The sequence below is a fragment of the Photobacterium sanguinicancri genome, from assembly GCF_002265265.1.
GTDB classification, from domain to species: domain Bacteria; phylum Pseudomonadota; class Gammaproteobacteria; order Enterobacterales; family Vibrionaceae; genus Photobacterium; species Photobacterium sanguinicancri.
Genome location: NZ_NOIF01000022.1, coordinates 1 through 41,331, shown reverse-complemented (window position 1 = coordinate 41,331; position 41,331 = coordinate 1). Strand labels below are relative to the sequence as shown.

Sequence of the window (41,331 nt, the reverse complement as noted above, 5' to 3'; positions counted from 1 at the left end):
GAATATAAATTTCATATTTCTGAATCGTATCCCTTTATTCTTCAAAGATTATTAATCAACACGCTAACCACCATTAATAAGAAGAGACTCCCGTTCTACTTTTTTTAGTTTAGCGACAACAAGTTGATAAGAATCATGAGCAAGTTCCGTTAATATAGTTGAATCAACTTCTCCGCAAAGTTTAATCGTTATCCAATGCCTTTTATTCATATAATACCCCGGAGAAATAGATTCAAATTGAGATATTAATACCTCACCATCTTCCGGCTTACACTTCAAAGTAACGCGTGCTATCTCTTCATTTTGTGATATTAATGCATACATTTTGCCTTTCACTTTATAAACTAAAGCATCTGGCCCAAAGGGAGACGATACATCCGAACCAGTAAACGAAGATAATAATGTTTCTATTTGACGCTTATTCATGGCCTACTCCGTGTATATCCAATAAGCATGCATAGCTAAGACTAACTCAGCTGGTGAACTTTCTTAAATTTACGTATCTTTGTCCTTACATTTTTCATCGGTGATGATGTATTAAATTGAATCATCCTCCCCAATGTCCATTTTTCATACCATGGCTGTTCATACAAGCAGCTATTATCTAAACTATCAATTAAGGTAACAATCGACGCTGTCGTTACTTGTAGCTCTTGCTGAAGCGCAAGAAAAGACCAATCACGATATTCATGCTGAAAGTGCTGGGCTAACAGCCCTAGCTGATTCCACTTATAACCATCAGCTGGAAATTCAACATCTCGCCCAGCTGCTTTTTCTTCATACCAAAACATCACAAGTCTCCCCCAGCCAAGCAAATAAGCTAAGGTATCGCAGACACTGATCCTTGTTCCTTTCACATTGCCTTCAATTTCACAAAGGCGAGTCAACTCGGCTGGAATAGTGACAACGTCACAGTGAAGTTTTCTAAACGCCTCATTGATTGCGCTAAGTAACTCTACTTTATTTTGCGGAACAGAAGACACGACAAGCTCCTTTTTATTTGCGAATCATTATCAATACCTTGATTTACTAAATTAACTATCTAACATACCTCCATTATCTGACGTCGTTAATGTATGCCACCAGCGGCTAAATCAACACATGTAAACACGAAGGCCATGAAATGAATCAAAATATACAGACAGCTTATCAAGGCGAGCTATACGGCATTGCTTTTTTTGAGTACTTTGCAAAGCACTACACAGAACAAAATAAACAGACGCTTTGGGATACATTGATTGCTGTCGAAGTCCGTACAGCTAAACTAATCGAAGCTTATTTTGATAGCGTTCAACAACCTTACAATAACCATGACCTAAAAATGATTAGTAAAGGTGAAGCAGACGCACAAAAGTGGATATCACTACCTTGGGGGCAATTAATCACTACGCTTGAAGCTTGGGTTGAGCCTTATGAACGTCAATACCGGGATTGGTATAGCCAAACGGAAAAACACCCCGATTTAGAGCAATCTGTCTTCGAACTTATTGCTGCGCATGAAACGGCTATTTACACCTGTTGGCAAGAAGAATGTCAGCAAAAATCAGGTATTGAGCCACTTCAATCCTTTTTAACCCAATACACCATTCAAGAGTCCCTTCTACAATAAGGTGTTATCTTTAGCGTATGTATACTCTGTGATTAAGCTAAGGTAGAGAGCCGATGAGTGATATAAATTACCCTATTCTGTATTCCTTACAACGTTGCCCGTACGCAATACGGGCAAGACTTAGCTTACTGTTAGCAGACCAAACCGTATTATTACGTAATGTTAAGCTGCAAAATAAACCCGCCGAAATGCTCGCTGTATCACCCAAAGGGACAGTCCCCGTACTTTACTTCCTGCAAGAAGATAGAGTCATCGACCAGAGCTTAGCCATTATGTATTGGGCGTTAACAACCAATGACCCTAATAATTTATTGAGGACAGGTGAACCTGAAACATCTAATGAAATGAGCCAGCTAATCGAACAGCATGATAATGTCTTTATTCCTCAGTTAGAGCAATACAGGGCAACTGCACGTTATCATGACAAGAAAGAGGCTGATGCAAGGCAAATCTGTGAGGGCTTTGTTGCAGCACTGGAGGGTAAATTAACTCATTCTGCTTTTTTAATGGGTAATGCACCATCGCTTGCAGACTATGCACTGCTCCCTTTTATGCGCCAGTTTTCTAAAGTAGATCGAAAGTGGTTTCTACAAGCGCCTTATCCCAAATTTCAGCAGTGGCTTGTGACTCATTATAATAACCCTTTATATGCAAAAGTGATGAGACCGTATCCAGAATGGCTTGTTGAACGCGAGAATGTTATTTTTAACAGCGAAAGTTAATCAGCCCTAAGCAAAGGTCATTTTTGCTTAACGCACAATAAGAAAAGACACCAAATGAAAAAGATCACCCTGTATGTGAAAGACAACTGTCCACACTGTAAAGACGCGCAACGTTACCTTGATGCAAAAAAAATCCCATATCGATTAACGAACGCAGCAACGCCTCGCGCTCAGAAAGAACTAAGTGCAATGAGAGCTCGATCGATTCCAGTATTAAAAGTCGGTGATCAAGTGGTTATCGGTTGGAACCAAAAGAATTTTGAAAAGGCGTTTAACGCTTAGTACTCCACAACTACTTATCGTAGAAGTGATACATTATCCCAAGCTTTGGTTTGATCAAAAAAGTTTGGGATAAATCATCAGAGCAGTCTCAATGCGTTCAGATTACATATTCGCAATACGTTCATCTACGCATTCATAAGAGCCCATTTCAAACTCACGGCAAATCCAAGGGCGATTTTCATAAATCGTACACATCAAGGTGTCACGATCCAGTGCAGAGCACCAACCATCATCTAAACGAGCCATTACCTCACCGCCCCAATCATCTGTTGCAATATGTTCTTCTGGTACACCAGTATCCGTCAAGATCATCACTTCCAAACGACAGCAACATGCCTGACAGTTTGCACACGTCACTTCTGAAGTCGGCACATTTTTGACTTCTATATTCATAAACAACTTCAAATTACATATTTGCCTGCATCATAGCTCATTATTTAGCAACGCAATAGTAATGTAATGCCCCGCTCCCTCTAACGGCTTTAAGTGTTGCTGTAATGAGCATTTCACAAATAGATACTTGACCTCATTACTCAAGAATAATAACATGCAATTAAAATACACCTTTAATCCAAGGGTACTCAGGAGAATCAACATGGCACTATCTTTCAAAAAACTATTTAAAAAAGACGATTCCAAAGCAAATGCTGTTTTGACGCAACAAGCGAAAACTGAGGATACACAAACGACAATTGAAGAGGCTGAAAATAATACAGCTGAGAAGAAAAAAGGAAAACACGGTGAACCAGGTTTTTGTTGTGGTTCATGCTCTTAAGATTAATTTAAGAGAGCCAAACGAACTCCTTCCATAAACTGGAGGGAGTAACTTCAAGCACCTTACCCTTTTCGTTTTTCTTTTTTTTCTTGATATGAAATCCATTTAGCAATCATTTTGATCAAATCTGCCTTATTAACTGGCTTTGTTAAGTAATCATCCATCCCTAAAGCAAGACTCTTTTTCTTCTCCTCAGCCATAGCATGCGCAGACAAGGCAATAACGGGGCACCAAGGATAGTATATTTCTTGCAACGCACGAATATCCGCCGTCGCTTCATAACCATCTTTGTTGGGCATCGAAATATCAGTGATAACGAGATCTGGAAGGTTTTCCCGATACAGCGCAACAGCTTGCTCTCCATCTTCGGCAAAGAGGAGTTCAACGGCTGTATCCGCCAACATTTTTTCTATCAGTAAGCGATTTACATAGCTATCTTCTGCTACAAGTATTTTTTTATGCTCAATTACATCGTTCACTCGGTGATCATCGGCTATGTAATGATCTTGGTTAACCGCTGTCGGAGACTTGGCTGGCTGATTAAGTAACGTTATGGTAAAGGAAAAACAAGAACCTTTTCCTGCTTCGGAACATACAGTGAGCTCTCCACCAAAGAGTTGGATTAAGCGTTTACAAATGGCTAAACCTAAGCCAGTCCCCTCATATTGTCGGGTTGCCGAATTATCCACCTGTTCAAATTTTTCCATAATAAACGGGAGTCTTTCTGCTGGTATTCCTATCCCTGTATCTTGTACACAAATATGGAAACGCGTTTTTCCAACAAGTGCTTCAGCATCAATGTTCACCGAGACTGAGCCTGAATCCGTAAATTTAACCGCATTTCCAATTAAATTTAAAAGAATTTGGTTAAGGCGGCCTTTATCTCCAACTACTGCTGTATTTATCTTTGAAGATATATTCAGGACTAATGGTAAATTTTTCTCTTTCGCCTGATAAGTACACAGATCTATCGTAGACTCAACCACCTCTTTTAAATTAAAACATTCATTTGTTAATGATAATTTACCTGCCTCAATTTTACTGTAATCTAGAATGTCGTTAATAATAGTGACTAAATTTGCAGCCGACTTATGCACTAATTCCAACTGCTCTCGTTGTTCTGAATGCATAGACTTTTCAAGAAGTAACTCACTAAAGCCCATAATCGCATTCATTGGTGTTCGAATTTCATGGCTCATGTTAGCCAGAAACTCAGATTTGGCTTTAGTTGCTCTCGTCGCCTCTTCAAGGGCTGCCTCTAATTGTTCCTCAACCTGTCGGCGCTTAGTTATATCGCGTTCAACAGCAATAAACCGCACTATTTCACCGTCGCTATCTGTTACAGGGGAAATATCTAGCTCAACCCAATACGACTCACCACCTTTAGCATAATTAAGGATCTCAACACGTACAGCTTCCTTCTGAGCTATCTTCCGTGACATTTCATGAACTGTTTCAAGATCAGAACAATCACCTTGTAGTAAACAACCAGGAGACTGACCAACAACTTCAGACAAGGTATAACCAGTAAGATTTTCAAAAGCTGGATTTACCCAGGTTATTTTACCGTCCGTATCTGTGATTATGATGACATCCCTAGCATGCTCGGCAACCTGAGCAAGTTCAGTGACTTTTTCCGTTAGTGCAATTTGCTGTTGGTGTTTTTCTGCAAGCGTTTCTTGTGCTTTAGCTAAAGAATGAGACATTTCATTAAAGGCGGTACTAACACGCGTTACCTCATCGTTGCCCGTTACCATAATTTGCGCACCGGGTCCCATTCTTGCCACCTTATCCGCCCCCTTTCTTAACACATCAAGCCGACGCATCAAGTATGTTCCTAGCGCTAAAGAGAACAAAGCCACCAGCGACATTTCAGCAATGGCAATTAACAAGCTTGAGCGTGTGGCTTGGCTAAGCATGACATGAAGGTCCTTAACTGTTACCCCCATCTCAACATTGCCATAAAGCTGGCCATCTACTTGAATTGGGCTTATCACATCATAGACACCATCTGTTACATCAGCAGGAGAAACGTTTGTATTAATACCGGTATAATCACCATGCTTGGCTAACTCAACACCATTACTATCGGTAATTCGGATATAGGCTAGGTTTTGCTCACTGACGAGTGATTCTGCGAAGCTATCTAGATAAGCTAAATCCGTCGCTAACACTGCATCCCTTGTTGCTTTTGCAAAGACGCTTGCGAGTTGGTTTGTCCCAACTCTTAAACGATTTTCATTTGATGATTGTAACCATTGCAAACCTGTAACAATAAGCAATGCAAGAGCAAGAGCCTCGATCAGAGCGATACCAATTATTGTCTTCGTTCTTAACGTCATAACCAGCCCCTCCCTTGCTATTACTAAAGTTTGATACCTAACCCAACAATGTCATCCCAATCACTGTCTTTAGCTGTCTCAAAACCTTTAATACTCAGCATATCAAACATGGCTTTTGCTTTAGGGTGCTGGTTCAACGTCTCTACACTGTTACGTAATTGCTTCACGGTTTCTGCGTCTAACGAACTCAAATACGCAATGGCATGGGGGGTATAACTTTTGGTTTTATAAATAACCTTAAGTTGCTCTCTTAAAGAATCAGGAATGCTGTTAAATGTTCGCATAACACCACCACCAGCAGGATAAAGTCCTTTAGCAACGGCCATGTATACGGAGTCATGTGACCCAACATATTTCGGTGTTATCACCAATCCTTTTTGGTGCAGTTCTGACTGTGTGAGAATGGATGCAGCAAAAGCTCTAGGGGCAGGAAAAGCAAGTAGCTGATCACTTAAATAATCAATAGAGCCACTCCAATTTTTTTGAGCAACGATTATGCCTGTAATTCGTTTATCTTTAGCATGGGCCAGCGCGGTATACCCAGGAACATGATTAACAACAGTAAAATGATAGGGATTCATGTAAGCCATATCGTATTCACCAGCAGCTAAGCGCTCTTCAAATGTAGGAATATCACGGGCTGTTGCAAATCGAAATTTTATCCCCGTTACCTCACTCCATGCATCGAGCAAAGGCCCCCACTGCTTTGCTAATTTAGAGGCGGATTGCTGTGGAACCACACCGAAAACGATCTCTTTCTGTCCAGCAAAAGAGTGGAAAGACATAAAGACCAACAAGGCAATAAATAGCGGCTTTACGATTACGCATTTCATTTTGGTTCGCATTTTGACACTCCATAGGCCTGCTTTATGCAAATACCTCAGATGCAAACCTCTCAGTCGAGGTATCTGCTACTCTTTATTCATTGCAAACTGCATCACCTAGGCGAAATAGCAACTAATTGCATAGCTTTATCTAATAACTTGCAAATATAGCGCCAGATTACTCACTTTTCTTTTCGGCAAAAAAAATCCCACTCAAATAAGTGGGATTCCGACCGCCTTCATCCAACGCGGTATGGTCAGCTGACTTTCTCTATATGCCAAGTTCCGTGACATAAAGCGTTAGTTACTTTCCACTCACCATCCATTTTATTATTAATTGCAGCCCCACTAAAACGATACCCCCACCTATGGCTATCCGAGTACAGCTCTAACACGCCTTGTTCTGATATCCACCCTTTCAAAAGTGTGTTGTTATACACCAGTGTTAAGGAGACCTGTCCATTATCAACGGTGCCAGTAATTCGTGTTTCTAAACAAATTTTGTCACCACTAACGTCAACTCGTTTACCCTCCCATTGCCCATCGAAAGCATCGGTAACAGTAAATGACGGGCTATCGGGTAATGCCACCACGATGGGTACTCGCTCGGTATTCGCAAACTGTCTAACTATGAGTAATATAGCCGCTACAATAGCCAAAATTACAAATGGTTTTTTCATACCTAACTTCCCTATCTTTTGGTTATCCCTATTTAATCGTATCGCAAGTAACGAAGCAGCTTAGCCCCTTTATTTTGGAAGTTAGCTCAAAGTTTCAAATAGTGATTTTTAATAGGTTTTTGACACGCTATAGTGGCTGCGTAATCTAACTAGGCATAATCAAGCGGGGATAAAGAAAGCAATGGAATTGTCACAATTTTTAGCACAACTAAGACACGATCCTAGCCATATCGAATTTGATCAAACAATGGCTATCATCAGCCAGTATTACAACTTCACTCCAGCTGCATTCACTAATGGTGATGTAAGTAATCTAGTAGGTGAAAATAATGGTTCGTGTAAGATTTTGTCTTTTGCGAAGATCCACAAGCTATCAGAAGAACAGACTTTAGCCTGTTTTGGTCGTTTTTATCGCGATGATGTGTTGAAACACCCTCATAATACAGACCACTTGAATATTAGAAACTTCATCCAATATGGTTGGTACGGCGTAACATTTGATTCAAAAGCTCTCGAAAGTAAATAACTTAAACAACTCACCGCATCATTATAACTCGGGATGCCCTTCCCGAGTAAAACCTAGAACTGGATGATAAGCCTAATCGCTAACGAAAAAGCAATATACCTATCTACAAACCAAATGATTCTCTACAAACAGCATGATTACAGGCGTTGCCATCGAAGCATCGACCGCACTTCCCATTATTTATAGATAACCACCTTTCTTTAATAACAATAAGATACAGGTATAAATTTAACTTCCTCTGTATCTAACTACTTATTTTTCCGTACTAAAAAACATCGAGTTGCTTCCAAATAACTCATATTGTTACTTTGCATTTTAACAAGCTTGTGAATGCCATATAAATTATTGAATCTAATTTAAAAAACACCTCTTCTTTTGGCCTAAATAAGCTAATGATTGAGCTTGTAAGAGTTTTAATTTACGTCTTCGTTGTGACCTCTTTTTTAGCAGAAAAAAACAACAATCTTCATCAGTAATTACATTCACTATTCGATAGGGATATTATGATGCAAAAATCGTTAATCGCTTGCGCCATCATTGGTAGTTTAAGCGCTATTGGGCAAGCTAATGCCATGGACTGCTCCCAGATTGAGATCTGGGATAGTAGCACCGCCTACAGCACGAATGATCAAGTACAAAGCAGTAGTATTGTGTACAAAGCCAACTGGTGGACGAAAGGAAATGAACCTTCAGCACACTCAGGGCAATGGCAAGAGTGGTCAGCATTGGGCCAGTGTAACGGCACCCCCAATAATCAACCGCCAAGCATTACTGTTACTTCGCCACTAAGCAATGCGCACTTCACTACGGGTGACAAAGTTGTGCTCAGTGCTTCTGCAAGTGATCCTGACGGAACTGTCGAGAGCGTTGAATTCCTATTAAATGGCACATCTTTAGCACTAATTACAACTGCACCCTATACACTTGATTGGCTCGCACAAACAGGCAACCATGCCATTGAAGCAAAAGTGACTGACAACCAAGGCGCGACCAGTAGCAAAGCCGTCAATGTTTCCGTCACCAATGCAACCAACAACTTACCGCCAGAAATTAGCCTGACGAACCCAACCAGCACATCTCAAATCCGATCGAATGACAACCTAACACTTGCAGCTTCTGCCACGGACAAAGATGGCACGATTTCACAAGTCGATTTCTATATCGATGACAATTTGGTCGGCAGTGATACCGCAGCGCCTTACGAACACACTTGGGTTGCCCAGCAAGGTACACATAGTTTTAAATCAAAAGCGATCGATAACGAAAATGCAGCAACATTTAGCGAAACAATCACAGTGGCTGTATCTGGTGGTTCAGAGAGTGGTGGATGCCAAGGCATTCCAACCTACACTGCAGGACACAGCTACCAAGTTGGTGACACTGTACAAAACCTAAATCATAAGTATCGCTGTGATGTGGCTGGCTGGTGTTCATCCAACGCAGCGTGGGCTTATGAACCCGGTAATGGCCAACATTGGACAGATGCTTGGAGTGATTTAGGTATTTGCGCCATAGTGCCTGAAGTTGCGATTACCTCCCCTACAAATAACAGCATTATCCTTGCAGGCAGTAGTGTCAAAGTAGCCGCTTCTGCATCCGATGCTGACGGCAGTGTCACCCAAGTTCAGTTCTTTGCTGGCAATGACAATCTAGGTACAGACACAACTGCGCCGTATACGGCAGATTGGCTTGCAACAGGGTTAGGTGATGTCAGCTTGAAGGCTATCGCAACGGATAACGAAGGCAATAATGCAGAATCATCGGTGCTAGTCAGTGTAAGCGATCAAGCTCTGGTCACAAGCCTAACGTCACCGGTTAGCGGCTCAACCGTTACCTTAGGAAAAGCCTTTAATCTTTCAGCAACGGCTTCTGCCATTAATGGCGCAATCCAAAAAGTGGACTTCTTAGTTAACGGTAGCATTGTTGCATCTGACACCACTGCACCTTACCAAGCCAATTGGACAGCAGGCTCCGCAGGTAGTTACACCGTCACAGCTATAGCAACAGATACACTCGGCGCCACGGCCATATCCCCAGCTGCTTCTGTGAAAGTTGTCGAGCAATCAGCAGTAAAACATAACCTCATCGGTTACTGGCACAACTTTGTAAACGGTGCTGGCTGCCCTATTCGCTTACGTGAAATTTCACCTGCTTGGGATATTATTGATATTGCCTTTGCAGACAACGATCGTAATAGCGATGGTACAGTGCACTTCAACTTATACGCTGGCGACATGCACAGCAGCTGCCCTGCATTAAGCCCTGAACTCTTTAAGCAAGACGTTCGCGAGCTACAAGCGCAAGGTAAAGTGATAGTACTGTCTTTAGGCGGCGCGGAAGGTACCATCACCTTAAATACTGATACCGATGAAGCTAATTTTGTAAGTAGCTTAACCAGCATTATTCAAGAATGGGGATTTGATGGGTTAGATGTTGACCTAGAAAGTGGTTCTAACTTACTTCATGGCACGCAAATCCAAGCACGTTTACCGCGAGCACTTAAACAAATCGAAACCAACATGGGCAGTGACATGTACTTAACCATGGCACCAGAACACCCATACGTTCAAGGTGGCATGATAGCTTACAGCGGTATTTGGGGTGCTTACATTCCATTAATTAATGAGCTTCGCGATACCCTCGATCTACTCCATGTTCAGCTATACAACAATGGTGGTTTACCGAATCCATACATGAACGGGGCTTCTGCACCAGAAGGCTCAGTGGATATGATGGTTGCATCAGCACGTATGCTGGTTGAAGGCTTTAAACTCGCGGATGGGACGCAATTCGCGCCACTGCGTGATGATCAAGTTGCTTACGGTTTACCATCAGGCCCTAGCTCTGCGAACTCAGGCCAAGCACCAACACAAAACATCTTGGATGCACTTGATTGTGCGACCAAAGGTACCAAGTGTGGCACGGTTGTCCCGACTAAGCTTTACCCTCACTTTGGCGGTGTCATGACATGGTCTATCAACTGGGATGAGCACGACGGCTACAACTTCTCTGGCCCTGTCGGTGATAAGTTGAAAGCGATGAATGCACAGTAATATTCACCAAGCTTACAGTCACAGGCTTTAGGCTTTAGGCTTTAGGCTTTAGGCTTTAGGCTTTAGGCTTTAGGCTTTAAAAACTCAATAAACGCTCAGTCTTTACTGAGCGTTTTCTTTTATAACTTTACGCTTAACAAGGTAATTCCGTATACTGCGCCGCTAAATACCTATCAACACGGTTAAACCAAATGATTATTTTAAGTACCAACATGGGCGACATCGAGATTGAGTTAAACATGGAGCGTGCGCCCGTTACCTCTAAGAACTTCTTGAAGTACTGCCAAGATGGTTTTTACGAAGGCACGATTTTTCACCGTGTGATTAAAGGTTTTATGGTCCAAGGTGGTGGTCACACTGCGGATATGGATGAAAAACCAACACGAGATCCTATTGCTAACGAAGCAAATCGCGGTCTGAAGAACGTAATTGGTTCAATCGCAATGGCACGTACTGATGCCCCACACTCAGCAACCGCACAGTTTTTCATCAACCTAGATGATAACGATTTCTTGGATCACACTGCAACAACCAATATGGGCTGGGGTTACTGTGTGTTTGGTAAAGTAACGGCGGGTATGGATGTCGTGAAGAAAATGGCGGTTGTGCGCACAACCTGTAAGCGCGGCCACGATGATGTACCAAGCGAGCCAATTGTTATTGAGAAAGTAACAATCAAAGAGTAATACCTCTCTGAATAAGTAAAAGAGTGCCTAGCAACCAAGGCTATATGGCACTCTTTATCACTTAACGTCAATATTAAGCATTCACTACAAAATCAAAACTGGCCTCCGAGTGTTCACCGTTTTGAACAATATCGATTTGTAGTTGCTCTCGTTCTTCTCCGCCCCACCATTCATTGCCTGTCTGCCCTTTCAGATACAGCTGAGTTGTTAATAGCTCACGATCTTTTTGCCATAGCTTAACGTGAATATGTGGTGGTCGATTGTTGTAAGGCACTGGTACCAAGGTTTGAAAGGCATATTGCCCTTTACTATCGGTTTCAACACCACCAAAGCCGGCAAAATGAGAGTCAAATGCCGTGTGGTTAGCCTGCTGAGGATGATCGTAAATACCTGCGCCATCGCATTGCCAAATTTCAACTTGAATACCGAGTAACGGCTTTCCTTGGCGGTTGCGAACTTGCCCTTGCAAAGTCAAAGGCTTACCTATCAGCCCTTGCACATTAGCGATTAAATTTGAACGGCTCGGTATAGGTATTACGGGATAGAATGGCCCTTCCGCTTGAGGGGGCGTTAACAAGCTAGCGGTGGATGGTTTTGCTTTCGCACGCCACGCGAACAACAGTGACCACAATGCAAGGAAGTGACGCCTGCGCATAATACCTCTCCCGATAGTAAATAGCCTTCGACATTACTTACATTGTGGCAGTGCTTATTCAAATAGACTAATTCGCTACACTGTTGAGACAAAGCTACTCAACGCTACTCAAAAATAGGCGCATCAAAATCATGCCCTTCATCGGTGTAAGCCGTCACAATTGCATCAGCGACTAGACCAGTTTCTGCTTTAACTTGGGTTTCAAAAAAGTGCTGAATTTGTTTACGTCGACCATGTGCAGACCAACAATCCGCATCTTCCCAAATTTCATTAAACACGATTGGGTAATCATTTCGGATCGCACTTGGATGATCGATTTGGCGCGTCAGCATATATTGGATACAGCCTTCTTCGCGGTACGCGTCTGGCTCTAATGCTTTTAACACCTCAAACAACTCGGCTTCTTTCCCGTCTTTTGGCTTAAACTGCGCGAGTACATAAACACGACTAGTCATAGTGAATTCCTTTTTAATTAGATATGTAGGTTACTTTTAAGTTAACTGTTTTTCCCTGTTGCTTGTTCAAACACCTGCTGGCCAGTTAGCTTTTTTGTTTCGTTACTAAACGCGTAGTAATCAGGCTTTTCATCAATGAATATTTCACTTTCTAGGTCAAAATCTTGATCTTGGAATAAGCCAGCTGAGAGAATATATTCATTCTTCGGTAATAAGTGGTAGAACAAATGCGTACCACATTTACCGCAAAATCCTCGCTCTGCCCACTCAGAAGATTGATAGATTAATGGGGTATCACCAAGAAAGGTAACGTTCGGTCCACAATGAACAGCAAAGAATGGACCTCCGGTCCATCTCCGACACATATCGCAATGACATAAGCCGACCTCATGTTGATCGTCAGCAACGGCTTCTATAGCTCCACAAAGGCATTTCCCTTTCATCATCCATTCCTTTCATTAATCTTGTTCTACACAGCGTAGACCAAATTTATACGATTCTTGGTGATAACTAATGTGCCAACTGTTGCTCTCGCTGAATCTTCACCCAGAAGGCTTCTTGGCACTTATTATTGAACACTTTCTTCATAGGCCTGATCGCATAAACGTCAGATTCCACTACTTGATAGCTAATCCAGCACTCTTCACACACATTATCAGCGGTATGTTCTGGAGTGCCGTTTAGGCTGTCTTTTTCCGAACGATATTGAAGAACGACACCATTATTGAAAACATAAGACGTCTGTTCTTCATTCACTTCAACACCATCATCAATATATTGGTGTGAATGTGTCTCTTGAGTGGCGATCACAACATCAGAGCTATGCCCTTTTATCGCGGCGATATAAGTAAACAAATTATCCATTTGTCGCTACTCCGATCGCGCTTTCACTGTTTTCTTAACTTTTTTTAGTGCCATTGTTCGCTTTAATGGCGAGAGATAATCAATGAACAAATTACCTTTTAAATGATCAATTTCATGCTGCATAACCACAGCGAGAAATTCACTATTTTCAATCGTCATTTGATCGCCATTACGATCTAGCGCAGAGACCACCACAGACGTATAACGTTCTACATCTGCGTAATAACCTGGGACTGACAAACACCCTTCTTGCCCCATTGCCTTATTGCTACCGCTCACTACCTCTGGGTTAATTAACACTAAAGGATCATCGCGATTTTCTGAGATATCGATAACAACAATGGCATTGGTGCTACCAACTTGCGTTGCAGCTAATCCGATACCATCACTTGTCGAATACATAGTTGCGAGCAAATCATCGATGAAAGGTTGAACTGCAGCAATATCCGTTACCGGCTTTGCTGGAATTTTGAGTCTTGGGTCTGGAATTGTCAGAATATCTAAAATAGCCATAGCACGTCTTCTGTTAAGTATCTTCAATATCAATATTGGTAAGAAAGTGTTCAAACGATTTAATCTGCCAAATTAACAGCTACCTTGCTCGATTAATCGTATTCATCGTAATGATATTACAGGCTTTCTCGCGTTATACAGATACAAAAGCAATTTGTGATCGAGTCAGGCATAGATCGTACGCCTAATTGATAACAATTATCAACTTTAAGTATAGATATTGCTGGTGCAAGCTGTACGAATCATCTCTTAAGCTGAATGAATACTGGCGCCATTTGAAATACTCATGCTTACACCCTATTGATAACTAGCAATTTACCCATGAAGATGTAAACTATTATCATTATCAGGAAGAGATTTATCTATGAATACAATTGTTGTTTGGGGAGCGGCAAGTGGTTTAGGCGCAGCTATGGTCGACTACTTTCATCACCAAGGCGAAAACGTTATTGCCGTTGCACGTAATCCATCAAAAAACCCTCGTCTAAAAGCACTAGGGATCCCATCTATTAGCTGTGATGCAACAGATGCTCAGCAAGTTGAAAAAGCGGTAGCTGCGATACCAGCCGATGCTTGGGTTGTATCGACTATGGGCAGTTTCCATGCCGATGTACCGGTTGATTACATTGGTCACCGATACTTAATCAATGCTCTGGAGCAACACCAGATCCAGCGTTTCTTACTCATCACGTCGCTAGGTTGTGGTGACTCATGGCAATACTTGTCAGACGCCGCCAAAAAAGGCTTTGGTGCTGCGGTTCGTGAAAAATCATTAGCAGAAGCTTGGCTTCAGTCGAGCACGCTGGATTACACTATTTTGCGCCCCGGAGGCTTAAAAGATGGAGATGTCACCAATGATGGTGAGCTTTCTCAACACGCTGAAGTTCACGGTTTGATCCACCGTAGCGAAGTCGCAAAGCTCGCTTTACAGCTGTTCGCAGACAAAACAAGCATCGGTGAGATCTATCAATGTATCGACCCAACATTAACTTGGTAACGCGCGATTTGTAACGCGATAGACACAGAGATCCAGTAAAACCCAGCCTTTCGCTGGGTTTTACTTCTTAAGACGCCATCACTTTTATACCAAACAGAGTAAACAGGCCACCCGTCGCGTAATCAATATAATGGGAAATGCGTTGATAAACACTTTTGGCAGATTGACGCGAAAATGCAACGCCGAGAAACACATGCCACACCAATGTAATTGAGGACATAGTGAGCATGATGGCGAATACCATCCACCCCGTCATGTGCGCTGGCATCGAAATACTAAACACACTGACCACAAAGAAACCGGTTTTAGGGTTCAAAATGCTTGTAATGAAGGCCGTCAAAAAGATCTTTTTTGAGGAAGGAAAACTCACTGTCGGTGCATTCGCACCTGTCATTAGCGCATTACTTTTTCGTGTTTGATAGATCTGACGAATCCCCAGATACAATAAATAGCAACCACCGACCAGCTTCATGAAACCAAATAGTTGCGGGTAATGCGTAAACAAAATCACCAAGCCTGAGCCACCGAAAAAGGCCCATAGCAAAATAGCCGTACTCACACCAAAAGCGGAGTACAAGGCTAGTTTTCGGTCATAATGCAAAGCTGTATTCACCGTTAATAGTACATTTGCCCCCGGTGTCGCAACCGCAAACATCCAAATTAATGCGACATTTAATAATGCCAATGTAAACGTCATACAGCTCCCTTAGCTACGGCGCAGCTTTAACACTATTTATAGCGGTTTAAAGAAACGATCACTGCGCGGTATATAGTAGTTATCATAATTAAACGACAAAACAACACTCTTTGTTCTTCCCACAATTTCATCCCTCGGGACAAAACCTATCGCTCTAGAGTCTGAGCTATTATCTCGGTTATCCCCAAGTGCCATATAGTAACCATCGGGGACACGAACAGGCGCAAAACTGGATCGTAACGAGCCCTTCTTATTCACGTTAAGCATCGATCCTCCTTGATCACCAATATTAACGCAGCAGTGAAGTGACAACGTAATAGGTATATCGATACCTATTTTAATCACCAATAATAAAACTTAAAGAAAACGAGAAATGATAAGGCTGTTAGCAGCCCAAACCATCCTCCAAGAACAAAACACCATTTTTGTTCATGACTGTTTTCATCCGTATCAGCAAAAACTAATGCCCCAAATGACACAACTGGAAGACATAGATATAGGCCACCCATTTTTGAACCGCTGTACTGCAAACCTGATGGTGAAGCGACATAAAACAATAATAAATACATAGCCATAACAACGACGGCAGAGATGACATGAAAATTAAGACCTTCAATACCATAAAAGTAAAAATATAAAACTAAAATCGCTATCGTGGGTACAAGTAACATCATTTTAGCCCTTGTAACGCGCCCTTGTAACAAGCTTGTTTATGGTACGAATGACAAGTTCGGGTTGTTCCAGTTGAATGTAATGACCACTTTTCGATGTAGAGACAAAATAACTCTCTGACGACAATTTACTTTGTGCTATTTGCATCTTGTTCCAAGCTTTCGCCATCTGCTTATTCTGATCTTCTGATAAAGAAGGCTGATTACGGTGCGTCGCTGTCAGTACCGCTACTGGAATATTATCGAAGTGCTTCAGATCAAGGCTACGCGCATAAGTCAGGCTGTCTTCAATCGCGCTTAACTCTGCAATCATTGTATCGACTTGGCTACCTGTGGCTAATATTGCACGGTACTGCGCCATAGCTTCAAGTGGCAAACCTTGTTCGGGGATTTCTTCTGGTGATAATGCCAAAAGCCCTATCGACTGCAAGATAGATACAACGCGAAGCTCTTCAACTAAAGCCAATTGGGCCTCTGAATTAATACGCTGCATTTCAGGTGACACATCTTCATGTAATGCATCCACCAGCACGACACCAACCACTTTATCAAGGTGACGATCCGCAAATAAACGAACATTAAGGCCGCCAAATGAATGTCCCACCAAGACTAACTCGTCTTCAATATTGGCATTAGCAAGCAAGGTTTCTAATTCTTGAACCATAGTTTGACTTGTTCGCGCTTGCTCTGCATTTGGTTCACTCCAGCCAAATCCAGATCGGTCATAACTGCACACACGCGTTGTTTGGCTGAGCTTAGGCTGTACAGCAGACCAAGTAACTGAAAAATCCCCCGCTCCAGCCTCCATCAACACAGTTGGCGAGCCTTCCCCCATACAGTTAATGTGCATCTTATAGCCCCCTACATCAACGAGACGCCCTGGCGCAGGGTTGCTCTCGATCAGTTCCGATTTTGCTGATGCACCGACCACCAATAAATAAGCAACAGCAGCCACAATAATCGCTACAGTTACCATTACGACTCTTATCAACCACCACCTAAATCCACGAGGGCTACGTAAATATTCAGACTTTGCATTCATAGTTAATTCCTTTTAAGAATAAAATGTCTCACCAATCAAACCAAGCGCCTTTATAGCGCTTTAAACGGGTGTCCGCGTACGTTTTTGAGCTACATTTACTGACGAAAACATTATAATTCTTTAGGATCTAACCATTTAAATATCACGAAATAATTTCGACGCAGATCGAGTTTATACCACTGTAAAATAGAGAAAAAAACCACTCAATGCAGCGCTCTAACAAACACATTCACAACGTATTTCCGCACCGCTACACTCAAGAGTAAGCACCCGTTACTTTTTATCGTAACGTCTATATAAATCAGTAACGAAGGGAGTTTCACTTAACTTGATACCGCCCCCCATAAGTTATCTAAAACCGACAATGGTAAATTAAGCCTTGCTGATAATTCAGAATAGCTGTGCGCCAGCTTTATTTGATGTTCATTACGATAGTCACACCCCCACACTGTAGGATCGGACAAATCCAATTTTTTCGGCTGAGCTAACACTAAATCTGTGGTGGGTTCTGGCCTTAAATCGTTCAGCTCCAGCTGAATAAGTAATGGTTGAATCGCCTTACTGGCTAACGCTGTGTAACCGAGCGTATGAAGCAGGAAAACCGCATGGGCATGGGTAATACCATGTATTTTCTCCCCTGCGAAAAAATACCCTTTTGCATCGTGATAAACTTGATCAACACTGCGCTCTATAGCTACGGCACATAATGCTTCAATCTCTTTATCACCTATTTTTCCGTTTCCTATTTGATGGTTGCGCTTAAAATTTAGGGTGTTTTCAAACATCGGATAATGTCGATAATCATCAAGCCCAAAGTACCGTTTCCAATTATCATCAGTGCAATTAATGATTAATTTAGCGATATTCGCCACAAGGTTTTCACTGACCTTTAAGTTGTTATCTGATAATGCCTTTAACACCAAAGCGCCATAAATCACACCATGTCCAGAGCGACTCAGTTGCTTTGTATTTTGTTCGATCGCATCAATAATAGGGGTATAGTTAGTCGTCAGTTTACTTACCGCTAACGGCTTTAAAAGATGGGCATATTCTTCTGATTGTAGATGTAATCTTAACTGTAGACTCTCATAAGACGCGTCTGAAAGCATATCACTTTTCAATAAAGCCGCCCCTGCAAGTAAAGATGCACCAACATGCCCTTCGAACCATCCCTTACTGTCCTGCTCAACAACATTCGCTAATGCTAAAATTCCGTTTCTAACAAAAATATCCATACATCCCTCTGTGGTAATTGATGCCGACTGAATAGGCAAATATGATTCAACCACTTATAGCTTGGTGTGAGCCTTTATTATTGGTAACACCCATATATTCTATTTGTAATTAGTTACTTGAAACCACTCAATGTCGAGGTCAACTCAAGTAACTGCTCCGCGTTCACTATATAATCAAACATCTCTGCACCTGAAAAGTAAGAGGTAGCAATATCGAGGCAATTCAAATTTTTAGTTCCATGCGGAACATCATTGCAGCCATAGGTAAATTAAAATCACCGCAGCCGTTACTCATCAGCGTCACGACACATCAAATAGTGATGTCATTAATAATATATGACAGTTTTAAAATTCTGCACGACAGCTCTCTACTAAGGATATAGCGGAAATATGAAAAATTGACGATACTTTGCAAGCAATGCATGAGTTATCGCCTGAGACGTGTTTGGCTTATGCAAAAAAAATGGCATGCTTTAGAGGCTTCTATCATAGGGGGGACGGCATTGGCCCTTCACATATTCGCCTTACTCGCGGAATGGAAAAAGAGCCTAGCCTAGGTTAAGTTCTGTCTTGTTCGCGCTTTGTTATTGCTTACTATAGGGCAAGATCCAATCCACTTGATGCAGTGTAAACTGGGTATAATCAACACCACCTTCTTTAGTTTTCGCAAACTTGCAAAGAATACCTGCTGGTTTATATTCAAACTCATACAAACTATAAGGCTCTGCAGGTAAAGGTGCTTGTCCTGCCGCCTGCATCATTAACATACCGTCTTGCACAAAAACCTTAATCTCGACATCGACGCTCGGTGTAGTAAAAGTACCCTCGTACTTTTTCAGTTGTGCAATAGCTAATGAAATAGGCTTACGGTCGAAGTCAGGTAACTCAAAAGGACGATCAAAATAAATGCTTAATACCGCCACTAATATGTCATTAAAATTATGGTTCAGAGCATCCACAGTGACAGAAAGCGCGACATCATCAGCATCGAAATAGCTAACATCCGATAAGAAACTTTCAATTTTTCCACGGTGGCCATAGCTTGATTTTGTATAGAAAGGCAGCTTAAATAATCCCTTACTTGTTGTATTTTTAATTCCTTTCATCATTGCCAACGACTGGTGTGAAATCAATTCACCGTGAAACAAGGCACGAATAAAACGCGTTAAATCATAAGGGGTCGAGAGTACAGCCCCCGCACTATTAGCAACACTCATTGACCATTGCGGCATCAAATTCCAGTGGCCCTGGTAAAAGTAGAACGATTTTAACGCTTTTCCACAATCCGCTTCCTCAGCGCAATACTTGGTCTCTTTCAAATCGAGCGGTGAGATAATATTGTCTTGCACTAAGCGAGTATAAGATTTCCCCGTCACGTCTTCTAAAATATAACCTAACAACGCATAGTTAGAATTACTGTATTCATAGCTCGCATCAGGTTCAAACACAGGTTCATACGACGCTATTCTTGCCAGCAGCTCCTTTTTATCTTGGTACTGAGCAAAGTAAGCATTGAATTCAGGCGCATTGGTGTAGTTAAAAATACCGCTTCGGTGCGAAAGTAGTTGGCCTATTGTTATCTTCTCTGCGTTTTTTATGTTGGGATAAAAATCAGACAGTGGCGTTGATAAGGTGAGCTTGCCCTGCTCTATTTGTTGGAATACTAAAACCGAGGTGAAGGTTTTAGTAATAGAGCCCACTTTATATTGTTGATTGCCTTTAAATGCCATTATTGCACCCTTCGGCAACACTGTTTGTTTACTGTAGGTAACCTGACCTTTTTCTGTAAAAACGACACTTAACGTCGCCTTGTTATTGTCAGCGAGCGAATGTAAATACTGATCCATTTTTGCTTTATCAAAGGCTCTTTCGGCAACCGCGAAACTTGATGTAAACAGTACAGCAACAATCAAACTAATGATAAAAGCACATCGTTTTATCCCATCTCTAACGACACAAACCCACATCCTATGGCTCCTTCAATTACGTTAGTCAGTATTGCGATCATGAATAATATTTAGTGCGTATTTATTTGCGTGAAACTAAGTAGATAAACTGTGGAGATAAGCGGCGTAATGTTCAGAGACCACGCCGCTGTATTCTTCACGCGCTCAAATACACTCTCTTTGATCAATGCTAACGTTATATTACTTTGTTAACGCTAGCTGATAGTTAACCGCATTCATTTCTGCGATTAAATCCACACCAATAACTTTCTTTCTTGCACTTGACTCCACCGCTATATTCACAGTTTTTACCCCAGCCTCACCCCCAAATTGAACTAACAACTCACCGCTAGGCGCGCAGATCTGGCTTTTACCACAATATTCACCAACGATATCCGCTGTCACATCGCAACCAATACGATTACATGTCACGACATACACACTGTTTTCAATCGCCCTTGCTTTTGAGATATGTAAACTTTGCTCACCACCAAAATTGGCAGGATGTAACAGCACCTCTACCCCCAATTTACTGTATTCACGGATAAGTTCAGGGAACCAAAGATCAAAACAAACGGCGATACCAAAGGTCACACCTTGATATTCGAACGTGAAAAGCGTATCCCCGCGCGAGAAGTACAGCTTATCAATATTGGTTTGAGTTATTTTTCGATATTTACCAATCAAACCTTTGCCACCAATCACAGCAACACTATTGAAAAACTGCCCTTTATCTACTTCGGCAACACCAGCTACTATGGTTGTGCCGTATTTTGCAGCTAAACGACTTAACGCTGAAATGGTTGGACCCGTATCATAATCTTCGCACAAAGCTTGAATATCTAATGGTGATTCAAATATATACCCCGTTGAAAATAACTCAGGAAGCACAACAATATCGCCGACACGCTCGCTATTCGCCAATACCTCTGCCACCAGCTCGAGATTTTTAATTTTATCTTTATAGAAAACATCGGTTTGAATCAGTGAAATTTCCATAAATTTCCTATCACTGTGGCAACATTAATTATCATGCTAACAAGGCTTAAACGGCGAGAGATCTATCTGTTCGATTTCGCATACCGCAACAACCGTTGGATGAGCAGCCAGACGCTTTAGGTAAGCGGCTAAATAGTCAAAATGTAATGGCGATGGCGTAATAGACAACGACCATTCCGCCAACATGAACAAAAAGAAGTCACATGCAGTGACAGTGTCACCCAACAAATACACTTTGTTCTCTCTACAATTACTTTCAAGCTGAGCGTTGATTACTGACAAAGCATCAGCAATTCGTTCATCTTGTGCTGCCACTATATTAGGGATGGTGCTCTTATCATTGGTATGACGATGAGGGTAATAACGCACCATAAGCTCAGCTTGTAACGTGTTATTCAAATACGTTAGCCATTGGAAAAACAATGGGCGCTCTCTACTCCCTAATGCTGGCATGAGCCCCTGTTCAGGGTGTTGTTCACACAAATGAATACAAATAGCGGGGCTTTCAAAAATCGCCAGACCACGTTTTAAATCAGCATCGAGCCCGACAGCGCCTTCGAGCGAGTGATCAATCAATGTAGGAATACGCCCTGCAGGATTCAATGTTAGATACGCTGGTGATTTTTGAGCGTTGGATTTCTTATCTACCAACACGAGATCGTAGTTAAGTCCCATATGATGCAATAAAAAATGTGGAGCCAAACTGGCATTATTCGGGTAGTAAAACAGAGTATACAAATCACTTTCCTTGACGATTTTCGGCATGAACACCTACAGACTTAACATCTGCAAGGTCTTAGGTATTTGGTCTTAGGTATTTGGTCTTAGGCCTTCCGCACTGCGTAAACAAATAAAAGGCATTATTCCTTATCGAAGCTATCCACTACAATCGCGCCCATCGAAGCCGGCATAGTGATCACAATAATACGTTTTAACGCCACCAAAGGGTCGCTCATTAACGGTAATTTATCTAAACAGAACAACACCAAAGCCACCACCAAAGCCGCCATCAAATAGGCAACAACAATACGGAAAATAAACACCAGCTTTCTCTGGCTAACATTGCGCTGAAACACACTTTCATAGGTATACAACGTCAGGAAAGTCACAGACAGCACAATGAGCAGTAGTAAATTACGGCTTGGTAATGTTTCACCTAATCGCCATGCTTCTTCTGAAAATGAAATAGGGACAGCCAAAGCAAATGCACCCACAAATATTTGGCTCGCATCTTCGAAATTGAAGTCAAATTTCATATCCCTATCCTTTGCCCCTACGAGAGAAGTGGCGATACTGTCATTATTGTATATTCAGGCTCTTATCAATCCGTATTACGGACATAATAGTGATCAGCATATAACTTACCACCGATCTCATAAGCCTCTGGTATCACATTATCAAGATTAAAACCGCATTTCATAAGCACGCGTTCAGATGCAACATTACCTTCAGTAACAATGGCTTGGTAACGGTTAATATCATGGTTAGATTCGGCCCACGTGATCAGTGCTTGCAGTGATTCAGTACCATATTGCTGACCATGAAATTCAGGCGATAACAGGTATCCCACTTGAGCGATATTATCTTCAATAATAAAGCCTGTGATACCCATAGACTCCCCTGTCATTTTGTCTTCAATCACCAGACAAAGCCAAGACTCTGCTTGTGGACTCCAAGGCAATAAGCGCGACTCAAACTTCTCTCGAATACCCGCCTCATCCAGTAAATCAAAACACAGCGCGATGACTTTTGGATCTTGGTAAAGTTGTAAGAACAGCGCCCAATCAGATTCAGTGATTACCCGCATTGTTAAACGACTCGACTCTATTTTCATACTCTCTTAATACCTCACTCATAACGTTAAGACATAACGTCGCTGTAGCGGCGTTATAGCGTGCTTAACCTATCACTCTATGACTAAATAAAACCATGATAAGACGGACATATAAAGAGCAAAGTGCGAAGAAATTTTAATTACACCAAGAGTGTAAATTTAGTTAAAAGCGCTATTCAGAATAGATGAGGACTGCTAACCTAAATGCAAAAGAGAATAATTATCGAGTAGAGAGAAATGAAAAAGCCGTCACCTAAGTTACTGACTGTTATTAGTACAGAACAAATCACACCCAACATGCAGCGCCTTGTATTTCATAGCGATTCGCTGGCTGATTTCCCTAATGATTGCGAAGGTGGCTACATCAAGCTGCTCTTTAATAGCCTAGGTGAAACCGATTTAAGCACAGTAGCTGAAGGTGAGCGACCTGCTATGCGCACCTACACTGTTCGACGTTTTTCGGCGACTGATTGCACCATAGAGGTGGACTTTGTTCGCCATATCACAACAGACTTACAATGCGGTTTTGCTGCCCGTTGGGCCATGAGTGCACAAATTGGCGATACTATTAATGTTGCAGGCCCAGGCATCATCAACGAAATGAACTTAGCTGCAGACTGGTTCTTCATGGCTGCGGACATGACAGCCTTACCCGCCCTTTCTGCCAAAATTCAAAAGCTACCGCAAAACGCAAAAGGTTACGCTGTGATCAAAGTGATTGATCACAAGGATATACAAACTATCGATGCGCCTGAGCACTTTCATGTTATCTGGTTAACAGGGGAAGAGTCATTAGCGGAAAAGGTCAAAACACTGGCGTGGTTAGAAGGTACCGCCTCTGTATGGACAGCCTGTGATTTTGACTCTATGCGAGCCCTACGCAGTTACTTCCGTAACGAAAAAGATGTCGATCGTGAAAACATTTATATCAGCAGTTATTGGAAACAAGGCGTATCTGAAGACGGCCATAAGGCGATAAAACAACAAGATGCCAGCGAGAATAGCTAAGTAGCTAGTCACTCCCTTTTACCAGCGACGTAAACAAACAAGAGTCAGTCAGTAACACATCAGACTGACTCTGGCTTATTAGATTGCCACGTAATAGCTTCTTAGACTAATACAGCCTCAGCATAGGGCGAGAACACTTCCGACAGAAACAAGACTGAATCATGGTGCGACCATGTGAATTGCGAGCTACGCCCATAATTAACCGTGGGAATAGCCTCATCGCCCATAGCAGCTTGTAGTTCGGGATCTGCGCCATTAACTTCAAAGAAAGTATAAGGGCCACGCGCAAGTGTTCCTTCCGTCGCTTTGTTCGCTTCAATACTACTGGCACCTTTGTTAGTCGATCTATTTTCAGAAGCGAACAACAATCGTTCACCTAATGATTGACTACCTAGATGGCAAAAAGTCTCTATCGTTTCATTATGAGTCGAAAAGAGAAAAGATCGCGCCCACACCAAAGGCCTTCCGTTATCGAGCAATAAACACTCCCGAGTATAAAACGGGTCATTTCGCTTAAAACGCTTCTGCTCAATATGAAAACCGCCACACACCGCTTTGAATGTGCGAGTTAACGATCCCTCACTTCTGAGGTAAGAAGGCAGTGATTCCGCATCAACCACACAATAATTCATGCCTCGGCCTCTTTAGCTGTCAGCACATCTCGCTTGCGACGAACCATGCTATCAAGAACACCAAGATGCAAGGTCGCAATAATCGCACTTACAACGGCAAAGCCTATGTACAAAGCACCTGGCGACAAGACGACATTCGCATCGCGGACAAATGCACTTAACGCCTGCCCCGTAAAATAGAACATCACAAAACCACTCAACATCGCGGTTCGACGTTTTTCAGTGCTATACATAATCACTAAATGCGTAAGAATCGGCAGTAATAAACCAAACGCGACTCCTGTGCTTGCAACAGCAACGTAGACCCCCCAACGAAGATCAACCAAAGTTAGCGTGAAAAACGCAACCATGAAGCAATAAAAACACAGAGCCAAAGTGCGTTGCTCTCCCACTTTCGCCAGTAAAAACTTAAATAAATAGGCAACAGTCGCAGAAATCAGGCTCATTCCACCTAATAGCATACCTGTTTGGGCACTGTTAAAATGCAGCGCGCTTTTTAGGGTAAACGGCAGGTCAATCATGATCAGGTAATACGACAGCATGCCAAATAGCCCTAGCAAATAGAACGGCAAAACAGCTTTATAATCACGGAAATGAATACGCTTAAGCCCTGAATGCTTAACCTTATTTACCGGCACAATACCATTCAACGACAGCACTAGTGCGATAATCGCCACAAGGTAAATGGCAAAAGGTAAACGCCAGTGAATTGTCGTTAACCACCCACTCGCCACGACAAACATAATGCCACCAACATTGACCGCAATCGCTTGATGGGAAATAAACTGGATTCGCGCCTCTCCATCAAAATAGCTCGCTATCAAGTCGTTTATCACTGTCATGCAAATTGCAATGCTCATACCCAATACAAAACGGCCTACTAGTAGCATGTTCAGTGAATCTATCCATAAACCGCTACTTCCAGCCAACCCCGATAAACCAAATCCAAGTAGAATCGTGTTTTTCTCACCCAGCGCGTTAATAATGCTAGCCACAAAAGGGGCGAAAACAACCACAGCGAGCGCTGGCAAGGTCATCATTAACGACACACCAAATGGATCATTGAACACATGATTTAGTTCAGCCAATGACGGTACAATCGCCGCATTGGCCATCACCAATAAACTACTACCCAGTAACAAGCACAACTTTGTTAGTCTTTTTATTTCTTCATTTCTCATCAAATATTCCTAAGGAAGATAACTGACAAAAAGGTTAATGGGTTTGGCTAAGGCCAACTAGTTCAAAAAAGACAACGCTGTGTTGTTTTGGTAATAGGTGTATTTATGTTATTAAATGGATTCGCCTGAAATATAAGAGTAATCGTGTGAACTGGAACCTGAATGATCTCCCTATTTTTATTGCGATTGCCGAAACAGGCAGTATCTCTAAAGCTGCTATTAAATTAGGCATTCAAAAATCAAGTGTGAGTCGATCATTAGCACGATTAGAAGATGTGTTAGATATTCGTTTACTAGAACGCAATAGTCGGTTTTTAAAGCTCACCTCAGATGGTGAGCAACTCTATACCCAACTAACACCATTACTTGATAACATCGACCGAGTTGGCAACGAAGTCGCATCACAATCACTAGTCGGTGAAATCAATATCGCCACCACATTCGCCTTATCGCGTGAAGTATTCGCCCCCAAATTACACCTGTTTACCCAGCGTTACCCCGACATCCAATTACGCATGCGGATTGTGTCTCACCGCCCCAACCTATTAGAAGAAAAGTTAGATCTCGCCATTCAATTAGGTGATTTAAAACCGTCAGGGTTTTACGCTAAGCCCTTAGCACAATTAAAATTATTCTGGTTTTGCACCCCAGAATACTTGGCAGAAAATCCAGAGTTACAAAGCCCAAACAGTGAGATGTTGCAAAAACACGTCACCTTCTATCATGTACAAGAGAATTTCCCCGCGACGCTTTACATGACGGAAGAAGATAACATTCAGCGCCCAATCGCCTTTAACAAGGCCAATCAGCTTGAAGATGTATTACTCATTCGAGACATGATTGCTAATGGTTACGGCGTAACATTACTACCCGAAATCTATTGCCGACCACTGTGCGAACAAGGAAAGTTAGTGCAAATAGCCCCAAATATAAAAGTAACACCTGATGTAAAGATCTATGCGGTATACGCCAGTAAAACAAGCCAGTCTCCACGTGTAAAAGCCATATTAAACTTTATGGAAGAGCTGACTCAGCAGTACTTTTCAGGCAATTAAGAGACTGTCATTGCCATTGATCATCCATCATCAATGTAACAGAATATTTAGTTATTGATGACGAACCATTGTGGGGGGCTTCGTTTCGTCCATTTGGCAAATTTTGCTTTATCGCCCATATAAAATTGGCGGTACGCTAAAATCGGATCATCATCCACTTTGTAGATATCAGGCATGGCTTGTGGAAACGGCGTTAGCCCTATTGAGGGAAAAACGAGGTCTGCGATCTGTGGTAAGACCGCCATTGATTTATGGTCAGTGTCTTTTCCATAACGATATTTGTATTCTTTATTCAGCTCTATCGCTAAGTCTCGTAACCAAATAAAGTTATCATAAGAGGCTTCAACCCACAGCACGCAAGGGTGTTTGGTATGGGTTGACTTATAGGGTGTCACAAAGCCTTTTTTATTCAGCGCAGTACAAAGCATCTGCACACTTTCCAAAATCATTTTCACAACATGCTGATCGCAATGGTACTGCGCACATTGCTTAATATCTTGGTCCAAAATAAAAATGTTCATTACACCTCCTACTGACTATTCGTTGTTCTTTTTATCGAACTGTTACCCTAGTAAACGTAGGTACTGGTATATCGATCACAATATCCAGCTATAGTGTCACCACAGCTCTGCGTTAGAACACTGATTTATAAACACAAATCTCGCGATTTTGCCCTTGCATATGTCGCATCATATTTTCTACATAGCCAACGCCCAGCTTTCGAATTACGGATTTAGACCGTTCATTTTCAGCTAAATGCATAACATGAAGCTCTGTAAGGCCATGATGTGATTTATAAAAATCAACCAACGCCTCCGCTGCTTCAAACGCGATTCCCCGCCCCCAAAACGGGACACCAAGCCAATAACCTAAGACACCTAAACCATGATCCAATAACGGAAAACCGACAGCCCCAATAATATCGTCACAGTCTTTCAAGGTGATGGCGTAAACCACGCTTTCACCTTCAATATACTGAGTTTGGTGCGTTTGAATCCACTCGAATGCCATAGCAGGCTCATAAGGATGAGGAATATTGGCCGTCATATCCGCGATAACCTTCTCGCCAGCTAACTCAGCAACTCGCTCACTGTCGCTTAGGCGAAAAGGCCGCAATACCAACCTTTCAGTTTCAATATCCTTTTGCATTCCCTCTCCTTATTCAGATGATTAAACTCGCTTCAACCACTTGTTCTTGTGACTTACACTCATTCAGAAATCAGTGAACGAGACACTAACCAATCCATCGCGACTTTAGTGGCAAGTGAACATATTGCCTCATCGTTAGCATCTACAAATTTCAGTTCTTCAATTTCGGCATCTGGACTCAACTTGCCAGAATAGTCCGCGGTATAACAGGTCAGCTGCACTAACACGCCGTCGTCTTTACCATCAGCTTGCGCAGTAAAGGTATCAACATACTTAATGGTGTCAGAGACTAAATCGACAGAGATCTCTTCATTGATTTCTCGAACCAATGCTTGCTCATCACTTTCACCTTGCTCCCGCTTTCCACCCGGTAAATAGAACAACGCTTTGCCTTTCGACCTCACCGTTAACAACTTACCATCACGAATATATACCCAAGCCAACTTATCAATTATTTTTTTCATTTTAGTTATTACTTCCTAACCTAGCTGATGGATGATTAAAGCACTGCCGAGTAACTAAACCCCACTTATCATCAAGGTACTCATCCTCAACATAATTGCCCGATGTATAGTCACTCACCACATCACGCCAAAATTTCACCGCATGATCAGCACCTGCAACTTGCTTGATTTCCCAAGCACCCTTTAGGCGTTCAAAAAGACGAGAGATAAAAATTTTACCTACTTTGTTTTTCCGAAAATATGGCACGACATAAAAGTCACAAATTTCAAATTCATCAGATGACTTTTCTTCTATTGCAGTAAGAGCCGCAGGGACACCATCAATATATAATAAATAACCTGCTACGCGGTTTCCGATCTTCGGATAGATTTCGAACAAACCATTTTCATCTGGCTTATCTCCGATAATTTTTGAAAACTCTGCCGCATAGCCTTGGTATAAGTTCGCATATACCTGCTGATTGCTGCTATCAACTTTCACTATTTTCATTATAAATTCTCTACGCGGTCAACACCCTAACTCTCATGCTAGCATGCCTTCCGATCATTGATTATCTGAGTTTACGTGATTGTCATTGAGGAGCTTTGTATCGAGCTAAAGAGATAAGCATAACTCAATTTCTCTCCCCGCCACCAACCCCCCAGTTGAAGCAAACCCACAATTTAAATAGAAACTTATTGGGCTTTCGATTCCGGTTACAACACTTGTGTAGAGTTTGGAAATACCAAACTCTTGCTGCAATGCTTCACTTAACATTGTTATAGCCATACGGCCATAGCCGTTAGACTGCTGAGATTTGTCCAACATTAGCCGCCACAATGAAAACTTACCCGATACTGTGTCTGCGTTTACGAGGATGAAACCTACAGGCTTATTGTTTACGTAAATTCCCCGATACCAAGGGAATTCCATAAAATTAGCTTCAGCCAAAGAAACGGCATTACTATCGACATGGTTGGCTTGAGTCGGTGTGACTTCAAGCAGACAAAGCTCGTAGAAGTTATCTATATTTATATTTCGTAATTCAACGTTCATTTTATCGATTTCCCTTCGAATACAAAGCGCCTACCCAGCCTAAACCAAACAAACCCAAGCCAAGCGGTGAATCAGCTTGATAATATGGCCTTCTGATTCATAGGTAACGGCTGTCCTAGTTAAACCGACAAGGTCAGAATGGCCCTCAAATAAAATATTAAGTTTTAGGGCCCTAGACTTAAACACTTAAACACGTTATGAGTTTCATTTTGCTAGCCAACGACATTGGTAATCTGCCACACGCATTAACTCGGCTGTTTGTTCAGGAAAGGAATGCTGTAAGAACCAAAGTGCATCCGCTAACGTAATCTGATGCAGATTAGAAGGAACAGTCGAACTAGCCATAAAATCATAAAGTGATAACCGCATCCAATAGCCGCTGAAAAGTGGCTATTGGATACAAATGACTAAACCAAACTAGGTCAGGTCAGGTCAGGATAAATAATAGAGCAATCAGAACGACGCGTTAAAGTGTGACACGCGCTTTGAAATGGTCATGAGCAGAATCTGAAATATCGCAGCCCATATAACGTCTACCTAAATTTTGGGCTGCAAGCAGTGTAGCCCCTGAACCAAAAAATGGGTCAACAACTAACTCTCCTTGAGTCGAGCTTTGAGAGATTAAGGTTTCGATTAAACCAACAGGCTTTTCTGTTGGGTAACCTCTGTAAACTCTCTTATGCTCCAATATATCAGGGATACTTAAATCATTAAGTTTTCGCTTACCCTTTTCAAAGAACAGAATATATTCGTGACGGGCTCTGTAATGATACCCCATACCGATACAAACTTTGTCCCATATAATTGGCTTCCAAAATTTGAACCCTACTTGTTCTGCTATGGGCTTAATTAGGAACATTGTTTCTTGATCGCAGAATAAATATAAATGCGCATTTTTACTTAAAACGCGATAGATCTCAGCCAATAGACTTTCAAAGCGTTCATTTGGAAATATTCCAAACCACTGATTACTAGAAGATTTACTAACTTTAAGTCTAGTGGTCGTTCCTATTTTTCTATGTTTCTCTAACGATTCATAGGGTGGATCTGTAATCAGAAGGTCAACGCTCTCATCTGCGAGCGTGGACAGCCAATTGACAGCATCATCTTTATAAATTTGCATCGAACCTCTATGTTATTTTGTTAAAGCGCTTGGGTTCAAGCTTAATAGACTTACGCTTTCTTGACGTATTTTGCCGTCACCAATATTTCTCCAGCCCCATCAAGCTTGCAATCTAATTGATGATCCTTGCCTTCAACAATTCGCTTTATTACACCTTTAGTACCTATTTTAAGGTTCAGCGAACTACCTTTGACTTTAAGGTCTTTAACCAATGTAATTTTATCACCTTGCTCCAGCTGATTTCCGTTTACGTCATGTACCGTAAATTGATTTTCAGCTTCTTCAACTGGGTTCCATTCATAAGCACATTCAGGGCAAACTAGATGACTTTGATCTTGATAAACAAACTCAGAATTGCAATTAGGGCAAGGAGGTAATGACATTAGCGAGGACTTCTATTAATTGATTTACTTATATTTTAATGATTTATCGTGTTCAGTCTATTCATTATGACTACGAACATAAAAGCGACATCACGGAAATCAGCCTCAAATTTGTCGTGCACTATAGCACCCGCAACTTACGAATCCCCACCCTGCACTGACAAAGCACACTCAACGTCAGACCAAAACCGCCGAGTGCCCAACATCATCTTAATGGTGTGTATTGCTTAGATCCAAATACAAGGTTATTTACTGTCGTATCAGTGCCGATTTAACGATCGTAAAACCAATGAGCCCCAACATAACGCCTGTCACCTTATCTATGTAATATGCAATGCGCGTAAACTGCCCCCTGACTTTTGGGGCCGAAAGTAGAGAAATAATGGCGGCATCCCATATAAACACAACCAATGTCATCCAAATACCTAAACCTAACTTAAAAGCAAAACCTACCTCGTTAGTTAGCACTACCGTGAAAAGACTCAAATAGAATAATAGATTTTTAGGGTTTAGTACCCCAGACATAAAGCCTGCGCTGAACTCGCGAATAAACGTGGTCTGGTGGGATATTTGAGACTCAGCAACATCAATATTTTCATACCCCCCCTTTCTCGCTCGTATTGCTTGTACAGCAAGGTAAATAAGAAACAAACCACCGATGACTTTAAGCGTAATCATAATAGGCACTGAAGCCGCTAAAATTGACCCGACACCGATTAGACACAAGCCGATATACACGGCATTTGCAGTCGCAATACCCAAAGCCACACCTAAAGCATTTTTCCCGCTATTTCGAATGGCACTTTTTACAACGATGACAAAATCAGGCCCTGGACTAAGCAGAGCTAAAAAATGAGCGACCGCCACCGTGACGAAAATACCTAACAAATTTGCATCCATACAAACAACCTCCTTGTTGATTAATATGCAACTATTACATAATATCCCGCGAAAGTTGAATAAATAAACACAGTACCGTTATTACAGCAGATCCCATAAATACATATGAGAGTATGGTCACGTTACGCAGTTCATCGTCACGATAAAATACTCGATTACTATTTGCTGGTATATATTTCATGCCATCGGCTTATTGCATCGATTCCAGCCAAAATTGCTGGGAATTCTTCCATAAACACCATTGGGTCTCACCTGAATTTGCACAAACGCAATGCTTTGCTTCGTGGCAACGCTGCGTTAAACAGTGCAGCGCTGTACATTGGTCTCCACCGCATGTGGCATCTGGCTCTACCCTCAACTCTTTAATAAAGCGTAATGAAAGCCTTATCCAATGTGCTACCACTGTTGTTGAAGATACCTTTGATCTGCTATATCACGAGCCTATCGTATTGCTCATTACTGACGACAATGGCTGTGTGGTAAAGCGAATCGGACACCCTGATTTAGTCGATGAGTTAGAGACCTTGGGCATAGTACAAGGCTGTTTTTTTTCGGAAGGCAAAATTGGCACCAATGCTATTAGCTTATGTATAGACACTCACCTTCCTTCTGAAGTATTTGCAGCTAACCATTTCAATCGTTCACTGCACCCCTACGGTGCCTGTGCCGCACCCATTTTTGATTCGTTCGGTAAACTTCGTGGCACCATGGCACTGGTAAAAACCGCCAACCAATATCGCCGCGAAAACAGTGTAATTGTGGCCTCTTGCGCAAAAGAAATCTCACTACAGCTGCAACTGCTGTATGAACAAGAGAATATGAATCGACTAGTCAGTATGCACAATGCGACGGTTGCATGCATGGATGATGGCCTATTAGCCTGGGATGCCAACCAGCGCATCACCATGGTAAGTCAGCAAGCAGAGACGCTTTTTCAGATCAGCGCCCTGAATGTAATAGACAAAAACATCTTTGATATTATTCGCTTTGCGCCCAATATTTTGACCTACTTCGAACAGCATGAAAACGCCTATCGCAAGCTGACCACCGTTGAAGTCAACAGCGAGTTTATCGAGGCGATTCTGTCGGTCAGTCAGTTACAAGATGGCTCAACCCTATTATTCATTCACCCTGTTCACAAAATTCGCGAGTTAGCCCAACAACAAATTGGCGGCAGTGCTAAATACACCTTTGCCACCTTGCCTGCACGTTCAAAACAAATGAAACACTTAATTACCGTGGCGAAACGCGCGGTGAAGTCCAAGTCCCCTATTTTACTCTATGGTGAGGAAGGCGTCGGGAAATCATCACTGGCGATGGCCATTCACAATGAGTGTGAATTCAAGGCTGGCCCCTTTATTACCGTTAACTGTCGTACACTCAGCAGCGATAATATGAGTCGAGAAATACTGGGGTTTGATGCCGACAACGGTTTGCCATCTAAATTTGAGTTAGCACACGGTGGCACTTTGTTGCTTGAAAAGGTGGAGTACTTAAATCAAGAGCTGCAATCGGTATTACTGAAGCTACTAAAAACCGGATTAGTCAGCCGCAGCGATAGCCAACGCTTAATCCCTGTGAACTTCCAACTTATTACCAGCACCTCATCTGATCTTAGTGCGTACGTCGCACAAGGCTCGTTTGGCCGTCAGCTCTACTATGCGATATCTAACAATGAACTCACGCTATCACCGTTACGTAATCGCAAAGAAGACATCGCCTTACATATTGAGCGCCTTTTGGCTGATTACGAAAAACGGCATCAAGTACACATTCAGATCGATCCTGTGGCATTGGATGTATTGCTCGCGTTTGCGTGGCCGGGAAACGATCCTGAATTAAAAAGCCGCATGGAGCGGTTACTGCTAAACCGCAGTAGCAATCGGATTCAGCTTAAAGACATTCCCGACCATATTAAGCACAACGCAGATGGACACCCTCAGCACAATTCACCCATGTTGACCCTTGAAGCCTTAGAGAAGAAAGCCATTATTCAAGCGTGGGATACCTATGATGGCAAGATGTCTGAAATGGCAAAAGCACTCGCTATTGGTCGCACTACGCTGTGGCGCAAAATCGATAAATACGGTTTGAGTGAAAAACTCCGTTAATTCATAATCAGTTAAAAGCCAAACACAAAAAAGCCGCCAGACTAGTGGCGGCCATTTCTTAAGACTAGAAATAAGACTAAAACTTACACTAATACTAAAGCTTAGCTTAGCTTAGACGTATCGTCTCTTTTAACGCTGGCAGCAATGCTGCACTTGCACTGAATTTACTCAGACCAAGTGATAATAGCGCTTCTGTTGCCTTGGTATCCCCAGCCATTTCACCACACATACTCACACTGATCCCCGCTTTATTAGCAACTTCACAAGTGTGGGCAATCGCCCTGATCACGGCTGGTTGGAAGTAATCGACTAACTCTGCAATCGCACTATTACCCCGATCCGCTGCCATCACATATTGAGTCAAATCGTTGGTGCCGATAGAGAAAAAATCCACTTCTTTCGCTAAGGCATCAGCATTGAATACTGCCGCTGGCACTTCAATCATGATCCCAACAGCCAAACCTGTATCGCTAAGCCCCAGTTGCGCGCATTGTTGAACTAGCAGTGCTTTCACTTGCTGCACTTCATCCACAGTCGCAATCATTGGGATCATTAACTGAATATTTGGCTGCTCAGCATGCGCTCGTAATATTGCCCGAAGTTGAGTTGCAAACAACTCAGGGTGTGCCAAGCATAAACGTACGCCGCGTTGTCCCAAGAACGGATTCTCTTCCGCTGGCATCGGATACGCTACTAACGGTTTATCACCACCCACATCTAAGCTACGAATTGTGACAGGTTTATCACCAAAGGCCGCGGCGATATCACGATAGACTTGATACTGCTCTTCTTCACTCGGCAACGCATCACTTTGCTGGAATAAGAACTCGGTACGAAATAGTCCTACACCTTCTGCGCCACACGCCAAGGCTTGCGCGACATCGTCAGGCCCACCGATATTGGCTAACACGCTAATAGCACGACCCGCTTTGGTTATTGCTGGCGCTTGCGCATTGGCCGCACTGTTTTCAATGTCATCACGCCACTGCTGGCGTTTTAACTCCAACGCCTGTGCAATATCCGCTGTAGGTGCAAACCAGAGATGCCCAGCGAATCCATCCAATATCACTGGATCCCCTGCATGAACTTGTTCTAAACACCCTTTGGTTTTCACCAAGGCGGGGATCCCCATCGCGCGCGCCAAAATAGCACTGTGAGAGGTTTTGCCACCTTCGCTTAAACAAATAGCCAATACCTTAGATTTATCTAAACTTGCCACATCTGATGGCATCAGATCACGGGCGAATAAAACGACAGGTTCAGTCAATGTTAACGCCGAGCCTTTGTCACCCGTTAGCGCAACCATGACACGACGAGTAATATCCCAAATATCTGCTTCACGTTCACGCATGTACTGACTTTCAGCGGCCGCATATTGCGCTGCTAGCCCTTCCATCACCGCAAGCCATGCCTGCTCAGATATTACACTCTCAGCTATCATTAACGCTAAAGCACGGGTGATTTCGGGATCAGCCAGCATTAAACTATGCGCCTCAAAAATAGCGCCATGTGGCCCTGCAGCTTCGGTTGTTAGATCTTGCTGAACCTGCGCTATCGCATTATTCAACGCCGTTATTTCTGCTGATGCACCCGCAAATTCACGCTTCGGCACTGCAGGCATCGCAGCACTGAAAATCGCCGCAGGTGCAATCGCGACACCATCACTTACACGGATCCCCGCTAACGCGCCTTCAGGTGCCGCATTTTCTGGGCACTGTACCAACGGTTCTTCAGGATTTTCTCCATCCTGTTCGCCCTGTTCGCCCTGGTCGCCAAGGCAGCCCTCACCCGCCAGCATTTTGCTGACTTGCGCTGCTTCACCAAAATGATCATTAGCGAGCAAAGTAAATGCATCTATCGCTTGTTGTGCCATGGCGCCATTTGCTTGTAAACGGATCACCTCGCCGCAACGTACGCCCAATTTAGCGATGCTGTTTAGGCTCTTGGTGTTTGCCTGCTGATCGCCTTTAAATAGCACCACGTCTGCATCAAAACTGGCGAGTGCACCGACAATCGCCGCGGCAGGACGTGCATGAAGCCCATGCGGATTTTGTACCTGCCATTCAAAACTGAGGGTTAAGCCATCAGGTATCTGCGACGCGATTGATGGTGAATTGTCATCGCTGCTTTGGTCATCTTGCTGCGTATTTTGCTGATCATCTTGCTGTACACTCGTCGCTTCACCAAGGTGCGCTTTTTTTACATCAAGCGCACTGCTGGCTTCAGCGATAACAGCTTCGCGCGGCAGACCTGCAGCCGCCGCAACCGATGCAGCCATAGTGCCTTCAACGATTGGCGCTGAAATCAGCGAGACTTTATCGGCCAACTCAGGATCAAGCAACTCAAGTGCCATTTCAGTACTTAGCAAGGCACTCCCTAAATCCATTAGCACCACAACCCCATCGTCATCACAGACTTGCTCAATCGCGGCCATCACCGCAATCGCGTCAGTACCGATAGGATTTTCAGGGTCATCGACTCCTGCGGCAATCGCAATATTAGCCTTGCCTTGGGTCATTTGCGTGGCCAATTCGACCACGCCTTGCGCCAGTAATATACTGTGCGAAACTACAACAATACCCACCATGGTTTAGCACCCTGTAATGGCTTGTTTCAACGCTTTGATCATTAACAAAGATGACGTCGCCCCCGGATCTTGATGACCAATACTCCGCTCACCTAAGTAACTCGCACGTCCTTTTTTAGCCCGCATTTCGATAGTTGAAACGGTACTTTTTTCAGCGATTTCGATCATCTCATCCAACAAGTGATCACCACTGGCGCCTTGCTCTAACGCTGCTTTAAGATGCTGTAACACTGGCAACCAAACATCACACATCGTCTTGTCGCCTAGCTCCGCTTTACCACGAGAAACGACACCATCAACACCACTTTTAAGATCGTCTACCAGCTCTTCAAAGCTCAAGACTTCACGGGCGCCCACAGAAGCAGACATGCGAATAAATAACGTGCCATATAGCGGGCCACTCGCACCGCCAATACTTGATAGCAGCGTCATACCGGTATTTTTCAAAATGGCCGCGATATTCTGTTCTGCCACTTTCGGTAACGTTTCACGTACTTTAGTAAAACCACGGTTCATGTTCAGACCATGGTCGGCGTCGCCGATGTCTCGGTCTAAATCCGTTAAAAAGTCTTGGTTCTCGGCGTAGGTATCTGCGCACAGATTCAGCCAAGTAATGATATGTTGTTTCTCAATTTGCATAGCCATAATCACTTACCCCAGGTCATCGCCGCTGTGTTCACTGGTGCATCATAAAGCGATAGCATCTCTTCATCTGCTTGCAACAAGGTAATTGAGATACCTTCCATATTTAGCGAAGTACAGTAGTTACCAACAAGGTTACGCGCAATACGTAAACCCGCCTGCTCACAGTTTTGCGCTAGACGGCGGTACACACCGTAAAGCTCAGATTCTGGTGTCGCGCCTAAACCGTTAACCAATACGATATAGTCTTGGTCTGTATTGAAATCATTGATCTTAGTTTCAACTTCATCCCAATCACCACTTTCGCGATTCCAAATACGCTGCGTGCGGCTGTAGCCCGCGTTATCCATAATTTCTGCAAACATTTGATCGACCAGCGTATTCGCATCTTCATAAGCACGACGCTCAATACCCGGTTCGCCGTGGATGCCAACCCCAAACTCAATTTCATTTTCTTCCAGCACAAATGATGGCTTACCCGCAGCAGGCACAACGCACGCACTCAGAGCAACACCAAATGAACGACAGTTATTATTAATACGACGCGCCAATACTTCACATTTATCTAAATCGTAACCTTGTGCAGCTGCCGCACCCACCATTTTCTCTACCAGTACAGTACCCGCAACACCACGACGACCAGCGGTATACAAGCTGTCTTTTACCGCCACATCATCATCTGTTAGAACAGCGCCAACACGCACGCCATCGGCATGTAACAACTCAACGGCAGTTTCAAAGTTCAGTACGTCACCTGTGTAGTTTTTAATCACAAACAGCACACCTTCACCGCTATCGACTTTCTGACCACATTCGTACATTTGATCTGGCGTTGGCGAAGTAAACACCTCACCAGGACAAGCGCCCGTTAACATACCATCACCAATGAAACCCGCATGAAGAGGCTCGTGACCGCTACCACCACCAGAAACCAAAGCAACTTGTTGCTGTTTAGGTTCATGCCACATATAGCGTGGCTCATAACTGACTTTCAGCTCTGGACGAGAAAGCACAAGACCTTCCATTTGCTCTTTCACGACATCTTCAACACGGTTAATTAACTTTTTCATGGCTTAGCACTCTTGTTAAATGGGATTGTTGATTGATTCCTTTCGCAGCGAGTTTCAAGGTATTTATTCGCTGGGATGTGATTCCATCCTAGAGGTCATGAGTTACATGACAACGCAAAATTATCCGTTTCATTATGAAATGAACCATCAGACAAAAACGTTTCATAACGGAACGAAATTAATAGAAGCTAGCCGCTTCGTGATCAATCACACGCCATTTTCACTCGCAGCCCCAATACGAATAACATTTGCATTTATATCGTCAATTCATTAGTAGGATCAGTTCACCAAAGTTCACTAACCCAGCATCAAAATAATCATAACCAATTGAAATAAAGGAAATTAAACACAAAAAAGCAAAGGTTGGCATCCTTCTTACTCAGCATTCCTAGCCAGTAAACAGAGAAATTTTGTGACATCTTTAGCAAAAAGCAACCACGCATAGCTTTGATCGAGGTTCGATTCCGCTTAGAAGATCCGAGCACCAGAACAGAGAAAAAGACCTGAGGAAAAACAGATTAAAAGCTCAACAAGAAATAAGATTTTAGTCACGCACGATTGTAATAAAGCAGCCCCACCGCGTTTCATAACGAAACAAATCGAAGAGCCGCTAGATTGCGCTACGGCTTGAATACGGAGCTTAAGCACGAAGCATAAAAACAGAAAGGCAGGCGAGTAATTCTCGATAAAACAGGAGGCAAAAATCAGGATCGGAATAAAAATTTAGAAACAAGAAACAACAAACGAACTTAGTCAAAATGATTGTCTTTCAACCATTGCTCCCAGCTATGTATCTTTAATCTTTTTTTAGTCAATAAGACATTAACAGCTAAAAGACTCCCCGTTGTCACACCAAAGAATAGAGCGCCATATAGGTGATAGACCGATGACTCTTGAAATTGCCACAGAATCAGCCACATAAGCCCTCCTGTTTTACACCTTAATCTACGAGTGACTCGCCAAAGATTTTGTTACTGCTAAATTCTGATACCAATTATTAAAGACTAACTCGAAGTCTGTGAACACGATACGGCCAAATTTGTGGTTTCGATATTGCTGGCACAAGGCTAATAACAATTGTCCATCACTGATGGGGAGTCGGAAACGAACAATCGAACTATGAGCTGTAACCAGTTTATAACGACTGTCGAACGTGACCCTTAAGCCTGCATCAGTCAATTGAGTCCGTAGGTTATTTCTGAGTTTTTCAAGGGCGTCATTCACAGGAAACCCCTGAACCACGATACAGTTAGGTGACGCGGTAACACCTTGATACTTTACTTCAATCGGTGGTGAAGAACGAAGAACTGAATGAAATACATCAGCATAAGACTTGGTGTTAATTTCATTTAGTTCAAACGCTGGGATACATGAAATAACCGACAGTACAGTAAGGTGCAACTCATCAAGTGGGTGATAATATTGCTTTGGCTCTATCTCTTGTACTGCTGTTTGAAACTTAACAATTTCATCAAGCGTAGAGCCACTTCCCTGCTTTAGGTAAGTTAATGCTGTGATGCCTCTTCGAGTGTCACTCTCAAGATCTATAAGGTGTTTATCTAACTCATATTCATTACGGTCAGACGCAATAATGAATTTGTCCCACATTCCATCATAGATAGCTTGAATCATCATTTTCCCTAAAATCAACTATGCCACAAAATAACGCAGCATTGCGGTGTGAGCCAATGCTAGTGACGACCTATTGTGCATAAACATTTAAATGGAAATAAGACACTTAAACAAGTATAACTTCAGTAATAAATACCGACAACCCCATAAGGAAAGAGCTAAACATAAATAATGCAAAGGAAAAAATAAACTTCCGTTGAACACCTAAAGGAATAGTTTTTATTTTTTTATCCATACCGTATCTTTTTGCCTGATATTTACACAGAAAAACAGTACTGTAATGCAGAACACCTTGCATGGAAAATAATAAATTTAACGAATAAAATCGAACACCATTATCAAGATTATCTTCCAACAACAACATCCACTTATTTTTGAGGTATACAACTATAGCAACCCATATAAATATACCAATGCACCCTATAAAAACCAAAAATGCCGATATTACAGGTAATAAATCATAATTATCATTTAACATTATTTAACACCATATGATTCATATAGCACTTCACCTGTAGATAGACGATTTCACTTGGCGAGTTATACATAATCATCACCAATCGATCTATTGGCATAGTCTTTTCAACAATATGGATTGCCATATTGTTTTTTTCTTGCATTGCAGCCATTCACAAACCTCACTCAATTCTTGAATATATCTAATCGACAGTAACTCAAGAATAACGAATTGATGTATTGCGATGAATCAGCAAATTGTCCGCGTTGCTTAGACTGCGATTCACTACAAATATTTATGTAACATCGAAAATAGTTTAAATGAGGAGGCCTTACTCAAGGCAGAAACAATTATCATGCGTAAATTATGTGGGGGATCAGCCCGAAGGCTCTTATGAGTTATGCAGATAAAAACACAGCTGGGGAATTAAACCTTCAACTGCATATTTGCATCTAGATGAGAAGTTTATCGCAGTTATAATTTTAACTCACATA

General features: G+C 42.4%; 49 protein-coding genes. 11 read left to right on the top strand and 38 right to left on the bottom strand.

Annotated features, from left to right (window positions below; all coding sequences use genetic code 11):
• Positions 1–63: 63 nt before the first annotated feature.
• Together ASV53_RS05835 and ASV53_RS05830 are read right to left on the bottom strand one after the other, a co-directional pair.
• Entirely contained in the window at positions 64–426 is a 363-nt protein-coding gene (locus tag ASV53_RS05835) for an MmcQ/YjbR family DNA-binding protein (RefSeq protein WP_094956416.1), read from the bottom strand.
• Between the two features lie 41 nt (positions 427–467).
• Positions 468–983 carry a ClbS/DfsB family four-helix bundle protein gene (locus tag ASV53_RS05830; protein WP_094956415.1) on the bottom strand — a complete coding sequence of 172 codons (516 nt, stop codon included), beginning with the start codon at positions 981–983 and terminating at the stop codon, positions 468–470.
• Between the two features lie 140 nt (positions 984–1,123).
• On the opposite strand from ASV53_RS05830, the gene ASV53_RS05825 reads away from it, so the two are divergent.
• The 3 genes from ASV53_RS05825 to ASV53_RS05815 are packed head-to-tail and all read left to right on the top strand — an operon-like array spanning position 1,124 to position 2,613.
• Positions 1,124–1,609, top strand: a complete 486-nt coding sequence (locus tag ASV53_RS05825) for a hypothetical protein (protein WP_094956414.1) — start codon at positions 1,124–1,126, stop codon at positions 1,607–1,609.
• 53 nt (positions 1,610–1,662) lie between these two features.
• Positions 1,663–2,331, top strand: coding sequence for a glutathione S-transferase (locus ASV53_RS05820; protein WP_239928738.1), 669 nt, complete (start codon positions 1,663–1,665; stop codon positions 2,329–2,331).
• 54 nt (positions 2,332–2,385) lie between these two features.
• Positions 2,386–2,613, top strand: a complete 228-nt coding sequence (locus tag ASV53_RS05815) for a glutaredoxin family protein (protein WP_094956413.1) — start codon at positions 2,386–2,388, stop codon at positions 2,611–2,613.
• Positions 2,614–2,715: 102 nt separating this feature from the next.
• Here ASV53_RS05815 and ASV53_RS05810 read toward each other — a convergent pair whose 3' ends face one another.
• Positions 2,716–3,006, bottom strand: coding sequence for a YkgJ family cysteine cluster protein (locus ASV53_RS05810; protein ID WP_094956412.1), 291 nt, complete (start codon positions 3,004–3,006; stop codon positions 2,716–2,718).
• 202 nt (positions 3,007–3,208) lie between these two features.
• Here ASV53_RS05810 and ASV53_RS05805 point away from each other — a divergent pair, with 202 nt between their 5' ends.
• Positions 3,209–3,388, top strand: a complete 180-nt coding sequence (locus tag ASV53_RS05805; RefSeq protein ID WP_094956411.1) for a CCGSCS motif protein — start codon at positions 3,209–3,211, stop codon at positions 3,386–3,388.
• 62 nt (positions 3,389–3,450) lie between these two features.
• Here ASV53_RS05805 and ASV53_RS05800 read toward each other — a convergent pair whose 3' ends face one another.
• From ASV53_RS05800 to ASV53_RS05790, 3 genes are all read right to left on the bottom strand, one after another.
• Entirely contained in the window at positions 3,451–5,730 is a 2,280-nt protein-coding gene (locus ASV53_RS05800) for an ATP-binding protein (protein ID WP_094956410.1), read from the bottom strand.
• Positions 5,731–5,753: 23 nt separating this feature from the next.
• Positions 5,754–6,575, bottom strand: a complete 822-nt coding sequence (locus tag ASV53_RS05795; RefSeq protein ID WP_205049181.1) for a PhnD/SsuA/transferrin family substrate-binding protein — start codon at positions 6,573–6,575, stop codon at positions 5,754–5,756.
• 236 nt (positions 6,576–6,811) lie between these two features.
• On the bottom strand, positions 6,812–7,234 hold the full coding sequence (locus tag ASV53_RS05790; RefSeq protein WP_094956409.1) for a hypothetical protein: 423 nt from the start codon (positions 7,232–7,234) through the stop codon (positions 6,812–6,814).
• A gap of 181 nt (positions 7,235–7,415) precedes the next feature.
• Here ASV53_RS05790 and ASV53_RS05785 point away from each other — a divergent pair, with 181 nt between their 5' ends.
• The 3 genes from ASV53_RS05785 (at position 7,416) to ASV53_RS05775 (ending at position 11,499) form a co-directional block, all read left to right on the top strand.
• Positions 7,416–7,760 carry a HopJ type III effector protein gene (locus ASV53_RS05785; RefSeq protein ID WP_094956408.1) on the top strand — a complete coding sequence of 115 codons (345 nt, stop codon included), beginning with the start codon at positions 7,416–7,418 and terminating at the stop codon, positions 7,758–7,760.
• Between the two features lie 506 nt (positions 7,761–8,266).
• Positions 8,267–10,813: an Ig-like domain-containing protein gene (locus tag ASV53_RS05780; RefSeq protein ID WP_094956407.1), complete on the top strand. Its 2,547-nt coding sequence runs from the start codon at positions 8,267–8,269 to the stop codon at positions 10,811–10,813.
• A 191-nt stretch (positions 10,814–11,004) separates the two neighbouring features.
• Complete coding sequence (locus ASV53_RS05775; protein ID WP_062689092.1) at positions 11,005–11,499, top strand: peptidylprolyl isomerase; 495 nt, start codon at positions 11,005–11,007, stop codon at positions 11,497–11,499.
• Between the two features lie 73 nt (positions 11,500–11,572).
• Here ASV53_RS05775 and ASV53_RS05770 read toward each other — a convergent pair whose 3' ends face one another.
• The 5 genes from ASV53_RS05770 to def form a co-directional block, all read right to left on the bottom strand.
• Complete coding sequence (locus tag ASV53_RS05770) at positions 11,573–12,154, bottom strand: dioxygenase family protein (protein WP_062689094.1); 582 nt, start codon at positions 12,152–12,154, stop codon at positions 11,573–11,575.
• Between the two features lie 104 nt (positions 12,155–12,258).
• Positions 12,259–12,609: a putative quinol monooxygenase gene (locus tag ASV53_RS05765; protein WP_094956406.1), complete on the bottom strand. Its 351-nt coding sequence runs from the start codon at positions 12,607–12,609 to the stop codon at positions 12,259–12,261.
• Between the two features lie 41 nt (positions 12,610–12,650).
• Complete coding sequence (locus ASV53_RS05760) at positions 12,651–13,052, bottom strand: GFA family protein (protein ID WP_094956405.1); 402 nt, start codon at positions 13,050–13,052, stop codon at positions 12,651–12,653.
• Positions 13,053–13,119: 67 nt separating this feature from the next.
• Positions 13,120–13,473 (bottom strand): hypothetical protein, encoded by a 354-nt coding sequence (locus tag ASV53_RS05755; RefSeq protein ID WP_094956404.1) that lies wholly within the window; start codon positions 13,471–13,473, stop codon positions 13,120–13,122.
• A 6-nt stretch (positions 13,474–13,479) separates the two neighbouring features.
• Entirely contained in the window at positions 13,480–13,986 is a 507-nt protein-coding gene (def, locus tag ASV53_RS05750) for a peptide deformylase (RefSeq protein ID WP_094956403.1), read from the bottom strand.
• Positions 13,987–14,350: 364 nt separating this feature from the next.
• Here def and ASV53_RS05745 point away from each other — a divergent pair, with 364 nt between their 5' ends.
• Positions 14,351–14,983, top strand: coding sequence for an SDR family NAD(P)-dependent oxidoreductase (locus ASV53_RS05745; protein ID WP_094956402.1), 633 nt, complete (start codon positions 14,351–14,353; stop codon positions 14,981–14,983).
• A 67-nt stretch (positions 14,984–15,050) separates the two neighbouring features.
• On the opposite strand, the gene ASV53_RS05740 is transcribed toward ASV53_RS05745, so the two are convergent.
• From ASV53_RS05740 to ASV53_RS05695, 10 genes are all read right to left on the bottom strand, one after another.
• Positions 15,051–15,680: a LysE family translocator gene (locus tag ASV53_RS05740; protein ID WP_062689105.1), complete on the bottom strand. Its 630-nt coding sequence runs from the start codon at positions 15,678–15,680 to the stop codon at positions 15,051–15,053.
• 36 nt (positions 15,681–15,716) lie between these two features.
• Positions 15,717–15,947: a signal peptidase I gene (gene lepB, locus ASV53_RS05735; protein WP_062689106.1), complete on the bottom strand. Its 231-nt coding sequence runs from the start codon at positions 15,945–15,947 to the stop codon at positions 15,717–15,719.
• A gap of 74 nt (positions 15,948–16,021) precedes the next feature.
• On the bottom strand, positions 16,022–16,354 hold the full coding sequence (locus ASV53_RS05730) for a hypothetical protein (RefSeq protein ID WP_094956401.1): 333 nt from the start codon (positions 16,352–16,354) through the stop codon (positions 16,022–16,024).
• 1 nt (position 16,355) lies between these two features.
• The gene (locus ASV53_RS05725; RefSeq protein ID WP_094956400.1) at positions 16,356–17,393 is read right to left on the bottom strand and encodes an alpha/beta fold hydrolase; all 1,038 of its coding nucleotides are present in this window, start codon (positions 17,391–17,393) and stop codon (positions 16,356–16,358) included.
• 323 nt (positions 17,394–17,716) lie between these two features.
• Complete coding sequence (locus ASV53_RS05720; protein WP_094956399.1) at positions 17,717–18,628, bottom strand: hypothetical protein; 912 nt, start codon at positions 18,626–18,628, stop codon at positions 17,717–17,719.
• Positions 18,629–19,212: 584 nt separating this feature from the next.
• The gene (locus ASV53_RS05715; RefSeq protein ID WP_094956398.1) at positions 19,213–20,595 is read right to left on the bottom strand and encodes a serine hydrolase domain-containing protein; all 1,383 of its coding nucleotides are present in this window, start codon (positions 20,593–20,595) and stop codon (positions 19,213–19,215) included.
• A 180-nt stretch (positions 20,596–20,775) separates the two neighbouring features.
• Positions 20,776–21,573 carry a carbon-nitrogen hydrolase family protein gene (locus ASV53_RS05710; RefSeq protein WP_094956397.1) on the bottom strand — a complete coding sequence of 266 codons (798 nt, stop codon included), beginning with the start codon at positions 21,571–21,573 and terminating at the stop codon, positions 20,776–20,778.
• A 36-nt stretch (positions 21,574–21,609) separates the two neighbouring features.
• A complete protein-coding gene (locus ASV53_RS05705; protein ID WP_094956418.1) occupies positions 21,610–22,311 on the bottom strand; it encodes a glutathione S-transferase family protein in 702 nt (233 codons plus the stop codon).
• Positions 22,312–22,433: 122 nt separating this feature from the next.
• Positions 22,434–22,829: a DUF2391 family protein gene (locus ASV53_RS05700; RefSeq protein ID WP_094956396.1), complete on the bottom strand. Its 396-nt coding sequence runs from the start codon at positions 22,827–22,829 to the stop codon at positions 22,434–22,436.
• 65 nt (positions 22,830–22,894) lie between these two features.
• Positions 22,895–23,407, bottom strand: coding sequence for a GNAT family N-acetyltransferase (locus tag ASV53_RS05695; RefSeq protein ID WP_094956395.1), 513 nt, complete (start codon positions 23,405–23,407; stop codon positions 22,895–22,897).
• A 237-nt stretch (positions 23,408–23,644) separates the two neighbouring features.
• Between ASV53_RS05695 and ASV53_RS05690 the strand changes: the two genes are divergently transcribed.
• Positions 23,645–24,415 (top strand): siderophore-interacting protein, encoded by a 771-nt coding sequence (locus ASV53_RS05690; RefSeq protein ID WP_094956394.1) that lies wholly within the window; start codon positions 23,645–23,647, stop codon positions 24,413–24,415.
• A 101-nt stretch (positions 24,416–24,516) separates the two neighbouring features.
• Here the strand turns inward: ASV53_RS05690 and ASV53_RS05685 are convergent, their stop codons facing one another.
• Complete coding sequence (locus ASV53_RS05685; RefSeq protein ID WP_094956393.1) at positions 24,517–25,047, bottom strand: chorismate--pyruvate lyase family protein; 531 nt, start codon at positions 25,045–25,047, stop codon at positions 24,517–24,519.
• Entirely contained in the window at positions 25,044–26,228 is a 1,185-nt protein-coding gene (locus tag ASV53_RS05680; RefSeq protein ID WP_094956392.1) for an MFS transporter, read from the bottom strand. The genes ASV53_RS05685 and ASV53_RS05680 overlap by 4 nt, the downstream gene beginning before the upstream one ends.
• A 146-nt stretch (positions 26,229–26,374) precedes the next feature.
• On the opposite strand from ASV53_RS05680, the gene ASV53_RS05675 reads away from it, so the two are divergent.
• Positions 26,375–27,283 carry a LysR family transcriptional regulator gene (locus ASV53_RS05675; protein WP_094956391.1) on the top strand — a complete coding sequence of 303 codons (909 nt, stop codon included), beginning with the start codon at positions 26,375–26,377 and terminating at the stop codon, positions 27,281–27,283.
• A gap of 47 nt (positions 27,284–27,330) precedes the next feature.
• Here the strand turns inward: ASV53_RS05675 and ASV53_RS05670 are convergent, their stop codons facing one another.
• The 9 genes from ASV53_RS05670 to ASV53_RS05635 all read right to left on the bottom strand — a co-directional run bounded on the left by ASV53_RS05670 (position 27,331) and on the right by ASV53_RS05635 (position 32,338).
• Entirely contained in the window at positions 27,331–27,804 is a 474-nt protein-coding gene (locus ASV53_RS05670) for a pyrimidine dimer DNA glycosylase/endonuclease V (RefSeq protein ID WP_094956390.1), read from the bottom strand.
• 112 nt (positions 27,805–27,916) lie between these two features.
• Positions 27,917–28,432, bottom strand: a complete 516-nt coding sequence (locus tag ASV53_RS05665; protein WP_094956389.1) for a GNAT family N-acetyltransferase — start codon at positions 28,430–28,432, stop codon at positions 27,917–27,919.
• A gap of 59 nt (positions 28,433–28,491) precedes the next feature.
• Positions 28,492–28,896, bottom strand: a complete 405-nt coding sequence (locus tag ASV53_RS05660) for an NUDIX hydrolase (protein WP_094956388.1) — start codon at positions 28,894–28,896, stop codon at positions 28,492–28,494.
• A 1-nt stretch (position 28,897) separates the two neighbouring features.
• Positions 28,898–29,386, bottom strand: coding sequence for a GNAT family N-acetyltransferase (locus ASV53_RS05655; protein WP_094956387.1), 489 nt, complete (start codon positions 29,384–29,386; stop codon positions 28,898–28,900).
• A 105-nt stretch (positions 29,387–29,491) separates the two neighbouring features.
• Positions 29,492–29,932, bottom strand: coding sequence for a GNAT family N-acetyltransferase (locus ASV53_RS05650; protein WP_094956386.1), 441 nt, complete (start codon positions 29,930–29,932; stop codon positions 29,492–29,494).
• A 204-nt stretch (positions 29,933–30,136) separates the two neighbouring features.
• Positions 30,137–30,301: a hypothetical protein gene (locus tag ASV53_RS25400; RefSeq protein WP_189337831.1), complete on the bottom strand. Its 165-nt coding sequence runs from the start codon at positions 30,299–30,301 to the stop codon at positions 30,137–30,139.
• Positions 30,302–30,398: 97 nt separating this feature from the next.
• Positions 30,399–31,055 (bottom strand): DNA-methyltransferase, encoded by a 657-nt coding sequence (locus tag ASV53_RS05645; protein WP_094956385.1) that lies wholly within the window; start codon positions 31,053–31,055, stop codon positions 30,399–30,401.
• A 50-nt stretch (positions 31,056–31,105) separates the two neighbouring features.
• Positions 31,106–31,438, bottom strand: a complete 333-nt coding sequence (locus ASV53_RS05640; RefSeq protein WP_062689140.1) for a zinc ribbon domain-containing protein YjdM — start codon at positions 31,436–31,438, stop codon at positions 31,106–31,108.
• Positions 31,439–31,687: 249 nt separating this feature from the next.
• Positions 31,688–32,338, bottom strand: a complete 651-nt coding sequence (locus ASV53_RS05635) for a LysE family transporter (RefSeq protein WP_094956384.1) — start codon at positions 32,336–32,338, stop codon at positions 31,688–31,690.
• Positions 32,339–32,517: 179 nt separating this feature from the next.
• Between ASV53_RS05635 and dhaR the strand changes: the two genes are divergently transcribed.
• Positions 32,518–34,449, top strand: coding sequence for a dihydroxyacetone kinase operon transcriptional regulator DhaR (dhaR, locus tag ASV53_RS05630; RefSeq protein WP_094956383.1), 1,932 nt, complete (start codon positions 32,518–32,520; stop codon positions 34,447–34,449).
• A 106-nt stretch (positions 34,450–34,555) separates the two neighbouring features.
• On the opposite strand, the gene ptsP is transcribed toward dhaR, so the two are convergent.
• The 6 genes from ptsP to ASV53_RS05605 all read right to left on the bottom strand — a co-directional run bounded on the left by ptsP (position 34,556) and on the right by ASV53_RS05605 (position 40,858).
• A complete protein-coding gene (gene ptsP, locus ASV53_RS05625; RefSeq protein ID WP_094956382.1) occupies positions 34,556–37,036 on the bottom strand; it encodes a phosphoenolpyruvate--protein phosphotransferase in 2,481 nt (826 codons plus the stop codon).
• A 3-nt stretch (positions 37,037–37,039) separates the two neighbouring features.
• The gene (gene dhaL / locus ASV53_RS05620; RefSeq protein WP_239928737.1) at positions 37,040–37,681 is read right to left on the bottom strand and encodes a dihydroxyacetone kinase subunit DhaL; all 642 of its coding nucleotides are present in this window, start codon (positions 37,679–37,681) and stop codon (positions 37,040–37,042) included.
• A 2-nt stretch (positions 37,682–37,683) separates the two neighbouring features.
• A complete protein-coding gene (dhaK, locus tag ASV53_RS05615; protein ID WP_094956381.1) occupies positions 37,684–38,748 on the bottom strand; it encodes a dihydroxyacetone kinase subunit DhaK in 1,065 nt (354 codons plus the stop codon).
• Positions 38,749–39,497: 749 nt separating this feature from the next.
• Positions 39,498–39,668: a DUF6404 family protein gene (locus ASV53_RS25975; protein WP_239928736.1), complete on the bottom strand. Its 171-nt coding sequence runs from the start codon at positions 39,666–39,668 to the stop codon at positions 39,498–39,500.
• 25 nt (positions 39,669–39,693) lie between these two features.
• Positions 39,694–40,380: a 2'-5' RNA ligase family protein gene (locus ASV53_RS05610; RefSeq protein ID WP_094956380.1), complete on the bottom strand. Its 687-nt coding sequence runs from the start codon at positions 40,378–40,380 to the stop codon at positions 39,694–39,696.
• Positions 40,381–40,486: 106 nt separating this feature from the next.
• Complete coding sequence (locus tag ASV53_RS05605; protein ID WP_094956379.1) at positions 40,487–40,858, bottom strand: hypothetical protein; 372 nt, start codon at positions 40,856–40,858, stop codon at positions 40,487–40,489.
• Between the last annotated feature and the right edge of the window lie 473 nt (positions 40,859–41,331).

Bases quoted from the DNA above. Each gene is read 5' to 3' on its own strand.
- ASV53_RS05715 (WP_094956398.1), bottom strand. From the start codon at position 20,595: ATGTGGGTTTGTGTCGTTAGAGATGGGATAAAACGATGTGCTTTTATC.
- ASV53_RS05635 (WP_094956384.1), bottom strand. From the start codon at position 32,338: ATGGATGCAAATTTGTTAGGTATTTTCGTCACGGTGGCGGTCGCTCAT.
- ASV53_RS05665 (WP_094956389.1), bottom strand. From the start codon at position 28,432: ATGCAAAAGGATATTGAAACTGAAAGGTTGGTATTGCGGCCTTTTCGC.
- ASV53_RS05655 (WP_094956387.1), bottom strand. From the start codon at position 29,386: ATGAAAATAGTGAAAGTTGATAGCAGCAATCAGCAGGTATATGCGAAC.
- ASV53_RS05775 (WP_062689092.1), top strand. From the start codon at position 11,005: ATGATTATTTTAAGTACCAACATGGGCGACATCGAGATTGAGTTAAAC.
- ASV53_RS05825 (WP_094956414.1), top strand. From the start codon at position 1,124: ATGAATCAAAATATACAGACAGCTTATCAAGGCGAGCTATACGGCATT.
- ASV53_RS05645 (WP_094956385.1), bottom strand. From the start codon at position 31,055: ATGCAAATTTATAAAGATGATGCTGTCAATTGGCTGTCCACGCTCGCA.
- def (WP_094956403.1), bottom strand. From the start codon at position 13,986: ATGGCTATTTTAGATATTCTGACAATTCCAGACCCAAGACTCAAAATT.
- ASV53_RS05805 (WP_094956411.1), top strand. From the start codon at position 3,209: ATGGCACTATCTTTCAAAAAACTATTTAAAAAAGACGATTCCAAAGCA.
- ASV53_RS05680 (WP_094956392.1), bottom strand. From the start codon at position 26,228: ATGAGAAATGAAGAAATAAAAAGACTAACAAAGTTGTGCTTGTTACTG.
- ASV53_RS05835 (WP_094956416.1), bottom strand. From the start codon at position 426: ATGAATAAGCGTCAAATAGAAACATTATTATCTTCGTTTACTGGTTCG.
- ASV53_RS05780 (WP_094956407.1), top strand. From the start codon at position 8,267: ATGCAAAAATCGTTAATCGCTTGCGCCATCATTGGTAGTTTAAGCGCT.
- dhaK (WP_094956381.1), bottom strand. From the start codon at position 38,748: ATGAAAAAGTTAATTAACCGTGTTGAAGATGTCGTGAAAGAGCAAATG.
- ASV53_RS05760 (WP_094956405.1), bottom strand. From the start codon at position 13,052: ATGAAAGGGAAATGCCTTTGTGGAGCTATAGAAGCCGTTGCTGACGAT.
- dhaR (WP_094956383.1), top strand. From the start codon at position 32,518: ATGCCATCGGCTTATTGCATCGATTCCAGCCAAAATTGCTGGGAATTC.
- ASV53_RS05745 (WP_094956402.1), top strand. From the start codon at position 14,351: ATGAATACAATTGTTGTTTGGGGAGCGGCAAGTGGTTTAGGCGCAGCT.
- ASV53_RS05605 (WP_094956379.1), bottom strand. From the start codon at position 40,858: ATGTTAAATGATAATTATGATTTATTACCTGTAATATCGGCATTTTTG.
- ASV53_RS05765 (WP_094956406.1), bottom strand. From the start codon at position 12,609: ATGACTAGTCGTGTTTATGTACTCGCGCAGTTTAAGCCAAAAGACGGG.
- ASV53_RS05640 (WP_062689140.1), bottom strand. From the start codon at position 31,438: ATGTCATTACCTCCTTGCCCTAATTGCAATTCTGAGTTTGTTTATCAA.
- dhaL (WP_239928737.1), bottom strand. From the start codon at position 37,681: ATGGCTATGCAAATTGAGAAACAACATATCATTACTTGGCTGAATCTG.
- ASV53_RS05660 (WP_094956388.1), bottom strand. From the start codon at position 28,896: ATGAAAAAAATAATTGATAAGTTGGCTTGGGTATATATTCGTGATGGT.
- ASV53_RS05785 (WP_094956408.1), top strand. From the start codon at position 7,416: ATGGAATTGTCACAATTTTTAGCACAACTAAGACACGATCCTAGCCAT.
- ASV53_RS05795 (WP_205049181.1), bottom strand. From the start codon at position 6,575: ATGCGAACCAAAATGAAATGCGTAATCGTAAAGCCGCTATTTATTGCC.
- ASV53_RS05685 (WP_094956393.1), bottom strand. From the start codon at position 25,047: ATGAATTATTGTGTGGTTGATGCGGAATCACTGCCTTCTTACCTCAGA.
- ASV53_RS25975 (WP_239928736.1), bottom strand. From the start codon at position 39,668: ATGTGGCTGATTCTGTGGCAATTTCAAGAGTCATCGGTCTATCACCTA.
- ptsP (WP_094956382.1), bottom strand. From the start codon at position 37,036: ATGGTGGGTATTGTTGTAGTTTCGCACAGTATATTACTGGCGCAAGGC.
- ASV53_RS05810 (WP_094956412.1), bottom strand. From the start codon at position 3,006: ATGAATATAGAAGTCAAAAATGTGCCGACTTCAGAAGTGACGTGTGCA.
- ASV53_RS05800 (WP_094956410.1), bottom strand. From the start codon at position 5,730: ATGACGTTAAGAACGAAGACAATAATTGGTATCGCTCTGATCGAGGCT.
- ASV53_RS05720 (WP_094956399.1), bottom strand. From the start codon at position 18,628: ATGGATATTTTTGTTAGAAACGGAATTTTAGCATTAGCGAATGTTGTT.
- ASV53_RS05690 (WP_094956394.1), top strand. From the start codon at position 23,645: ATGAAAAAGCCGTCACCTAAGTTACTGACTGTTATTAGTACAGAACAA.
- ASV53_RS05710 (WP_094956397.1), bottom strand. From the start codon at position 21,573: ATGGAAATTTCACTGATTCAAACCGATGTTTTCTATAAAGATAAAATT.
- ASV53_RS05820 (WP_239928738.1), top strand. From the start codon at position 1,663: ATGAGTGATATAAATTACCCTATTCTGTATTCCTTACAACGTTGCCCG.
- ASV53_RS05650 (WP_094956386.1), bottom strand. From the start codon at position 29,932: ATGAACGTTGAATTACGAAATATAAATATAGATAACTTCTACGAGCTT.
- lepB (WP_062689106.1), bottom strand. From the start codon at position 15,947: ATGCTTAACGTGAATAAGAAGGGCTCGTTACGATCCAGTTTTGCGCCT.
- ASV53_RS05740 (WP_062689105.1), bottom strand. From the start codon at position 15,680: ATGACGTTTACATTGGCATTATTAAATGTCGCATTAATTTGGATGTTT.
- ASV53_RS05725 (WP_094956400.1), bottom strand. From the start codon at position 17,393: ATGAATGCAAAGTCTGAATATTTACGTAGCCCTCGTGGATTTAGGTGG.
- ASV53_RS05755 (WP_094956404.1), bottom strand. From the start codon at position 13,473: ATGGATAATTTGTTTACTTATATCGCCGCGATAAAAGGGCATAGCTCT.
- ASV53_RS05610 (WP_094956380.1), bottom strand. From the start codon at position 40,380: ATGATTCAAGCTATCTATGATGGAATGTGGGACAAATTCATTATTGCG.
- ASV53_RS05700 (WP_094956396.1), bottom strand. From the start codon at position 22,829: ATGAAATTTGACTTCAATTTCGAAGATGCGAGCCAAATATTTGTGGGT.
- ASV53_RS05815 (WP_094956413.1), top strand. From the start codon at position 2,386: ATGAAAAAGATCACCCTGTATGTGAAAGACAACTGTCCACACTGTAAA.
- ASV53_RS05695 (WP_094956395.1), bottom strand. From the start codon at position 23,407: ATGAAAATAGAGTCGAGTCGTTTAACAATGCGGGTAATCACTGAATCT.
- ASV53_RS05730 (WP_094956401.1), bottom strand. From the start codon at position 16,354: ATGATGTTACTTGTACCCACGATAGCGATTTTAGTTTTATATTTTTAC.
- ASV53_RS05670 (WP_094956390.1), bottom strand. From the start codon at position 27,804: ATGAACATTTTTATTTTGGACCAAGATATTAAGCAATGTGCGCAGTAC.
- ASV53_RS05770 (WP_062689094.1), bottom strand. From the start codon at position 12,154: ATGCGCAGGCGTCACTTCCTTGCATTGTGGTCACTGTTGTTCGCGTGG.
- ASV53_RS05790 (WP_094956409.1), bottom strand. From the start codon at position 7,234: ATGAAAAAACCATTTGTAATTTTGGCTATTGTAGCGGCTATATTACTC.
- ASV53_RS25400 (WP_189337831.1), bottom strand. From the start codon at position 30,301: ATGCGGTTATCACTTTATGATTTTATGGCTAGTTCGACTGTTCCTTCT.